Source organism: Lysobacter sp. 1R34A (assembly GCF_051217035.1).
GTDB lineage: Bacteria > Pseudomonadota > Gammaproteobacteria > Xanthomonadales > Xanthomonadaceae > Lysobacter.
Map to the genome: position 1 here is coordinate 1 of NZ_JBPKJP010000025.1, position 43,814 is coordinate 43,814.

The window sequence follows — 43,814 nt, forward strand, 5'->3', positions numbered from 1 at the left end:
GGAGCCGGTGTCGATGGCGCATCGGCGGCAGTAGCGGGAGTTGCCGCCGCTGCCGACGCACTCGAATCGGCCGCTGCGGTCGGCGCAGCAGAGGCCGCCGGAGTCGCGCTGGCGCTGGCGCTCGCGTCGGTCGGCGTCGTTGCGGGCGCAACGGCGGCCGGTGCAGTTGCCGCCGGCACATCGCCCGGCACGGCCGCAGTCGGTGTCGGCGTCATCGCCGGCTCGGACGCGGACGGTGTCGCAGCGGCCGCCGGCGCGGTGGGTGCGGTTACGGCGGGTGCGGTCACGGCAGGTGCGGTCACGGCTGGTGCGGGCGTCGCGGCGACCGGCGCGGGAACCGCCGGTACCGGCGTCGCCGCGGTCGCGCTGGCTGCGGCGGCGGCATCGACGGCGGGCGGGTCGATCGGTGCGGGCGGTGGGGTGGCGTTGATGGTCATGGCGGCGGGTATCGCTATAGGCGGCGTGACAGCGGATGCCGCGACCGGCGACTCAAGGCCGACGGTGGCGGTGGAGGGTGTCGGCGCGGACGATGCGTTCGCCGCCGACGGTGTTGGCGCAGCGTTCGCGCCGCGAGCCGATCGCTTGCCCGACGCGTTGTGCTTGCCGGGCTTTGGCTTCATCGCCCGGCGCTCCCGCGACGAGGCGCGCAATCGCGGTCGGATTCATGCCCTCGCCTCGCCGGCGCCAGCACGAGCGCAAGCGCAAGCGCAAGCGGCGTCATGGTTTCTCCCCGATCGCCATGATCAGGGCGACCGCCTTGGACACCACCGCGCTCGAGATCTGGTTGAGCACCTGCTGGCTGTGTACGGCGTTCTGCAGCGACAGGCCGGCCGAATGGCTGGACACCTGATACAGGGATGCGATCGCTTGCGCGGGCGCTTCGGCGACCACCTTGACGTTGGTCTGGGTGACAGCGTCGGTGATCTGCGAATTGACGGAGGTCTCGTCGGCCATGAGCCTGTCCTTGAATGATGCGGTTTGAAGGGGTCGGCATGACCGGCGCCGGGATCGCGCTGTGCATTCCGTTATTCGTCGTGAGTCTGATTGGGAGGAACGCGCGGCCAGTGCCGTTGTGAAACGAGAATCGAACGCTGCGCTCGCGAACCGCGCGCCCGGCCTCGCCCGTCCGCGCGCTCAGTCGCGCCCCATCGCGGTCTTGATCCGGTTGCGCAGCAGCTCCACGCGCTTGCGCGCGAGCGGTTGGTTGATCTGGAATTTCTGCGCGATCACCGGGTACGGCAGATCGTCGATGAAGCGGTAGGCGAACAGGCGACGCTGTTCGCGGCTCAGGCGCGAGACCGCGGCGACCACCCGGTCGAGCTGCTGGTCGAGTTCGAGCTTCTGCAGAGCCGACAGACCCTCGTGGGCGAAGCCGCTGGCCTCGCTGTCGATCTCGCGGTTGCGATCGAACATCTCCCGGTCGCGGCTGCGCCGGCGCACGCTGTCGAGAAATACGTGTCGCAGCACCACGAACAGGAAGCCGCAGGGATCGGTCACCGTCTGCGGCGCGCGACGCATGAACAGCAGGGCCTTGATCGCGGTATTGGCCAGCAGTTCCTCGGCCTGATCGCGCTGGCCGTCGGCGAAGCGGCGCGCACGCGCCTCCAGTTCGGGCAGACACAGCCGCCAGGCGTTGGCGAACATTTCGTCGGCGACCTTCAGGTCGTCGCGCTCAGTCTTGGGACGTTCCATCTCTCGCTTCTCCTGTGTCGAGCACCTGAGAGCGAGTCTGGTTAGGGGGTCTGGCGATGGCTGTTACTTGGGTGACACGCGCCCGCTGCTGAGCGCGATGAACTGCGCACCCCGTCGCGATACGCGACTTCCGTGCCGGTTTTCGTCGACGTATCGCACGCTTGTCGCCGTCGCCGATGTCCGCACTGCCGGTCGGATGCCGTTGCGCGCGCGAGGCGGCCAGGCCGCGGGCGTCACGAAAGATGCGTGCGCGACCGCACGCCTGCGCGGCGTTCGAACGCGGTTCGATGCCTGCGGGGACGGCCGCAGGTGCATCGCCTTCGTCCGCTGCGCACTCGAGCGACCTACCGGAGCCGCGACTGCGTCACAGATCGGCGGCGCCCACGCATCGTCGCGGACCTCGGTCCGCATGCAGCAGTCGCGGCGTCGCGGTCGTGCTGCGGCGGCCCGCCTGCGCGAACGCGCGGCATCGCTCATGCGGCGTCGCCCTGCGCGAACGCGCGGGCTTGCTTGTGCGGACGCGGCGTCGCGCGAACGCCGGTTTAGGCGGCGCGCCCTTGCGCGGCGCCGTCCAGGCCCAGACCGCGCAGCGCGCCGTCCCAGCCCCAGGTCAGCGCGCAGCAGGCCGCCACCACCAGCCCCCAGGACAGGCTGCCCTGCGGCAGCGCCTGCAACGGCGCCTGCAACGCCGGCAACCAGTTCGCGCTGGTCGCCGTCATCATGCCGATGCCGACTACCAGCAGCAGGCCCAGCAAGCCGCCTTGCAGCAGGCGTTCGAGGCGATCGCCCGCGTTCGCCGCGGACTCCGCCCGGCGCGCGACCTGCGCGGCGAAACCGTACGGAATCGGCTCCATCACCGGCGCACGCAGCGCCCGGCTGAGCAGGCGGTATTGGGCCAGGCGCGGGTCGCCGGCGCTCATCGGCATGCCGGCGCGCTCTTCCTGCAGCGCGCGCTCCTGCAGCCGCCACTCGCGCGCGATGCGTTCGTCGTCGAAATGCGGTTCGCGATCGGATGGAATGCCGTTGCGGTTCATGCGAATTCTCCCAACCGGGCTTCGAGGCGCTGGCGCAGGCGGGCGCGAGTCCGGAACAGATGACTCTTGATCGTACCCTCGGCCAGGCCGGTGATACCGGCGATTTCGCCGATGGGTACTTCTTCGAGGTGATACAGGGTCAACAAGGTGCGTTGCAGCGGCGGCAGCGCCTCGATCTCGGCGTGCAGCCCGGCGGCGATTTCCTCGTCGGCGCAGGCCGCCTCCAGGTCGAAGCCGTCGCTGACCAGGTCCAGCGGCGACAGGGCGTCCTCGTCGTCGGCGACCTCCAGGATCGGGATGCGCTTGCGTTCGAGATGGCGCTTGGCGACCGAGTAGGCGACCTGGCCGATCCACGACTTCAGCGGACTCTCGTGGCGGTATTGGTGCAGGCACTGGTGCACGCGCAGGAACGCCTCCTGGCACAGCTCGCGGGTGTCGTCCGGGTGCCGCACCATGCGCTGGATGATGTGCCAGCACAGCCCCTGATAGTCCCGCACCAGGCGCTCGAAGGCGCCCGGCGCCTGGGCCAGGACGGCAGCGACCAGGCTGCGGTCGTCGTTGATGGGGAGGCCGGTCATCGCACTCAAGATGCAGTCGGGGCGCAATCGGTTGCAGTGATCAGGATAGCCATCGCGATATGACAAGGGTCAACTTTCGACCGGCCGCCCGACCGCTCCGGGCACCGCCTCCGGCTTCCCGGACGACCCGCCGCCCGGCCTGCAACCGATCGCCAGGTACCCGTATCCATTACCTCGTGACCCGAACCCGAGGAGACCGCCCCCATGCAATTCGAACTGTTGATCCCGATTACCCTGTTCATCAGCATCGTCTTCGCGATCAAGATCGTCGTCGAAGCGCGCTTCCGCAACAAACTGCTGTCGACCGGCGGCGCCGAAGAGCTGCTGCGCTCGATGGCCCGCGACGAAGACATCCGCCGCCGCCACGGCGCCTTGCGCTGGGGCATCGTCATGGTCCTGCTGGCCTTCGCCTTCGGCATCATCGAAGCCGCCGGCTGGCGCGAGGCCACCCCGGGCATGGTCGCGGTGCTGCTCGGCGCCTGCGGGCTGGGCAATCTGGCCTACTACTTCATTTCGCGCAAGCTCGATTGACCGAAGTCGCTGGCCGGCTGGCGCCGGCTTAGGCCCAAAGGCGGTTCCTTGCGGGTGCGGACGCGGCGATGATCGCTGCGTCCGCCCCGGAGCCCCGCATGCGTCCGCTCAAATCGCTGCATCTGATCGTTGCCTGCCTGCTAGTCGCCGGCCTGCCCGCCGTTGCCGGCGCATCGCCATCGCCCGCCGCCGCGGCCGAGGCCTCCGGCCAGCCCGCGCCCGACCGCCGCATCGTCATGACCGTCGACGATCTGCCCTGGGTGCAGTTGCCGGCGGTGCCGGATGCCGAAGTGATCGACGGCCACCGGCGCCTGGTCGCGGCGATCGGGCGCGCCGGCGTCCCGGCGACCGGCTTCGTCAACGAGGGCAAGCTCGAACACGAGGGCCGGGTCCGGCCCGAACGCCTGGCGATGCTGCGCGACTGGCTCGATGCCGGCGCCGAGCTCGGCAACCATGGCCACGGCCATCTCGACCTGCACGAAGTCGGTCTGGCGGCCTATCAGGCCGACATCCTGCGCGGCGAACGCCAGCTGCGCCCTGTGCTGGAACGCGCCGGCCGCGAACCGCCGCGCTGGTTCCGCCACCCGTATCTGCGCGCCGGCCGCAGCGCGCAGGACAAGGCCGACCTGCAACGTTTCCTCGCCGAACACGGCTATCGCATCGCTCCGGTCACCGCCGACAACACCGACTGGATCTGGGCCACCGCCTATCTGCGCGCCGGCGAAGCGCCGGCCATCTCGCGGCGCGAGGCGCGCAGGCTGAAGGCGAAACTGCGTCGCGACTACGTCGAGCACATGGGCCGCAAACTCGACTACTACGAACGCCAGTCGACCGCCCTGCTCGGTTACGCCCTGCCGCAGATCTGGCTGATCCACGCCAACCTGCTCAACGCCGACAGCTACGGCGAACTGGTCGCGATGATGCGCAAGCGGGGCTACCGCTTCGTCGGCCTCGACGAGGCCATGCGCGACCCGGCCTATCAACGCGCCGACGCCTATTTCGGGCCGGTCGGGCCGAGTTGGCTGCACCGCTGGGCGATCGGCGAGCAGCGCCCGCCGGGCTTCTTCGCCGGCGAACCGCGGACGCCGGCCTGGGTGATGAAGCTGGCCGAGGTCGAATCGGAATGAACCCTGCCCGTGCAGGAGCGGCTCGAGCCGCGGCCGGCGCCGTGCGTCGTCGCTTACCCCGCGCCTAGCCGGCGCCGTGCGCGATCACGAGCGATCCAGGGCGGTGCGCAACACCGGCACCGTGGTGACGTCGTCGACGCCCTTGAGCGCGGCGACGCGCTCGCGCAGGTCGGCCAGCTCGCTCGGCGAACCGGTCTCCACCAACACCATCAGGTCGATCTCGCCGGCGACGCTGTGGATCAGGCGCACCTGCGGCAACTCCGCCAGCGGCGGCACCACGTCGTCGCAACTGAAACCCTCGCCATAACGCAGCAGCAGCCAGGCCCGCAAAGGATCGCCGCCGCTGCCCAGGCGCACCGTGTACTGGGCGATGACGCCGGCGGCCTCCAGCCGTTGCAGGCGCTCCTGCACGGTGCTGCGCGACAGGCCCACCGCCTTGGCCAGCGCGACCGTCGACGAACGCGCGTTGTCCTGCAGCAGCGCGATCAGCTTGCGGTCGGTTTCGTCGAGCGTCTTCATCGCGAGGGCATCCATCCGCCGGGAGCGCGGGCGCCGGCCTGACCGGCATTTTGCCGGGTTGAGACCGGCGCAGGCGAATGCCCACGATAAGCCATCGCCTCGCCCCCGCCCGGAACCGCCGCCTTGGCCGCCTCCAGCTTCGCCGACCTGCCCGCCCCGCCCTATTACGCGGTGATCTTTTCCTCGCAACGCAGCGATGCGGACGCCGAAGGCTACGACCGCACCGCTGCGCGCATGGCCGAACTGGTGCGCGACCAACCGGGCTTCCTCGGCTTCGAATCCGCCCGCGGCGCCGACGGCTTCGGCATCACGGTGGCCTACTTCGACAGCGAACGGTCGATCCGCGCCTGGCGCGAACACGCCGAACACACGGTCGCCCGCGACCTCGGCCGCCGCCGCTGGTACCAGCGCTTCGAGCAGCGCATCGCCCTCGTCCAACGCGCCTACGGCGGCCCGCGCCAGCCCGCAGAACCGACCTCTCCCCAGGAACCGCCTCACCCATGACCGAACCGAACCGCATCGCCCTGATCCCGATCGACGTGCAACAGGGCTTCGACTACCCGCCCTGGGGGCCACGCAACAACCCTGCCATGGAAGCCAACGGCCAGCGCCTGCTCACGGCGTGGCGCGCACGCGGATGGCCGCTGATCCATGTCCGCCACGATTCGGTCCATGCCGGCTCCACCCTGCATCCCTCGCATCCCGGCAACGCCTTCCGCCCGGGCTTCGAGCCGCGGCCGGGCGAAGCCGTCGTCGCCAAGTCGGTCAACGCCGCCTTCATCGGCACCGACCTCGACCTGCGCCTGCGCCGGCTCGGCGTCGACACCGTCGCCCTGTTCGGCGTCAGCACCGACATGTGCGTATCGACCACCGCGCGGGTCGCAAGCAACCTGGGCTACCGCACCCTCGTCGTCGCCGACGCCTGTTTCTGCTTCGACCTCGTCGATGCCGACGGCGGCACGATCATGGCCGAAACCATCAGCCGCGCACACCTGGCCACCCTGCGCGCCGAGTTCGCCGAAGTGATCGACAGCCAGGCACTGATCGCGCGGATCGCTAGCGAGTAGCGAAGAGCCCACCGCCGCGACGAAGCTATCGGCTCCTCTCCCGCGCGCGGGAGAGGTCGGGGTGAGGGCCCACGCATTCAGATCGCCTTCTCGACCAGCGCAAACCCTCTCATCGGAACGAATCGACGGACGAGCCATCGTCTCCGAAACAGAACCGTTGCCTTCGCTCGCCTGTGCCGCTCGCGCGGCGACGAACGGTCTTGCATCTGTTTTTTCGCGGGCGTATCGTTCGCGGCCTTCGTCCTAGCGACGCATTCGACCGACCTCCTTCCGTGCATTTCACACTCGACATCGCCAAACAGAACGCACCGCGGCCCTCGTGCCACGGCCTGTTCGATCGCGCGTCGATGAAGCGCGGTCGCCTCGACGTTCTGCCCACGCCGGACTGACTCCCACGCCAGGGAGATCGGTCGCCCCGATCTCCCGAGGAACGCGAACGCCCTCGGTTCACCACCGGGGGCGTTTCTTTTTCAGCGTCCGCAAAGGGAAAATCCGCACCGAATCACGCGAGTCCATACGCCCCGAAGCATCCGAGAGGAAAGGGGATGAGCCGTCGAGGCGCCGGCAACGGCGCTGTGCCCCGATGCTTCGGCACGGGCGGCCGGTATGGATCCGCAATGCATGGGCGCTTGCGCCCCCACCCATTGCCGATTGGCGACAGTCGGCGATACGAAGCATCCGAAGAAACGCATGACCGCGGTGCGGGTTCGCAGCCCGTCCGGTGCGCGCGGCGCTGCCGTGGCGTATGCCGACGTGTGTGGATGGATGTTTCTCAACTGACGGTAGCTCAGCGGTTAGAGCGGCGACTTTGTGCGCAGGTCGTCGGTTCGATTCCGACCCGTCAGTCTTTGGATATAGCTCAGTCGGTTAGAGCAACAGCTTTCGATGCTGTCTGTCGCGGGTTCGATTCCCGCTATCCCAACTGCCTTCCCGGCGGTTAATCAGGAACGAAAGTTCCGACTCGGGAAACGCCCCGTGCGGCGTTTCGGCAGACGCCGCGTTCGCGCGGCGCGCGACGGAACGACGCAGCGGCTCCATCGCCGGGCCCGCGCCCTCGTGGCGCGCAACGGTGCGGCGCCGCCGTCGCGACAGGGAACGTCGCGGCGGCGGGCGGCATCGCCTCCCGCCGGCAGCGCGCGGGTTTCGCGATGGCGACGCCAGGGGCGTTTCCTACCTATTCCTTTCGCCGGGGCCCCCGCGTCCGGCGGATCACCGCGCCCTTGCGACGACCGATTCGGTCGCAACGGCCACCACCACGGATCGGACCACCGGAACCACAAGGAGAACACCATGTTCTGGATGAAGAAGGTCGTGGTCGGCGATGCCGAGCGCGCCCTGGTATACCGCAACCGCCGGATCGAGCGCGTGCTCGGCCCCGGCGTGCACCGGCTCGGCAACTGGAAGCGCCAGCGCGAGGTGACGCTGCACTCGATCGTCGACGCCCAGTACAACGGACGCGACGCCGATGCGCTGATCGCCGGGCTGGGGGCGCACCTGGACGAACACTTCGTGCTCGCCAACCTCGGCATGCAGGAGATCGGCCTGGTGCTGCGCAACGGCCGGATCGACGAAGTCCTCGCACCGGGCACCCGCCAGCTGTACTGGAAGGGCCTGGCCGAGATCGAGGTACGCAGCATCGCCCTCGCCGACGGCCTGGCGATCGAACCGGACGTCGCCAACCGCTTGCGTCAGCTCGCTTACCTCGACCGCATCGCGGTCGCGGGCGCGGTGCCGACCGAGTCGGCCGGCCTGCTGTTCGTCGACGGCAAGTTCGTGCGCCGTCTCGAGCCGGGCGCGTACGCGTTCTGGAACTTCCGCAAGAACGTCAGCGTCGAGGTGGTCGAGCTGCGCATGCAGGCGATGGAAGTGTCGGGTCAGGAGTTGCTGACCCGCGACAAGGTTTCGCTGCGCGTGAACTTGGCGGCGAGCGTGCGCGTGACCGACCCGGTCGCCGCGCGCACCCGGGTCGCCAAGCACGCCGAGCACGTCTATCGCGAGCTGCAATACGGCCTGCGCAAGGCGGTCTCGTCGAAGACCCTCGACGAGTTGCTCGGCGACAAGGCTTCGCTCGACGCCGACATCTTCGCCTACGTGCGCGGCCAGGTCGCCGGCATCGGCGTCGAGGTGCTCGGGGTCGGCGTCAAGGACGTGATCCTGCCGGGCGAGATGAAGGAGATCCTCAACGGCGTGGTGCAGGCGGAAAAGACCGCGCAAGCCAACGTGATCCGCCGCCGCGAGGAGGCCAACGCCACGCGCAGCCTGCTCAACACCGCGAAGTTGATCGAGGACAGCCCGGTGCTGATGCGCCTGAAGGAGCTTGAGGCTTTGGAAAAGATCACCGAGAAGATCGACAAGCTGACCGTGTTCGGCGGTCTGGAGGGTGTCATGACGCAGTTGGTAAGCCTCAAGGGCAAAGGCTGAGCGCAGAGCCGGACGGCCATTCCGTCCGGGTTCCGATAGCGCGTAGGCCTGCAGGAAACGCGAACGCCGCTCCACCGGAGCGGCCACCCGATCGTGCCGGAAGGCGCGATCGACTATCGGACGAAAATATTCATGCGACACGATATGTACAAAGTGATCGTCGAACGGCCGCGGCGTGGAGGCTTCCACGCTTCGCGTCCGCCACGCGACCCTAAAGACGAGCGCCAACGCGAAAGCCTCAAGTTCCGTCATCGCCACGACCCGAAGTGGCTCAACGAAAACCTGAAACCGCTGCAACGCCACCTGGAACGGCAGCTTGGACGGCGCTGGGATTTCGTCTATTCGGAACTGTGCAGGCAGGTCGACCGGCGCAACACCGTGCAGCAACACCTTCACCAACATCTCGAGGATTTCGTGGCGATGCAGGTGCATCGGATCTACGGCGAGCTGCAGGTCCTGAGCCGTTACGGCGGCTTCAAGCCTCTGGCCGAGTCCTGGCACGATCTGTACGTGTGCCCGGACAGCGGTTGCCTGATGCGCAACGAAGCGGCGATCCGCTTGCGGGTCGAGCGGCGGCGCGCGCGTGCGCGGGACGTCCGGCATCGCCGGCTAGGGCTGGAACCGGAGGTGCGCAAACTTGGGCCGACCGCCCAACTGCGCCGGATCGATGGCATCTGGTATGCGATCGAGTTGGCGCCCGTGCCCGCGTCCTGGCAACCCCAGCCGCGTCACGGTGCGCCCGGCACGGTTCGCGCCTTCGCCCACGACGCGGTCCTCGGCCGACCGGCCGGCGACTGCGCCGGCCGGCGCGAACGCCTGTACGGCAACGCCGGCCTCTACGCGCGGCGCAAGCGCCAGCTCGGCCATGCGGAATTACTCGAATACGGACTCCACAACGACGACCAGCCGGACGCATACGACGCGCCCCTGCCACGGCCCCGACGGTGCCATGGCAAGTACCGCGGCCCGATCCGTGCCGGCGGTCGCCATCAGGAACATTGACATGACTACATCAAGCTACGAACTGCTGCACGCCGATGAAGGCGCGGTGCCGGTCAAGGCCTGGGTGCGCGGCGTGCCGGTCGACGAGGGCGCGCGGCGACAGTTGCGCAACATCGCCGCCCTGCCCCACGTCGGGCCTTGGGTCGCGGTGATGCCGGACGTGCACCTCGGCAAGGGCGCCACCGTCGGTTCGGTCGTGCCCACCCGCGGCGCGATCATTCCGGCCGCGGTGGGCGTCGACATCGGCTGCGGCATGGCCGCGGTGCGCACCACGCTGCGGGCCAAGGATCTGCCCGACAGCCTGGCCAAGCTGCGCTCGGCGATCGAGCACTGCGTGCCGATAGGCAATGGCCGCGGCGGCGAACACAGGCGCCTGCCCGACAGCCATGCCACGCGCCTGGCCAAGTCCGGGCTGGCGCAACGCCTCGACGCCATCCACGCCAAGCACCGCAAGCTGCGCACCGACAAGCTCGACAAACAGATCGGCACCCTCGGCGGCGGCAACCACTTCATCGAAATCTGCCTCGACGAGGCGGGCGCGGTGTGGGTCATGCTGCACTCGGGGTCGCGCGGCACCGGCAACCTGATCGGCAGTTACTTCATCGAACTGGCGCGGCTGAAACTGGAGCGCCGCGTGCTCGGCTTCCATCTGCCGGACAAGGACTTGGCCTTCCTGCTGGAAGGCGAGCCCCTGTTCGACGATTACACCGAGGCGGTGTCGTGGGCGCAGGATTACGCCCGCCACAACCGCGAGGCGATGATGGACCGGGTGTTGCACGCGATGCGCATCCAGCTGCCGAAGTTCCAGCTGGAAAAGACCGCGGTCAACTGCCATCACAACTACGTGCAGCGCGAGCGGCACTTCGGCGAAGACCTGTGGGTGACCCGCAAGGGTGCGGTCAGCGCCCGCGAGGGCGAGCTCGGCATCATCCCCGGCAGCATGGGCGCGCGCAGTTTCATCGTGCGCGGCAAGGGCGAGGCCGACAGCTTCCACAGCTGCAGCCACGGAGCCGGCCGGGTCATGAGCCGCAGCGAGGCCCGCCAGAAGATCACCCTGAAAGACCACCGCGAGGCCACGGCCCACGTGGAATGCCGCAAGGACGCGGCGGTCATCGACGAGTCGCCGGCGGCCTACAAGCCGATCGAAGCGGTGATGGCTGCGCAGTCCGACTTGGTGGAGGTGGTACACACCTTGCGCCAAGTGGTCTGCATCAAAGGTTGAAGCGCCGGTTTGCGCTTGCGACGCCGCCCCCCGCGGGCGGCGTCTTTTTGCCCGTGCCAAGCGGCGACGACACACGGTCGTCCGGCCGTCGCATTCAGGGCGCGCTGCACTCATGGTTCAGCTTTCCAGGCGCGTTTTACGCGTTGGCTGAACACCGCGCGCTTGTCTGAATATCCTGTACGCACGTTTGCGACTGCGCTCGCGTTTCGTCTGTGCGCTATCGACTTTTCCGTGCCCGCGAGGCGGCGAAAACCGATATCGTGCGGATGCAAGGGGAATGCCAACGGACTGAGCTTATGACGCATCGCACTGCCGACCGGCTGTCCTTCTCCCGCTCCGACCAGGAGTGCGAACCGACCCCGACAGCCGCGTCCGCGGCGGCGCTGTCCCACGAAACCCGCGAACTCGCGATCACCTACGGCCTCGGTGCCCGCCTGCATCACGGCGAACGCCATTGGTTCGACATCCGCGACGATCTGGCCCGAGGCTGGGAACGCCTGTGCGGCCGTGACCGTGTGCCGTGGACGCAGGTCGAGGGCGATGTCGAAGGCGCCTGGCGGCTCGTTCTGGCCGAATGACCCGATCCGACTGATTCGGCGAGGCCGGCACCGCCGGCCGATCGGGTATTTGCCGGCACCGCCGGCCGATCGGTATGCGCCGGCGACATGACTGGTCGACAGGCACGCATCGGCATCGGACCCACCGACAAATTCCCCGCCGGCGCCTCCGTGCGCCGGACGAGTGGGCGATGCACCCACTGAGCCGCGCTGCGTGCGCGGCCCGGGTCGAGAAAACGATGAGCTTCGATTCGTTCAGGCGCGCGCCGGCTGCGCCCGGCGCCACTGCCATTTCAGGTTCACCCCGAGCGTGCCGATCACGATCAGCACCACCCCGAGGCTCTGCACCGGCACCAGGCTGTGGCCGTAGACCAGATAGTCGAGCAGCAGCGCGATCACCGGGTAGATGAAGGCCAGTACCGCGATCGTCGCCACCGGCAGGCGCGGGTACGAGGTGTAGAACAGCACGTAGCAGACGCCGCTGTGGATCAGCCCGAGGCCGGCGAGCCAGAACCAGTGATCGCCCGGCACCCACACCGCGGGGTAGTCGGCGAACGGCGCCAGCATGACGACGCCGACCAGGCATTGGATCAGCACCACCGCGAACGGCCGCTCGCGGCTGATCCGCCGCGACAGCAGCAGCGAGGCGCCGCACAGGACCGCGGCGACGAAGGTCAGTCCGACACCGATCAGATAGCCGCTGCCGGCGCTGTTCCACAGCTTGAACGGGTCGGCCGAGCACAGCACCCCGACGAAGGCGATCGCGGTCCAGCCCAGGTCGGCGCGGCGCGTGCGTTCGCCGTAGAACATCGCCGCCATGCCCACGACCACGAACGGGAAGAAGTGGTAGACCATGGTCGCCACGCCGATCGACGAACGCGCCATGCCGGCGAACAGCGCGACCCAGTTCAGCACCAGCAGCACGCCGCTGACGATCGCCGAACGGATCAGCGCGCGCTCGCCGAGCAGGCCGCGGAACAGGCCGCGGGCGCCGCCCCAGGCGATCAGGAAGGCACTGCCGAACAGGCAGCGGAACAGCACTGCAGTGATCGCGTCCTGGCCGCTTTCGTGCACGAACACGCCGACCGAACCGATCAGCAACTCGGCGACCAGCAACTGGATCAGGGCGCTACGCGACTCGCTCGGGGTGACGGCGTTCATGGCGGCGACGGGAGGGGGAAGGACAGCCTAGGCCGGGGCGGCCGACCGATACAGATTCAGTTAGAATCGGATTCGACCGGTACAGATCCTCGCTACCGTGCTTCGCCGGCGCGCGAGCGCGGCGGCCGTCCCCGCTCGAACCGTCCCGTCCCGAGAGAGTCCCCGCATGGCCCAGGATCTGCTCTACGAACGCCTTGCCGACCGCATGCGCCGGCAGATCCAGCGCGGCGTATTGCGCGCCGGCGAACGGCTGCCGTCGTTGCGCAGGCTGGGCCGCGACCAGCGCATCAGCCTGGCCACCGCGGTCGAGGCCTATCAGCAACTCGAACGCGAAGGCCTGATCGAAGCGCGTCCGCGCTCGGGCTATTACGTGCGCGCCGCGCCGATGCAGGCGCCGCGCAGCCCGCGCGCCCGGCACCTGTCGCGCGCGCCGATGCCGGTGCGCAACCCGGCCCTGCTCGGCGTGCTCGACGTGCAGTCGCGCCGCGACCTGGTGCCGCTGCATGCGGCGACGCCGGCCGCTTCCTTGCTGCCGAGCGCGGCGCTGGCCGCCTCGATCACGCGGGCGATGCGGCGCGACCCCGACACCGCGCTCGGCTACACCGCGCCGCAGGGCCTGCCGGAACTGCGCGAACGCATCGCCCAACGCTACGCTCAATGCGGGGTCGAGATCGACCCCGACGAAATCGTCGTCACCGCCGGGGCGATGGAGGCGATCAGCCTGACCCTGCGCACGGTGACCCGGCCGGGCGACATCGTGATCCTGGAAACGCCGACCTACCACGGTCTGCTGCAGGCAGTCGCGGCGCAAGGCCTGCGCGTGCTCGAAGTGCCCAACCGCCCCGGCCGCGGCATCGACGCGGCCCATGTCGGCGAACTGCTCGAACGCCATGCGGTGCGCGCCGCCCTGTTGGTGCCCAACTTCAACAACCCGCTCGGCAGCCTGACCCGGGACGCCGACAAGCGCGCGCTGGTCGCCGCCTGCGCCGCGCACGGCACGGTGCTCATCGAAGACGATCTGTACGGCGAACTGGCCTACTCCGGCGAACGTCCCTCGCCGCTGCGCCGCTACGACGACGGCGAGCACGTGGTGACCTGCGGTTCGTACTCGAAGATGCTCGCGCCGGGCCTGCGCGTGGGCTGGATGCTCGGCGGACGGCGCACGCGCGAGCTGCTGCGCACCAAGAGTTTCTCCACCGTCGCCACCGCGACTCTGCCGCAAATGGCGCTGATCGAGCACTTCGCCCGCCACGATGTGGAGCGCGGCCTGCGCCGCCTGCGCCGCGCCCTCGCCGACAACGCACAGGCTTACCGGCAGGCCTTGCTCGATCACTGGCCCGACGGCACCTGCGTGGCCGAACCGGCCGGCGGCATGACCCTGTGGATCGAACTGCCCGAGGACATCGACGGCCAGGCCTTGTTCGAGGCCGCGCTGGAACGCGGCATCGGCACCCTGCCCGGGCATCTGTTCTCGAACCGCGGCGACTACACCCATCACCTGCGCCTGAGCTGCGGACAACCCTGGGACGGCAAGATCGAAGCCGCACTGCGCACGGTGGGGGAATTGGCGAAGGGGCTGCAGGCTTGATGCGCAGCGGGGCGGTCGGTCCGTGGTCGCGGCTCGCGCCGCGCTTACCCGAAAGCTGCATAGCAGGGGGAGGAGCGGCGCAAGCCGCGACCGCGCCACCTCGATAACGGCGCTACATCGCCTGCGCGGCAAACAAAAAGGCCGCCCGAAGGCGGCCTCTCTCGCACCGTCGCCTACGACACGACGGCTTACGGTGCCACTCGACTCACGCCGTCAGCAGGCTCGGCAAGAACTCGCCCAGCGCCGTCTTCACCTGCTCCACATCGAGGTCGGGCTGCGAAATCGCCCGCATCGCCAAGCCTTCGATCAGACATTGCAGGATCAACACACGGGTATCGACCGCGGCCTTCGGGATGCCGAGGCCGCCGTCCTTGGCGCTGCGCGCGAACCAGGCCGCGAGATCGGAGCGGAACACCCGGTCCGATGCATGGGTCGCGGCGGCGATCTCCTCGTCGCGGGTCGCCTCGGCGGTCAGCTCCAGGAACAAGGCCGCGCTGGTGATGGTCGGATCGTTCGCCTGCCATTGCTGGAACACTTCCGCGATGCCCGAGACCAGGTCGCTGGTCGCGTGCAGCTTGGCGATGTCCGCGCGCGCCTCCTCGAGCTGGCGCTCGATGATCGCCAGGATGATGTCGTTCTTGCCCTTGAAATACCGGTAGATCAGGCCGGCGCTCATGCCGGCCGTATCGGCGATATTGGCCATGCTCGCGGCATGGAAGCCATGCACGACGAAGCATTTCTGGGCCGCGGTCAGAATGCGCTCGCGCTGAGCCAGCGCGCGCGCTTCGGCCTTGGCGGTGGGCTTGCCCGTCGTGCTCATTGGCTGCGCTCGTTCCAGCCACCTCCAAGGACTTTGTAGAGCGTGACCCGATTGGCCTGCTCGGCCAGGCGCGTCGACACCAAGCCCTGCTGCGCGGCGTACAGGGTGCGCTGCGCATCGAGCTGGTTGAGATAGCTGTCGCGGCCGGCCTTGTAGCGCGCGGTCGACAACTGGTCGGCGCGGGCCGCCGCTTCGACCAGGGCTTCCTGCGCCTGGCGCTGTTCGGCCAGGGTCGCGGTCAGCGCGAGCGCATCGGCGACATCGCGGAAACCCGACTGGATCGCCTTCTCGTACTGGGCCAGGGCGATGCCCTGGTCGGCCTTCGCCGAACCCAGCCCGGCGCGCAGCTTGCCGCCCTGGAAGATCGGGATGTTGACCACCGGGTTCACCGTCCACACGCGCGTGTTCGAATCGAACAGACCCGACAGCTCGTTGCTGGAGCTGCCGAGCAGGCCGGTCAGGCTGATCGACGGGAAGAACGCGGCGCGCGCGGCGCCGATGTTGGCGTTGGCCGCGCGCAGCAGATGCTCGGCCTGTTGCACGTCGGGGCGACGCAGCAGCACTTCCGAAGGCAGGCCGGCCGGCAAGGCGCCGATGCCGGTGGTACCGTCGGTCAGGCGTTGCGGCAACAGCGCCGGGTCGACCGGCTCGCCGACCAGCAGGTTGAGCGCGTTGATGTCCTGCGCGACCTGGCCGGCGTAGCGCGCCGCATCGGCGCGCGCGGTCTCGACCTGGGTGCGTGCCTGGCTGACTTCCAGCCCGGACACCGCGCCGAGCTCGCGACGCTTCTCGGTCAGGTCGTAGGCGGCCTGCTGGTTCTTCAAGGTCGCTTCCGACACCGACAACAGCTCGCGGTCGGCGGCCAGGGTCAGGTAGGCGTTGGCGACTTCGGCGATCAGGCTGAGCTGGGCGCTGCGGCGGTTTTCCTCTTCGGCGAAGTAACGCTGCAACGCGGCCTGGCTCAGGCTGCGTACGCGGCCGAACAGGTCGAGCTCGAAGTTGGCGATGCCGACCCCGGCGGTGTAGACGTCGGTGACCTGGCGGTTGTCGCCGCCGGTGCGCTGCAACTCGGCGCTGACGCCGACCGCGGGCACGCGGTCGGCGCGCTGGATGCGGTACTGGGCGCGCGCCTTCTCGACGTTGAGCACGGCCACGCGCAGATCCCGGTTGTTGTCCAGGGCGCGGCCGATCAGGTCTTCCAGGTTCTGGTCGACGAAGAAGTCGCGCCAGCCGATGTCGGCCACCGCGACGGCCGGAGCCGTCGCGGGGTCGGCCGAAGTCGTCGACGCGGCAGTTGCCGGCGCAGCGCCGGCGAACGCCTGGGTGGTCGGGGGCAACGGCCACTCGCCCGGGATCGCCGCATCGGCGGCGGGCAACTTCGGCGCCAGACTGACGCAGCCGGTCATGGCCAGCGTCACCGCGAGCGCCAGGGCATGGGTGGCGAACTTATTCATGGCTCTGCGCTCCTTCCGCGGCAGGCTGCGAGGGCGCAGGGGGATCCTGGTCCGCATGCTTCTTCTTTCTCACGAACAGCTTTTCGACCACGACGAAGAACAGCGGGACGAAGAAGATACCCAGGAAGGTACCCACGACCATGCCGCCGAGCACGCCGGTGCCGATCGCGCGTTGCGCGCCGGAACCCGCGCCGCTGGCCAGGGCCAGCGGCAACACGCCGAGACCGAACGCCAGCGAGGTCATGATGATCGGGCGCAGGCGGTCGCCTACGGCGGCCAGGGTCGCCTGGATCAGGTCCATGCCCTTCTCGAGGTTTTCCTTGGCGAACTCGACGATCAGGATCGCGTTCTTGCTCGACAGGCCCACGGTGGTGAGCATCGCCACCTGGAAGTAGACGTCGCGCTCCATGCCGCGCATCCAGGTCGCCAGCACGGTGCCGAGGATGCCCATCGGCGCGATCAGCAGCACCGAGGTCGGGATCGCCCAGCTTTCGTACATCGCGGCCAGACACAGGAACACGATCAACAGCGACAACGTGTACAGCAGCGGCGTCTGCGCGCCGGCCTGGCGCTCCTGGAACGACAGACCGGTCCATTCCAGACCGATGCCCGCCGGCAGTTGCGCGACCAGCTTCTCGACTTCGGCCATCGCCTCGCCCGAGCTCACGCCCGGCTTGGCTTCGCCGTTGATTTCCAGTGCCGAGACGCCGTTGTAGCGTTCCAGGCGCGGCGAACCGAACTCCCAGCGGGTGGTGGCGAAAGCCGAGAACGGCACCATCTCGCCCTTGTCGTTGCGCACGTACCAACGATTGAAGTCGGACGGCGCCATGCGGAACGGCGCATCGGCCTGGATATAGACACGCTTGACGCGGCCGCGGTCGACGAAATCGTCGATGTACTGGCCGCCCCAGGCCGCCTGCAGGGTCGAGTTGATGTCGGCGATGTTCAGGCCGAGGGCCGAAGCCTTCTGGTTGTCGACGTCGACGCGGAACTGCGGCGTGTCTTCCATACCGTTCGGACGCACGTTCTGCAGCAGCGCACTTTGACCGGCCGCGCCGAGGAACTGGTTGCGCGCGGCGACCAGCGCATCGTGGCCGAGCGCGCCGTTGTCCTTGAGGTAGAACACGAAGCCGTTGGAGTTTCCGAGTTCGAACACCGCCGGCGGCGCCAGGGCGAACACGAACGCATCCTTGATCTGCATGAAGCTGCCCATGGCGCGGCCGACCACGGCGTTGACGCTGTTGTCCGGCATCGGCGTCTTGCCGAAGCTGGTCAGCCAACGCCAGCGGTCGCCCCAGGTGCTTTCGCGCTCTTCCCACGGCTTGAGCTGCGAGAAGGCCATGCCGGCGTTCTGGCCGTTGCCGGCGAAGCTGAAGCCCTGCACGGTGAACAGCGAATCGACCGCCTCATCGCCGAGGAACTGCTCTTCGACCTTCTTGAGCACTTCACCGGTGCGTTCCTGAGTAGCACCGACCGGCGCCTGCACGATGGTGAACAGGAAACCCTGGTCTTCCTGCGGCAGGAACGAGGACGGCAGGCGGAAGAACAGCACCGCCATCAGCGCCGCCATCGCCGCGAACACCATCATGAAGCGGCCGGTGCGGGTGACGATGCCGTGCACCGCGCTCTGGTACTTCTTGTTGCCGCGGTCGAACTTGTCGTTGAACCAGCCGAAGAAGCCCTTGTCGGACGCGTGATGGCCCTTCTGGATCGGCTTGAGCATGGTCGCGCACAGCGCCGGGGTCAGCACGATCGCGACCAGCACCGACAAGGCCATCGCCGAAACGATGGTGACCGAGAACTGGCGGTAGATCACGCCGGTGGCGCCGCCCAGGAAGGCCATCGGCACGAACACCGCCGACAGCACCAGGCCGATGCCGACCAGGGCGCCGGTGATCTGGTCCATCGACTTGCGCGTGGCTTCGATCGGCGACAGCCCTTCCTCGCTCATCACGCGTTCGACGTTCTCGACCACGACGATGGCGTCGTCGACCAGCAGGCCGATCGCCAGCACCACCGCGAACATGGTCAGCATGTTGACCGAGTAGCCGAACAGCGCGAGCAGGCCGAACGTGCCCAGCAACACCACCGGCACCGCGATCGTCGGGATCAGGGTGGCGCGGAAGTTCTGCAGGAACAGGTACATGACCAGGAACACCAGCAGGATCGCTTCGAGCAGGGTCTTGATCACTTCCTCGATCGCCACGCGCACGAACGGCGTGGTGTCGAACGGCGTGACCGCCTTCAGGCCCTTCGGGAACGAGGGCTTGAGCTGCTCGAGCTCGGCCTGGATCGCCTGCGCGGTGGCCAGCGCGTTGGCGCCGGTCGCCAGCGAGATGGCGATACCGGTCGCCGGCTTGCCGTTGAAGCGGGCGATGGTGCTGTAGTCCTCCTGGCCCAGTTCGACCCGGGCCACGTCGGACAGCTTCAGCACCGCGCCGCTGCTGTTGGCGCGCACCACGATGTTCTGGAACTGCTCGGCGGTTTGCAGGCGGTCCTGCGCGGTGATGGTCGCGTTGAGCTGCTGGCCCTTCACCGACGGCGTGCCGCCGAGCTGGCCGACCGCGACCTGGGCGTTCTGCGCGCGCAGCGCGGTGATCACGTCGGCCGGGGTCAGCTTGTAGGTATTGAGCTTGTCCGGGTCGAGCCAGATGCGCATCGCGTACTTGGTGCCGAACAGCTGGGTGCTGCCGACGCCGTCGACGCGGGCGAGCGGATCGACCAGGTTGGCGGCGACGTAGTCGGCGATGTCGGCGCCGCTCATGCTGCCGTCCTCGGACACGAAGCCGATCACCAACAGGAAGGCCGAGTTCGCCTTCGACACGCTCACGCCCTGCTGCTGCACGATCTGCGGCAGCAACGGCGTCGCCAGCTGCAGCTTGTTCTGCACCTGGACCTGGGCGATGTCGGGGTCGGTGCCGCTCTCGAAGGTCAGCGTGACGCCGGACTGGCCGTCGGACGAACTGGTCGCCGACATGTACATCAGGCCGTCGATGCCCTTCATGTTCTGCTCGATGATCTGGGTCACCGAGTTTTCGACGGCCTTGGCCGAGGCGCCGGGGTAGGAGGCGTTCACCGAGACGGTCGGCGGCGCGATGGTCGGGTACTGCGAGATCGGCAGCTGGGTGATCGCGATCGCGCCACCGAGCATGATGATGATCGCCAGGACCCAGGCAAAGATCGGGCGATCGATAAAGAACCGTGCCATGAATTTCTCCGATTACTGCTTCGGCGCGGCGGGGGCCGCGGCCGGCTTGGCCGGCGCTGCGCCCTTTTCGGTCGCGTCGACCGGCATGCCGGGGCCGATCTTCTGCAGGCCTTCGACGATGACCTTGTCGCCGGCCTTCAGACCGCCTTCGACCAGCCACTTGTCGCCGATGGCCTGGCTGACCTGCACTTCGCGCGGCTCGACCTGACCCTTCGCGTTGACCACCATCGCGGTCGCGGCGCCCTTGGGATCGCGCGAGATGCCCTGCTGCGGCACCAGCAACGCGTTCTGGCGCACGCCGGTACCGACCAGGGCGCGCACGTACATGCCGGGCATCAGGATGTTGTCGGGGTTCGGCACCACCACGCGCAGCAGGAAGCTGCCGGTGCCTTCGTCGACGGTGACCTCGGAGAACGCGAGCTTGCCTTCCAGCGGGTACTTGCTGCCGTCCTCGAGCAGGATCGTCACCGGCGTGGTGGCCTCGGTCAGGGTGCCGGCGGCGATCTGCTTGCGCAGGGCGAGCAGTTCGGCGCTGGACTGGCTGATGTCGACGTGGACCGGGTCGAGTTGCTGCACCACCGCGAGCGGCTCGGCCTGATTGGCCGTGACCAGCGCGCCCTGGGTGACCGCCGATTTGCCGATGCGGCCGCTGATCGGCGAGGTGATGCGCGCACGGCCGAGGATCACGCTGGCGCTCTGCACCGCCGCGCGACCGGCCGAGACGTCGGCCTGGCTCTGCTTGAGCGTGGCGACCGCGGTCTCGTCGTCCTGCTTGCTGACCGCGTCGATCTTGACCAGGTCGCTGGAGCGGCGCGCGTTGAGCCGCGCCGAGTTCAACGCCGCTTCGCCGCGCGCCAGGGTGGCCCGGGCGGTTTCCAGGTCGGCGGCATAGGTCTTGTCGTCGAGTTGGTACAGCGGCTGCCCGGCGCGGACCAAGCCGCCTTCGGTGAACAGACGCCTCTCGACGATGCCGTTGACCTGCGGCCGGACCTCGGCGATCAGCGAAGCGCTGGTGCGCCCCGGCAGCTCGCGGGTCAGGGTGACGGTCTCGGGCTTCAGGGTCACCACGGTGACCTGGCCTTTTTGGCCGCCGGGGCCGCCGGGACCGCCCTGCTGATCGCCTCCCTTGCCGCAGGCGGCGAGCGCCAGGGCGAGCACGGAAACAGTGAGAATTGCCTTATAGGACATGGACTTGCGCGACGGCATGGGGGAGCCTCAGGACGTTGTGGCGGTCGGACGGACCGCGGCACTTCATAGAATGAACGATCATTCTCTTTTTCTAGGCTAGCGAGGTCAAGCGGCCTGAGGGCGTTGTCCAGGGGGGCTTAGGGTTTGTGCTTGATTGCACAGAGGTTTTTGCTGCGAGGCAGCACTGAGAGGGCTGACTTGGCAAAGCCGGCACATCCCGGCATGGCGCTACGAATCGCGTGCCATCGCAAACTTCGAATCAGATTCGATTGCTGCCGCTCAAGAAATCGGCGAGCCCACTTCAGGGGAAGCGTTTAACCAGATTCAGTTCTTCGCACACGAATGCCATTGCGCCCCCATAGCAGAAGCCCACCTGCACGGCCCAAAGATCGGGGCGTGATTTTTGCAACCCGGCGACCGCAGACTTAGCGTCTCTTCCCGAATAATCGTTCTCGAAAATCAATCCCCACACGCTATCCGGGACAAACCAGGACGACTCCGGGACAGCGACGACAGGCCAAACATATATTTCCGAAAGGATAGCCCCGTCCCGGAGGTCTCGAACTTTATAAAGCTCGATTCCGCCAAGCAAAAGGGCCATATGCGCACCACCCGCCGATCGCCATTCCAGGCGGCCATCGGATTTTTCAATGCAGAACAGCTCCAAGACTCGATCGTGGACGAAAGAGTCCAGCAGCAGACCAGAATCAGAAGTCCCGAAATTTAATTTCTCCACCGGTGAGAACCTCATAAAATTTAACTTCAAGAGGCGGCACATTCGGGCCACGAGGCGTAGGTGAATTCACCAGCCTGAGACATTAGTCATCGACGTATCGATCTCGCTGCGCAAGCAGGGCATGCATGATGACGGGATTGATCACCACACAGAGCGCAAGCAAGCGCGTATCGATGAGCCCGAACAGCGGCGAGGTGTAAGACGCGCCGATGAGCAAAGAACATAACCGGCTTGGCCGTTTCAGGCGGGGCAGCAATCGCCTTGCCACGAACTCGGTCAGCGCGGCAACGAGCATGAAAGGCAGCGCCACGATAGGCGCGAAGACGATGAACATCATCGACGACATTTCGGGTTGCCGATCGATCGCGAAGTAGTAGAACGTCCTGAGGACGGACAAGGCGACCGTACCCGTGGCTGCGCCCAGCAGTAGCCATGGGTAATGCCCGAGCTGCTTGCGCTTATCGCCGGCCATGCTCATTACGCGTCCAGAGAGTCTATGAATGGAATGTCGTTGTTGAACTGAAGAAAAACCAGTCCGGCTTCCATCTTCAAGCAGAAGAACACGCATTCGGAGGTTGCACGCTCGGGAGCCAACGTCAATCTAAAAACGTCGAGGACCGGCCGATCCTCGCGAATCACCATGATCATATCCATGACTCTGAAAGCGAGATAGGCCTGTAAAGTGCTGACCGCATCGGCACTATGCCCAGGCAGATCGCGGATAAGAAACGATTGAATTTCTCCTTCCAAGTCGCGCAAGCCCTTATCCAGGCGGCGCACCTCGGAGAACTCCATGCCGGGATTCCAGGTGTAGCAATCCTGCAAAGATTGCTCGATCGACGCCCCTTCCTTTGGTTCAACGGCATATGCATAGGCGCTGTAACTCCTGATGCCGCCATTGAGTGCTGCGATCCCATAAAGGAAGCCGTCCAGCCTCGCAACTTCTTTTTCGACGATGGATGAAATCATGGCTGGGAAAATGACCGCGCAGAAGCGCCCCGCCATGCCCCTGGTTGGCCAGTCCGAGAACCATCACGGTATTGCGCCAAATCTGTCAGAACTGGACAGCGGCAACAGAGTTTCATTGATTGTGCGGCGTTGACCGCTACTGGGGTTGCGTAGACTCGGGCGTTCGCAACAGCCGCCGGGCAGAAAGGAAGCTGGCAGGCGCGGAGCCGTGGCTGGCAAAGAGGGGATGCGACCCTGTTGATCGCGAGGCGGATGTTACGGATCCGGCGGGATCAAGACAAGGCTTGAAGGCATATGTCCTCGCCACGAGCCGACCGTGCTTCGATGACCTGTACGATCTTGGCACATTCGCTCAACTCGGCACATCCCATCCCAGGAGTCGAGATCGAGCCGGAATCAACGAGGGTGTTGATGGCAATAACGACAGCGCCATCCCATAGCGAACGGGATGGCACCGGAGGAGTCGACGAGCAAGAACGAACAAGAACGCCATCGCGCCCGTGTCCGCCGATAATGCTGGCGATCAGGCCTTACCGGACGCCGGCAAGCCCGCGATCTGCCGCAATGCGGCTTCGAACTGTTCGACCGGCTGGCCGCCCTGGATCAGGTGGCGGTCGTTGATGATCACCGAGGGCACTGCGCGGATGCCCTGGCTTTGATAGAAGCGCTCCTGCTCGCGGACTGCGTCGGCGTATTCGTCGGAGGCCAGCACGGCGCGTGCGCGGGTTTCGTCGAGGCCGGCTTCGGCGGCGGCGCGGGCGAGGATGTCGTGCGCGGACACGTCCTGGCTGTCGGTGAAATAAGCCTTGAGCAGGGCGTTCTTGAGCGCGTGCTCTTGGGCGGCGCCTTCGGTCGCGGCCCAGTGCAGCAGGCGGTGGGCGTCGAAGGTGTTGTAGATGCGGTCGCGCGCGTTGAACTCGAAGCCGACCGCGGCGCCCCGCTGGCGCAGGGCGTCGCGGTTCTGGGCGAGTTGCTGCGGGCTCAGACCGTACTTGTGCGCGAGGTGCTCGTCGATGCTCTCGCCTTCCGGCGCCATCTGCGGGTTGAGTTCGAAGGGCTGGAAATGCAGTTCGACTTCGACCTCGTCGCCGATCCGGGCGATGGCCTGTTCGAGCGACTTCAGGCCGACCGCGCACCAGGGGCAGACCACGTCGGAAACGAAGTCGATCTTGACGCGTGGCGTCGGGTTGGAGGCGGTCTGGGTCATGGGGGGCGGCGCACGAGGCGGTTGGAATGAACCCTCACGATGCGGCCGGAACCGCGGGGGTTCAACCGGCTCCACGCCGCACCAGCGGATCGGAGCGTTCCATGGGCTCAGCCCGGCGCAGCCTCCGTGTAGCCCTTGCGCAGCTTTTCCTCGACCAGTTTAATGACTTCGCGTTCGGCGCGCTCGGGGGTGTCGAACTGCTTGATCAGGGTTTGCCCGCGAGTGCCGACGCGGCCGAACACCACGGTCATCTCGCCGCCGTGCTGGCCGATCCGCCAGAACTTGTTCGAGCTGCCCTGTTGCAGCAAGAACTCGCGCAGGGTCGGCGCGGCGGTCGGCGGTGCGGTCGCATCCGGTGCCGTCGCGTCGATCGGCAAGGAGAGGGTTTCGGCCTCGCCCACGGCATCGGCGGCCGTCGTCTCCACCACAGCCGCTTGCTCGGCCTCGCCAGGATCCGCTTCCATGCCGGCCTTCAGGCTGGCCTCGATGCGCTCCAACATCGCCTGCGGGTTGCGCAGCCATTCGCTCGAGGGCAGGTCGATCACCCGCCAGCCGAAGGCGCGCAGGATGCCGGGGCGAAACACGTAGCGTTCGCGCACGTCCACCGGAGCCGTCTCGCCGTCGGCATCGGGCGCATCGAGCAGAATCGCGAGCGCATAGCCGTCTGCGTTCGGGTCGACGATGCCGAGGTCGCAGCGGAACTGCGAACGCCCGACATGTTCGTGGACGACATGGCCGCGTTCGCGCAAGGCCCGCATCAGGGCGCTGCGGAAAGCGTCGCGCTTCGGCGCGCTGGCGAAGGCGCGCTCGGCGCCGGGGTTGAGCGCGCCGAGCACGCTCTGCGAGCGTTCCGACTCGCCGCGCGCGCTGGCCTCGGCGAACTGCAGGAAGGCGCGCAAGGCGGCGGCGCCGTCGTTGTGGGTGTTGGTGATCGCGTCGGCGCGGATCGTGCTGACCACCGCCATGCGGTGCTTGGCGCGGCTGAAGATGACGTTGAGGCGCTTCTCGCCGCCGCGCTGGTTGATCGGGCCGAAGTTCATCAGCATGCGGCCGTCGGCGCCGGGCGCGTAGCAGATGCTCAGCAGGATCAGGTCGCGCTCGTCGCCCTGCACGTTCTCCAGGTTCTTGACGAACAGACCGCAGAACTGGTCGGCGTCCTCGCGCAGGTATTCGCGTTCCAGGCGCATCGCGAAGTCGGCGTCCTCGGCGGCCAGGGCCTCCAGCGCCGATTCGATTTCGCCCTGCTGCGCTTCGGAAAAAGCGACCACGCCCAGGCTCAGGCCGGTCTCTCGGCGCAACAGCTCGCGCACCAATGCGGCGATGTAGCGCGCCTCGGCCAGGTTGCAGCGGTTGGCGTAAACGCCGTCCTCGACCCGATGATGACTGATCGGCCGCGCCAGCAAAGCATCGACGCCGGCCACCGCGGCCTGCGCCTCGGCGGCCCGCACACTCAGCGACTCGTCCACCCGCGCATCGAGCCGGCGGTCCGGAATCGTGATCAGGCGGCCGTCGTAGAAGGCGGCGTTGGAGAAGCTGATCAGGGCCTCGTGCCGGCTGCGGTAATGCCAGGCCAACAACGTGGCAGGCAAATTGCGCGCGGCCTGATTGAGCAGACTGTCGGCGTCGAGGTTGATCGCGATGCGCTCGCCGTCTTCTTCGGCGACCACCTGCATGTCGTCCTCGTCGCCCGCGGCGGAGAAGAAGCTGGTCGGCGGCAGCTGCATTTCGTCGCCGACCACCACCGCCTGGCGGGCGCGACTCAGCGCCGGCACCGCTTCTTCGGTCGGGATCTGGCTGGCCTCGTCGAAGATCACCACGTCGAACAGGTCGGCGGCGAGCGGCAAGGTGTCGGAGACCGACAGCGGGCTCATCAGCCAGATCGGCTTGAGGTCGTTGACCACCAGACCGGTGTCGCCGCCGGCGAGCTCGCGGATCGAGCGGTAACGCATGCTCTTGCCGAACTCGTGTTCGAGTTCGCGCCGGCCGGTGGCGTAGCGCTTCTTGAACAGCTTGCCGTCGCTGTCGAGCTGGCTGGTCGAGAGCGAGGACTGGCGCACGCGCTCGAGGAAGCTGCGGTGCAGGGTCGCCCGCACCATCGCCGCGTTGCGTTCGAGCAGCTGACGCTCGGCGCGGGCGACGCGCTGCGCCGCCTCGGCCAGGACTCGGCCGTCGAAGCGCGCGAGTTCGGGTTGCTCGCGGTACAGACGCGCCAGCGCCTCGTCGGCGATCAGCGCTTCCAGTTGCGGCGCCGGCAGATCGATCCGCTGCAGGGCGTGCGCGTAGGCCGGGCCGGCCTGATGGATCGCGCGCAGCGACGGCAGGAAGTCCGGCAGGTCGTCGAGGCTCTCGCGCAGGTCGCGGGTCCATTCGGCGAGTTCGCCGAGGCTGACGTCGGCGGGCATGTCGAGACGGCCGTCGACGAGCTCCTGCAGACGGCGCAGGGCATCGGCGTACTCGGCTTCGCGCGCGGCATGGGCGAGCGGGTCCGGCGCCGCGCGCAGGCGGTCGCGCAACTCGCGCAGCACCGGCGAAGACGCCGATGCGGCCGCCCATTGATCGAGCGTGGCCAGGCAGGATGCTGCCGCCGGCGTGTCCAGGCTCGCGCGCAACCGCTCCTCCGCCTGCCGGTAAGCCGCGTCCGCCTGATGATGGGCGGCCTTGGCCTGCAGCACCTGGGTATAGCTCGGGCGCACCGCGTGCTGGGCGAAATCGTAGCTGCGCGACAGCACGCCGCGCAGGCGCCACCACGACGGCTTGAGCCAGCGCAACAGCGAACTTTCCTCGCCACGCGCGATTACCAGGGCGGCCTCGGTGTCCTGCGGCGAAAACGCCACACGCCAATGCACGGTGCCCTGCCCGGCCTCGGCGCGGCGCCGGTCCAGGGCGTCGAGTTCGTCGCGCTCGCGCCGCAGTTGCGCGCTCGCGGCCGAACCGGCGTCGAGCAGGTCCGGATGCGCCGCCAGGCGCGCATCGCGCAGTTGCCGGGCCATCGACGTCGCCTGCACCGCATCGGCCAGACTGCGCTGGGGATCGAGCAGGCTGCCGTCGTCCTCGAACGCCGCATCGAGGCGGTCGAGCAGCGGTTCGCACTCGTCGAGGCAGGCCACGGTCTCGGCATAGGCGCGCTCGTCGCCGAGCAATCGCGCCGACAGCCGCGCGAACGGATGGCCGGCGAGGCGGTCGAGGCCGAAGCGCTCCTGCAGCAAGGCGCGCAGCCGCTCGCCGGTCTCCCGATGGCGCTCCCATACCGCGTAATCGGGCAGCCGCTCGCGCGTCGCTGCGCCGAACGTGCCGGCGTCCGCGGCGGCGAACGGCGGCAATTCGATCGAGCGCCGCAGCAACGCGCGCACGCTGCAGGCCAGGCGCTCCGGCACCTGCGCCATGCCGCGCTCGAACGCATCGATCCGGCCGAGTTGCGCGGCCAGTTCGTCCAGGGTCGAGGCGCGCAACTGGCTCAGGCGCTCGTGCTGGTGCGGCTGGGCGATCCAGCGCTCGTAGCCTTCGCGCAGGTTCTGCACGAAGGCTTTCTTGTCGGTCTGCGAGTCGTGGATCAGGCAGCACAGCTCGTCCAGCCCGGCCTGCTTGAGCCGGTGGAACACCACGTCCAGCGCTGCGCGCTTCTCGCATACGAACAGCACGCGCCGGCCGCGGCCGGCGTAATCGGCGATCAGGTTGGTGATGGTCTGCGATTTGCCGGTGCCGGGCGGCCCCTGGATGATGAAACTGCGGCCGCCGCGCGCCAGGGCCACCGCGGCGGTCTGGGTCGCATCGCTGGCGATCACGTTCCACTGCTCGGCCGGCGCGATCGGCGGCGGCGCGGCGATGTCGACCTCGCGCGGCTCGATCGAGAACACCTTGTCGAAGGCCGGGTTGGCGGCGCCCTCTTCGATCAGCTGGGCGTAATCGCGCACCAGCGACATCTTGCGGTAGTTGAAGTTGGCCAGGGTGACCTGGGTCAGGTCGAAGTCCCAGGCGTAGGCATGGCCGTTGTCGTCCTGCAGGGCGTAGGTCGTGTGCTCGATCTCGTCGGCGCTCGCGCTCATGTGCAGCGGAGTCGGCGTCGGCGCGGCGCCGACCGCGCCGCGCAACGGCAGAGGGCTCGGCTGGACGCGCTGGCGGAACAAGGCCAGGCCGAGCGGCCGGTAGTCGTCGCGTTCGTAGCTGAAGTCCGGGCGTTGACCGTCGCTGCGCACGCGGCCGCCGCTGCGGCGCTGGTACTGCTGCAGGCGCTGCACCGCCTTGCGACGGATCAACTCGATCGCCGGCTTGCGTTGCAGGCGCAGTTCGACCCCGGGCTCGGAGGCGCGGATCTGCGCGGCGAGGTCGGCGTGGATCGACTCCAGCGAGACCTTCTGCAGGTCGACGGTCTCGGGCAGGCGGATGTCGTAAAGCTGGCGCAGGTAATGGCGCAGCGCCGGGTTGAACTCGGCCTCGCCGTCTTCGCACTGGATCACGTATTGATCGCGCACGCCCTTCTTGCGCACCAGCTCGACCGGCAGCCACAGCAGCGGCGAAACCAGGCGCTGCTCGGGGTCTTCCTTGAGGTTGTGCCAGCGCAGGAACGCGACCACCAGCCGCAGATGGCTGAAGCCGTACTCGGCGCGGTCGCGCCGGGTTTCCTGGGCGATGCGGTCGAGCGCGCCCGGCAGATACGGCTGGTCCTCGAAGCGCAGCCAGCGATGCAGGCTGACCGCCTTGCCGGCGATCACCTCGTCGGCGAACTCGCCGCCCCAGGTGCACAGTTGCTCGGGGCGGATGCTGCCGAGCTGCAGCACGATCGGCACGCTGGCGATGGTCAGGTTGACGCTGGCCTGGGTCGGGCGGAACTGCAGCAGGCGATTGCGCCGCGACAGGTCGAACAGACGGTCGCGCAGATGCGACAGCACCGCGACCCGGCGCGAGACCTCGCCCTGGGTGCCCGACAGCACACGTTCGACGTCCAGGCTCACCGGCTGATCGCGATAGGTCTCCAGGCGGCGCACGATCGAGGCCAGGTCGGTGGCGCGCTCGTGGCGGTTCAGGGCGGTCATCTCGACCACGATCGCGGCGAGCACCGGGTTCAGGCGCGGATTGATCCGGAACAGGTTCTGCCGCTGCGCGGCGAACAGGTCGAGGTCGTCGCCATCGTCGAAATCGAGCCCGCAGGCCAGGCTGGCGAGTACTTGGCCGAGCTGGAAGATATCGCCGATCTCGTCGTGATGGCCGAGGGCGAGCTCCCACGAGGTGTAGCCCGGCAGGTACACCGGATGCTCGATCGGTTGCGCCGCGTCGTGCTGGGTCTGCAGGTTCTCGACCCGTGCGCCGTGTCCGGCGTCCTGGGTGACGCGCAGTTCGCCGACGATGTTGAGGGTCGAGCCCGGCGGCGGTTGCAGCCGCCGGATCGCATCCAGTTCGAGCCGCGGCAGGCGCCCATCGGGCGCGCGCAGGCTCAGGCCCTGGCCGGCGGTCTGGACGATGTCGTCGGCGCCGAGCGCGGCGACGCGCCCGTGCGCATGCAACTGCGCCACCGCGCGAAACAGCGGCAAGGCCAGGAACAGGACATCGTCGGTGGCCAACCCGGCGCCGCGCTGGGCCTCGACCACGGCGCGCAGGCTGCTGGCTTCGGTCGGCATGGCCGGGCTGATCGGCGGCTCGTTCGCCGGCGGCTGGGTCGATTCGTTCGCCGGCTCGTTCATGCGCGTGCCTCCTGGTCGAGACGGCGCGCAAGCTTGTCGAGCTCGCGCTTGCCGAAGCCGGCATCGCGCTTGAGCGCCGCCATGAATTCGTTGCGGCTGCCCAAGCTGTGCGCCAGCCGCGCGGCCTCGAACACCGCCGCGTCGCGCTGCGCCTCGTCGATCAGGGCGAAGTCCAACATCACGCAGAGCAGGTAACGGCGCACGCTGTCGTCGATGCGCTCGGCAGTGAGCTCGTCGTCGCCAGCGGCCGCTTCGTCGGCGCTCCAGTCGGGAAAATAGGCGCGCGCCTGTTGCTGCGCCAGCTCGCCGCCGAGCGCTTCGATCCGCAGCAGGCGGGCGATGAAACGGCGGGTCAGGGTGCTCAGCGCGAGCTGGTCGAGCAGGTCGAGGCGGTCGGCCGACAGCGGCCCTTGCAGGCGCCCGCGCAGCCAGGCATCGGTATCGGCGGCGCCGCGCCACCAACGCTCCACCGCCTGCGCGCGCAGGTAGCTTTCCGGGTGCGAATGACCTTCGGAACGGCGCCCGTCGGTCGATTCGAGTTCCTCGGCCTGGCGCAGGTATGCCGCCGGATCGACGCTGCCCAGGCCGGTATGCACCTTGACCAGGATCGCGATCGCCGGAATCGGCGACTGCGCGCCGATCGCCGCGCCGCGATCGGCATAGATCTCGGTATAGAGGCTGTACAGGCGCGCGCTCTCGGCATGGCTCGCGGCGGCCTGCGGGTCGGCCATGCAATGGTCGAGGATGCGCTGCGCGGTGTGATAGTCGCCGCGGTCGAGCGCCCACAGTTTGTAATGCGCCAGTTCGTGCCCGAGCAAGGCGCTCAGCTCGGTTTCGTCGAGACGTTCGAGTACCGGCCCGTGCAGGACTACGTGCGCTTCGCCGGGCAGGTACCACAGGCTCGCGCCCATCGCGCCGTCGCTGGCCTGGTACAGGGTCGCCGCGGCCTCGATGCCGAGCCGCTGCATCACCGTCGCGCAGATCGCATGGGCCTGCGGATGCGAGTCCGGGGTCAGCCGGTAGGTCTTGCGCAGCAATTCGGCACGCAGCTCCTGCGCATGCTGGGCCTGCACGCTGAGCGAGGACGCCCAGGCCCAGACCTCGGCTTCGGCGCGCTTGAGATGCGCGACCAGGGCCGCGTGATACGGCAGCGGCGACAGCTCGGGCGGTGCCGAAGCCGCCGCCGCGCTGAGGGTAATGCCGCCTTCGGCCGGGCCGATGCCGTCCTGGACCTCGTTGCTTGCCACCACGCTCCCCGCCCCCTCGAATTCGTCCGAGACCTGCCGTCCGGCCCTCGCCGTCGGCGGCTAAACACGCCGCTGCCGCCAGCGGCCAACACACGATACCGCGCCTCGCCGCGGGAATGTCGCCGGAGCGCAACGCGCGTGACGCCGCCGCGAAGGCGGCGCGACTTTGCCGCAACTGACCGTTGCCGCGCAGGTGCTGGCGCCGGCCGGAGCGACTGGCCACACTGTCCGCTCACCATCGCCTGCCCGCGGCCGCGGGCGCGTCGCCCACGGCGGCGCCGACGATTCCAGCTTCCGAGCGGGCCGCGTGCAGCGCACGCCGGCGCGCGCTTTACCGACGACCCCTGCCATGAGCGCCACCCTCGCCGTCCCCGCCCCGATCGCACGCCCGCTGTGGCAGGGACGCGCCTGGGTCCTGATCGGCATCGTCCTGTCGGCGTTCACCCTGCGCACCGCGGTCACCTCGCTGACCCCCTTGCTCGACGCGCTCGGGCGCGAGTTCGGCTTCGGCTCGACCATGACCGGCGTGTTCGGCATGGTGCCGACCGCCGCGTTCGCGCTGTTCGGCGTGGCCACCCCGGCCCTGGCCCACCGCATCGGCCTGGAACGCGCCGCCTTGCTGGCGATGGCGATGGCCGCGCTCGGCCTGCTCGCGCGCGCCTTCGTCGGCGGCACCGGACAGTTGCTGATGGCCTCGGCGCTGGCGCTGGCCGGCATGGGCATCGGCAACGTGGTGTTGCCGCCGCTGGTCAAACGCTATTTCGCCGACCGCGTCGGCACGGTCAGCACCGCCTACATCACCGTGCTGCAGCTCGGTACGATCCTGCCGGCGCTGGCGGCGGTGCCGCTGGCCCACGCCGCCGGCTGGCGCACCTCGCTGGGCTCTTGGTCGCTGGTCGCGGTGGCAGCGGCGCTGCCGTGGATCATGGTGTTGTGGATGGAAGCGCGCGGCCGCTCGGCGCAGGCGCGCGCGCTCGCCCGGGCTCACGACGATGCGGTCTGCCTCGGCGACGAAGCGCCCGAACTGAGCGCGTCCGCGGCCGCCGCCGCGCCGGGCCGGGTCTGGCGTTCGCCGGTCGCCTGGGGCATGGCGCTGATGTTCGGCATGACCTCGCTCGTCACCTATTCGATGTTTACCTGGTTGCCGAAGCTGCTGATCGAAGCCGGCGGCAGCCCCGCGCTCGGCGGCAGCATGGTCGCGCTGTTCTCGACCCTCGGCATGATCAGCGCGCTGTGCATGCCGGCGCTCGCGGTGCGCATCGCCAACCCGTTCCCGATCGTGATCGCCTGCGTGCTGGCCTATCTCGGCGGCTTCGCCGGCCTGCTGCTCGCGCCGATGCAGTTGACCTTTCTGTGGGTCGCGCTGATCGGCCTGGGCCCGAGCACTTTCCCGTTGTCGTTGACCCTGATCAACCTGCGCACGCGCACGCCGGCCGGCTCGGCCGCGTTGTCGGGCTTCATGCAGGGGCTCGGCTACACCCTCAGCTGCCTCGGTCCCCTGTTGTTCGGTTGGTTGCACGATCTCAGTCACGGTTGGCTGTGGCCGTTCGCGATGCTCGGCGCCTGCCTCGTCGTGTTGATCGTCGGCGCCTACTTGGCGTGCAAACCGCGCATGCTCGAAGACAGCTGGTAAGACCGGCGCGCGCACGTCGAGAGCAGGTGAACGCGCGATCGCAGCGCCGAATCGGCCCGCGGGAAGCCAGCGCGTGCGCGCGCTCACATGCGTTTCACCGTCGGCTTACATCGCCCGACCTAGGTTGGAATCCTGCTTCGATCGCAGCACTTCCCCACCTCGGAGGACCACCATGCACACCGAACAGGAACTCGCCGCCAAGTTCTGGAAGGCACTGAAATCCGACCGCACCGTGATGCTCGGGCTGGACGGCGTCGACGACAGCCATACCCGGCCGATGACCGCGCAGTTCGAGGACGACCGCAGCCCGCTGTGGTTCTTCACCTCGACCGACAATGCCCTCGCCCAGCAGCTCACCTCGAGCCACCGCGCGATCGCCGCGTTTTCGGCCAAGGACCACGATCTGTTCGCAAGCATCTCCGGCAGCTTGAGCGTCGATCGCGACCGCGCCGTCATCGACCGCCTGTGGAATCCGTTCGTGGCCGCCTGGTTCGAAGGCGGCAAGGACGATCCGAAACTGACTCTGCTGCGCCTGGATGCCGAGCGCGCCGAGATCTGGCTCAACGAAAACAACCTGCTCGCCGGGGTGAAACTGTTGCTCGGCGTCGACCCGAAGAAGGACTATCAGGACAAGGTCGCCGAGGTCAGCCTGCGCTGAGGCGCGCCCCGGCGGACATGACTCGATGGGCTCGACAGCCACACCCCGGCGGACGCCGGACGGCCGATATCTGGTGGTCAACGAACGGCTTTGGCGTGCGACCAATCCGCACCTGTCGCCCGAGCAGCGCGAGACGCTGGTACAAGAACTGATGGCCGCGCGCCGCGCCGTGCGCGCGGCCATCGACGACGACGCGTTGCGCGCAGCCCGCGCACGCGTTCATGCCGCCAAAGTCGCGCTCGGCGAACGCGGCTCGGTCTGGTGGCAGGACGGCTCGCCCGACCTGAACCGGCGGCTGGTGAAGAACACGCCCTACGCGGCTTGGTTCTACGGCTCTTCCTGACCCGACTTCGCATGCATCGACTTGCAGGCCCCGGCGCGGCGCGCATCCACGCTGCGCGTAGCTACTTGGCGCACGCCATGCGCGCACTTCCGAGCCTCTGAACGGCTAGGCAACACCGGCCTCGCGCCAAGCGCATCGGCCGCCCCACTCGACTGCAACGATGCCGGTCGTCGAACGCGGCCAGGCTTGATGAGACTGCGAATGCGCCGCCCGAGCGGGCGGCGATCGGCGTCCGTCCGTACGCCGCAGCAATGCATTCATCGAACTGAAATATCCGGCGTCGCGCGCCTTACAACGCCGGACTGGAAGCGCCGGCACAGAACGGCGCATCGCAAAGCGCCTGTTTCCGGCAACGGGTCACGTAAACCCTGCGGTTGCTCACGACAATGAACGAACGGGATCCATACGCGGCTTTCCACGGACTACATACTCCGAAGGAGATCGTTCGATGCATGTGCACTCACTCGCCGCAGCCCTGGGCTGTTCGCTGCTGCTGACCTCGGCGCTCGCCGGCGCCGCCGGCCGTCCCGACCTCGACCAACTGCGTTTCGAATTCGACAAGACCCAGGCGCAGGTGCTGGCGCAAGCCCGCCGCGCGTCGTACCCCGAGTATTTTCGCCGCGCCTACGCGCGCTATCCGAACCTGCCGGCCGGCTCGCTGGAAGCCATCGCTTACGCCGAAACCGGCTGGAACCACGTCGCCCCCGAGGCGCAGAACCCACGCGACGTACACATGCCGCGTTCCTACGGGGTCATGGGCCTGTACCACGGCGGCGGTTTCGCCGATCAGGTCGGCGAAGGCGCGCGTCTGATCGGGCGCAGCGCACAGCAGGTCATCGACGACCCGCAAAGCAATATCCTCGCTGGCGCCGCCCTGCTCGACCGGGCGCTCGCCGCCACCCAGGGCGAGCGGCGCAGCCGCGCCCTCGCCGGGCCCGAGGCGTTGGCGCCGGTGCTGGCGCGCTACGCCGGCTACGGCGCTTCCAGCGGCGGCATCGCCGACTACGCGCGCCAAAGCTTCGCCTACGGCGTGCTGCAGACCCTCGAACGCGGCGTCAGCGCGCAGGGCGTCGAAATTCCGGCGCAACCGCTGCAGCTCGAACGCGCCTTCGACGCCGAACAATTGCAGAAGCTGCGCGCGCCGGCCCTGCTGCTCGACGCCGGCGCCGACCGCGTGCGGGTCGACCGCGCGCTCGCCGATCAACTCGCCGGGCAACTCGGCGGTCGGCCGGCGCGGCCGGCTACCGAGGTCGGCGCCAAGGCGGTCGACTTCGGCGAGGCGATCTGGAACCCGGCCAGTCCGAGCAACTACAGCACCGCCTCCAACGCGATGAGCGCGGTGATCCTGCACACCATGGAAGGCTCCTACGCCGGTTCGATCGCCTGGTTCCAGAACCCGAGCGCGCAGGTGTCGGCGCATTACCTGATTCGCAAGTCCGACGGCCAGATCACCCAGATGGTGTCGGAGAATCGCCAGGCCTGGCACGCGAAATACCACAACTACTACACCGTCGGCATCGAGCACGACGGCCGCGCCGCCGATGCCGGCAACTGGTCGGCGGCGATGCTCAATGCCTCCGCGCGCCTGACCAAGAGCCTGTGCGCGCGCCGCGGCATCGATTGCCGCACGGCCTGGAACGGCCCCGGCTACGACAGCTGGCATCTGGTGCCCGACAGCGTGCGGATCAAGGGCCACGGCATGCTGACCCAGAACGAAAACCGCTACGACCCCGGCAAGTATTTTCCGTGGTCGAGCTACTACAGCCTGATCAACGGCGGCGGCACGCCGAACCCGCCGGGCAAGTACTGGGTCGACACTTTCGCCAACGCCACCGGGTACAAATGGCCATCGACCCTGACTCCGGTCGGCACCCTTTACCAGGGCACGAACTACGTCTATTGCAAGGCCTGGGGCCAGGAAGTGCGCGTCGGCACCAGCTACAACCACTACTGGCTCAAGACCGATCTCGACGTCGGCCCGGCCGGCGCCTGGGTGTCGGCGTATTACCTGAGCCGCTGGGGCAACGACGAGGCGCGCGACAACAACGGCGCGGTGATTCCTGACTGTTGACCGCGACCGTTGATTGCGGCTGCCGGTCGCGCCGGCGGGCGCGTCGCCGCGGTTCCCTCGTCCCGTTCGGGCGAGGGAGCCGCACCGCACAGCGGCTGACGGCCGCACCGAGTTCCCCTGGCCAGCCGCGCTCGAGCGCCCGGCTGGCGTCACCCGATCTCGAGAACACGATGAAACGAAAGATGATGCTGTGCGAGCGGATCATGTACGTCGACCGCGAAACCCCGTTCACCCTGGTCCAGGCCGCGCGCATCCGCGGCCGCCTCGACCCGGCGCAACTGCGCCACGCGCTGGACCGCATCCAGCTCAAGCATCCGATGCTGCGCTGCGCCGTGCTCGACGGCGACGCGCCGCAGATCGTGCTCGAGGACGATCCCGCACCGATTCCGTTGCGCCTGGTCGTGCGCGACAGCGACCAGGACTGGCAGCGCGAAGCGCATGTCGAACGCGAGACCGCCTTCGCCAGCGAGCGCGCGCCGCTGATGCGCGCGGTCTGGGTCTACGACCAGGACGGCGGCGAGCTGTTGCTGACCTGCCACCACTGCATCTGCGACGGCCTGTCGATGGTGACCCTGCTGCGCGAAACCCTGGCCCTGTGCGACTGCCCCGACCTCGACATCGGCCGCCACAGCAGCGTCAACGGCATGGAGGATCTGTTGCCCGCGGAAGTGCTCAACGACCGCCGCGCCCAGCGCAATGCGCGCTGGAAGGCGATGGCGTTCCGCCTGTTCTTCGCGGTGCGGCGCAAGCGCGCGCCGGTGCCGCAAGGCGAGTTTTACGTATTGCGCTGGAAGCTGCCGCGCGAGGCCAGCCAGGCCCTGGCCGAGCGCGCGCGCGCCGAAGGCGTAACCGTGTTCGCCGCAATCGCGGTCGCGTTCTCGCTGGCGTTCCGCACCATCCGCGGCGACCGTGCCAACGGCAAGGTGTTCGTGCCGGTCGACATCCGCAAGTTCCTGCCGCGGCTCAGCGCCGACAGCCTGTTCGCGTCTGCGCCCGGGGCCATCGTCGCGCTCGACAACCGCACCCCGCCGGAGCAGATCGACGAAGCCGGCTACTGGGCCCAGGCGCGCGCGTTCAAGGCCCGCCTCAATCAGCGCATCGAACGCCTGACCCGCAACGTCTACGAGTTCTTCATCGGCCTGGAGCTGCTGCACTCGGTGTTCGACCAGTTCATCGCCGAACGCCGCTCCGATCTCGATGCCTATGACGTGACCCTGTCCAACGTCGGCCGCATCGAGATGCCGCGCGACTATCATGGCTTCCACCTGGAAAGCGTGTACAGCCCGAGCCTGCATCTGCCCTGGCGCACCACCACCTCGGTGCTGATGTCGGGCTTCGCCGGCGAACTGGATTTCAGCTTCATGTCCGACGAGCACTCGTTGCCGCGCGAGCAGGCCGAAGCGATCCGCGACCAGGTCGTCGCCTCGCTGTGGGAGCGCGGCCGCACCGCCAAGCCGGCCGAGACCGACATCCTGTCGGTGCGGGAAGCCGCATGAAGGTGGACCGCGACCTCGGCGCGGACACGCCTTACGGACCGCCACCCGGCGACCGCGCGGTCGAGCCGGCCCAGGCCGCGCGCGCTCTCGATCCTCGCGCAATCGATCCGCGTGCGATCGATCCCCGTGCCTTTGGCGTGGTGTTCGTGCTCTGGCATCCGGACGCCTCGCACTTGATTCACCTCGACCACGCGCATGCGGCCTGCCGCCACGTCGTCGCGATCGACAACTCGCCCGAGGCCGACACCGGCCTGCACGAACGCCTGCGCGGCGCCGGCATCGAGGTGCTGTTCAACCGCAACGCCGGCGGCATCTCCGGCGCCTACAACCGCGGCGTCGAGGCCTTGCTTGCGCGCGGCTGCCAGGTGGTGTTCCTGCTCGACCAGGACTCGCAACTGGGGCCGGAGTTCTTCGCCGAGATGATGCAGGCCTGCGCCCGGGTCGACAGCCAGGCCTTCGTGCTCGGGCCGAAAGTGTTCGAGGCCAACCTCGGCCGCTACCTGCCGGTGTTCTCGCCGGCCGGGCGAATGCCGCGGCCGGAACGGATCGACGATCGCCGCGAGGGCCTGATCCCCACCTTGTTCGTGATTTCCTCGGGCTCGGCGATCTCGGCCGCGGCCTATCGCGAGCTCGGCGCGTTCCGCGAGGACTACTTCATCGAATACGTCGACATCGAGTACGGCCTGCGCGCGACCCGCCAGGGCATCCCGGTCTACGTCAACGCCGCGGTCGAGATGCGCCAGCAGGTCGGGCGCTTCGTCAAGCGCGGGATATTTTCCACCAGCAACCACGTCGCCTGGCGCCGCTACTACGCCTCGCGCAACGCCGTGCACGCGCTGCGCTCGAACGCTTCGCGCTGGTCGGTGCATTGGCTGATCGAGTTGCTGACCCTGCACCAGGTGCTGTGCGTGCTGGTGTGCGAGGAACACAAGTTGCGCAAGATCGTCGCCATCGCGGTCGGCTATTTCGACGGCGTGTTCGGCCGGCTCGGGGCATTCGAGGAACGCCACCCGCGATTGGCGGCGTTCTGCCGGCATTGAGAGGCATGCGCCCGACTCCGTAAGCGGTCGAAGCGGGCGCGAGCTTTTGCGAGGTCGTGGTCGCGGCTCGCGCCGCTCCTGCCCCGAAGCGGGGCGGGAACGGTTTGCCGCGACCCGCGGATCAATACGCGTCGCTGCCCAGGCGGATGTCGATGCCGAGCGCGGCGGCCACCGCTTCCATGTTCTCGTCGTCGCGGCGCAGGGTGATCCAGCCGGCGTACATGTCGGCGCCGGTGTCGCGGTTCCACAAGGTGTAGCCGTGTTCGCGCAGGCGCACGAAGGCCTTGCCCATCAGTTCGGGCACGTCGGTGGCATCGAGGAACTCCTCGTCGGTCGGGTCTTCCACGCCCCAGTCCACGCGCAGGTTCCAGCGCGAGGCCAGTTGCGCGATCGCATCGACGAACGAGCCGGTGTCCTTCCAGTCGACGCGATAGCCCGAGGTCCAGTCGATCACCTCCTGGATGGTCTCGGCCGGCTCGGCGTCGGCATCGTCCTCGCAGGCTTCGCGGTAGCGCGCGAACTGCTGCAGCGCGGTGTCCTCGTCGCCGGGGTTGATCAGCAACAGCAGCTGCCAGACCAGGGCCTCTTCGTCGAGCTCCTCGTCGCTGTCGCCGCCGGCGAACTCAAGGAGTTCGTCGCCTTCGTAGTCGGAGTCGTTATCGGGTGCGCTCATGGCGTTTGGTCGCTGTGGGGTAGGAAATGGTGCGACCTGGCGGCCGGATTGGAAAGCCGGAGCGAGGGACGGATGCGGTCGGGCCCGGCACCGCGGGCCTTGGAACCCAGAGGCGCGACCTGCTCGGCCTCGGAATGAACAGACCCGGCACGGACGGGCCCCAAACGGATGACCCGGCATGGCCGGGCCCCAAAACGAAGAAGCCCGGCTTGCGCCGGGCTTCCCGATGCCACCCGGCCTTGCGGCGGGCAGCGAGGTCAGCGTTGAACCCGAGGGTTCAGACCGCCTGCACCTGGTCGGCTTGCAGGCCCTTCTGGCCCTGCGTCACGACGAAGGAGACCTTCTGGCCTTCCTGCAGGCTCTTGAAGCCCTGGCCCTGGATCGCGCGGAAATGCACGAACACGTCATCGCCGCTCTCGCGGCTGATGAAACCAAAACCCTTGGCGTCGTTGAACCACTTGACAGTACCGATCTCACGATCCGACATGTTGCTTACTCCTTGAAACGTTGTGTTGGAATGCCGCTTTCGCGGCGTTGGGGCTGGTTGCAAGGAGGAAGCGAGGTGGAACGATGGAGTGGATCAGCGATCTACGGCATCGGGTCACGACCTACGGTGACCCTTGACGAACTCAGCTCGTACACCGTAGTGGCGTCGAGAGGGAAAATCAATTGGAGAAACGTATCCGCGTTCATTCGATTAGGCGATCCAGCGCACGGTTTGGAACATGCCTTCGGCCGCCGTGCTGCGCAGAACCGCCCCGACAGATGGGCGGCGCGCCTTCATCCTATTGATTTATATCGATTTTACAATTTTATTTCTGGCGATTGAACGCATTGGCACCGGATAAACGAAATCCGCTCGCTGCATCCAACCTGAACGACGTTCATATTCGCTGATGCCACAGGGCCGACAAAGCGGAGGCGAACTCGCCCCCGGACGGCCCCTGGAACCCCGATTCGCGCCAAACCACCCGCAGCGCACCCCGGCCGACACCCCGCCAAGGGCCTCACCGCCCTTCGCCGCCGTCCTCGTCGGCCTGCGCCTGGGCACGGCGCCAGATCCCGTACTCGGCGCGGTTGAGGCGGAACTGTTGCAGGGCGAAGGTCGCCGCGCCGCGGTCGGCCGCGCTGCTAGCCGGGTCGGCGGCGATGGCGAGCAGAGCCTCCTTGAGGCGGTCGCTGCGGATGCCCGACCCCTGCACGCCGGCGATCGCCTTCGCACGCACTTCCGCCGAGCTGTCGAGGATCGCGCGGTGCAGCAGGTCCTCGACCTGCTCGCCGTCGTCCCATTGGGCGAGCTGCAGCACCGCCTGCGCACGCAGGTTGGGGTCGGGGTGGCGGGCCAGCGCCGCCAGTTCGGCGACCACCGGCGCGGCGTCCTCGCTCGGCATCGTCGCCGGGGTCAGCATCGCCACCAGTTCGCCCATGCGCTGCGGGTCGCCGCCGCGTTCCAGCTTGGCCAACAGGGTCTGGCGGACCTCCGGCCGGTCCATCGAGTAGCCGCGCAACAGTTCCAGGCCGTCGCGCTCGTCCTCGGGCCGGGTGCTGGCGGCCAGCGACAGGGCGAAGCGCAACACCTCCTCGCCCGACACCGCATTGAGCAGGGCCAGCAGTTCGCCGCGGGCGGCCAGGTCGCGTTCGTTGCGGTAGCGCTGCAACAGACTCTGCAGGAAGGCCGGATCGCGGCTGGCGCGTTGCCGCAGCGATTCGAAACTGATCCGTTCGTTGCCGAGCACCAGGTAGTCCGGGCTCGTCGCCGCATCGATCCTGGCCGCCGGGTGCGTCGCCGGTGCCGGGGACGATGGCGCATTCGCGGCCGGCACGGCCGCCCCCTCGCGGCGCGCCAGATGGGCGCCGAGCGCGCCGCCCAGGGCGGCCGAGACGAGAGCGATCATCAGCACCTGGCTGGGTTTCATACGCATTTCAAACCGGCAAAACCTCGTCGCAGGATAACGCGGCGGCCGTTGCGCACCGGGGCGGCCCATCCGCCGACACGAGCGCAACACGACCCCTCTCCGTCGGCGGGAGAGGGGCCATCGAGGGCGGACGGATCGCCGCCACCGCATCTATCAACAAGGCGGTGCGACGCGCCCGTCCGAGCCGGTGTAGGTGTAGGCATCGGGAATGAAGCGGCCGCTGCCGATCCGGTTCCAGATGTTGCTGGTGCCGTAGGTGCCGGTCACCGAGGTACCGGTGGTCTGGCACTGGATCGTCACCGCGGTGCCGTCGGCGAGGCTGCCGACGATCGAGTACGAGGTGCCGGGGCCGGAACGCACGTTGAGCGGCGTGCCGTTGGTGTTGACCGTGCCCGAACCGGTGCCGCCGCTGCAGCTGTTGCGGCTGGTGTAGTTGGTGCTGTTGCCGCTTTCGTCGAAGTACTTGATCAATGCGCCGTTGAAGCGGATGCGCTGGGCGGTGCCGTTCAGGCGCTCTTCGAAGTGCAGGTGGGCGCCGAACGAGCCGCCGGTGTTGCCCACGGTGCCGATCGCCCGGCCGGCGGCGACGCTCTGGCCGACCGAGACCGAGTACGAATTCAGATGCGCGTACAGCGTGCTCCAGCCGCCGCCGTGGTCGATCACCACGTACTTGCCGTAGCTGGTGTCGCCGAGGTTGCGCACCACGCTGACGGTGCCGCCGACCGAGGCGACCACGGTGTCGCCTTCGTCGTTGGCGCGATTGAAGTCGACCGCGTTCTGCGGGCGGTGGTTGGAACGGGTCTGGCCGGCCCAGGTCTGGCCGCAGGGGAACGGCATCTGGAAGTTCGGAGCGGCTTCGGCGGCGGTGGCGAACAAGGCGGCGAAGGCGAACAGCGCGGACAGGCCGCGAAGTCGTAAGCGTTTTGCGGTGACTGCGTTCATGGCGGAGGTACTCCATCGGTGAAGGCCGCGCCGTTGCCGACGGCGCGACGCGGTTGAAGGGTTCAGTGCACGATCTGGACGTCGTCCAGGTAGAGATTCACGTCGTAGCTGGTCTGATCGCGCAGGAACCAGACCGCATCCAGGCGCACGCTGGCGGCGTCGATCGTGCCGTTGCTGGCGCCGGCCCAGGCGTTCCACTGCGCGGCGTCGCCGAGCGACCATTCCAGCCAGGTCCACTGCCCGCTCGGGATCGCGCGGCCGACCGCGCGCTCGGTGCCGTCGCTGTCGTCAATGCTCAGGCTCGCGCTGAGCCCGCTGGCGCCGGTGTAGACCCAGAAGCCGACCTTGCCGCCGCTGCGCACCAGCTCGACGTTGTTGGCCGGCGTGCCGCCGCCCGACAGCAGGCGCACCGCCCAGGCGGTGGCCACGGCGGGATCGTCCTTGAGCAATACGCGCAGCGAGCAGCTGCCGTTCTTGCGCGTGGCGCAGTCCTGCTGCGCCAGCGATGCGGTCGATACGCCGGCGGTGCTCCCCGAGGCGGTCGGCGCGCTGGCGAAATGGCCGACGCCGCTCTCGAAGCCGTCGAGCACGAGCGCGCCGCCGCCGGGAACGCCGCTCTCGTTGGCGAGGAAGGCGTTGCGCATGCCGCCCGGGCTGTTGTTGTTGTTGAAGTAATGGTTGGCGATCCAGCGCCAGTCGCGGCCGTGGTTCGCGGCCCAGCGCTGGGTGCCCCATTGGCTCATGCCGCGGCCGTGGCCGAAGCAACCGCGATTGCGCCCGACCTCGTCGGACAGGCACGGCCAGTTGTTGCGCGGGGAACCGTTGCGGCCGTTGCCGCAACTCAGGTCGTTGTTGACGCAGGACAGCCCGTCGCCGGGGTCGTCCCAGGCGTTGTTCTCGGAGGAGTACTCGCTGAAGGCCGCGGTCCTGCCGTCGCGGGTCAGCAGCACGCCGCGCGTGGCCGCCGCGGCCGCGACCGTCGCCGACACGCTGTCGGCGTTGAAGGCCTGGCACGAGGTGCTGTTGCAGATGTCGTAGCGGCTGTTGACCGGGTGGGCGACGTAGTAGGCGGCATAGCTGCGGTAGGCGACGGCGCCGGCGGCGAGCGAATCGGCGTCCCAGGACGGAATCCATTCTTCGTCGAGGCCGCGGCCGACATAGTCTTCGAAGCCATACACCGATACGCCGGTGCAGGAACGGCCCGAACAACTGGTGCCGACCCGGATGCTCGACGGCACCGGCACACTGGCCGCCTGCGCCGCGAGGCGTTGCGCGGTCGCGAGCGAAGCCGGGTTCGACGGATCCAGCCCCGCGTCCTGCTCGGCGGCGACCTCGGCTTCGGCCTGCAAGGCATCGGCGGCCGAACGCGGCCGCTGCTGGTCTTCGCGCTGGCGCGCGCGCACTTGCACGTGGCTGCGGTCGACGACTACTTCCGACCCGGCGCCGGCGTCGAGGTCGACGATCAGATGGCGGCTGTCGTTGAGCAGCGGCAGGCCGGTCAGGCGCTGGTCGCGATAACCCCGGGCGCTGACGCTGATCTCGATGGTCGCCGGCAAAGCCTCGCTGTCGCGCGCCAGGGCGCGCGGCAGCTGCGCGGGCAACTCGAAATAGCCGTCGCCGTCGGCGCTCGTACGCGCGCCCTGGCTGCTGCGCACCTGAGCGCCGGCGAGCGGCCGACCGCTGCGGTCGTAGACGTGGCCGCTGAACACCGCGCACTGCGCGCAGGCCGCGGCCTTCAGCGCCAGCAGGTCCAGCGCCTCGGACGGCGTCGACGGCGACAGCCACACGGTCAGCGGCAGCACCGGCGCGGCATCCACTTCGATCCGGGTGCTGAGGCTGTCGTAACCCGGCGCACTGGCGATCAGCTCATAGCGGCCTTCGCTCAGGTCTGCGACGCGGCCGCCGCGGGCGGTGGTGCCGAGGTCGTGCACGCGCGCCGCGGCGCCGCGCGCGATCACGACGAGGTGCGATTCGAGCGCGCGGCCGCTGACGCTGTCGCGCACGCGGATCTCCAGCGCGCGGCTGGCGGTGGCGTTATG

The 43,814-nt window shown here is 68.3% G+C and carries 38 protein-coding genes and 2 tRNA genes; 17 read left to right on the forward strand and 23 right to left on the reverse strand.

All coding sequences use genetic code 11. The features are described from left to right. The 6 genes from ACSAMQ_RS08580 to ACSAMQ_RS08605 all read right to left on the reverse strand — a co-directional run. A partial coding sequence (locus ACSAMQ_RS08580) for a hypothetical protein (protein WP_435395240.1) occupies window positions 1-437 on the reverse strand: 437 nt, incomplete at its 3' end. A 52-nt stretch (window positions 438-489) separates the two neighbouring features. Further along, on the reverse strand, window positions 490-666 hold the full coding sequence (locus ACSAMQ_RS08585) for a hypothetical protein (protein WP_435395241.1): 177 nt from the start codon (window positions 664-666) through the stop codon (window positions 490-492). A gap of 51 nt (window positions 667-717) precedes the next feature. Next, the gene (locus tag ACSAMQ_RS08590; RefSeq protein WP_031371088.1) at window positions 718-954 is read right to left on the reverse strand and encodes a RebB family R body protein; all 237 of its coding nucleotides are present in this window, start codon (window positions 952-954) and stop codon (window positions 718-720) included. Window positions 955-1,134: 180 nt separating this feature from the next. Beyond that, window positions 1,135-1,692, reverse strand: a complete 558-nt coding sequence (locus ACSAMQ_RS08595; RefSeq protein WP_435395242.1) for an RNA polymerase sigma factor — start codon at window positions 1,690-1,692, stop codon at window positions 1,135-1,137. Between the two features lie 542 nt (window positions 1,693-2,234). Next, window positions 2,235-2,726, reverse strand: a complete 492-nt coding sequence (locus ACSAMQ_RS08600) for a hypothetical protein (protein WP_435395243.1) — start codon at window positions 2,724-2,726, stop codon at window positions 2,235-2,237. Continuing rightward, a complete protein-coding gene (locus ACSAMQ_RS08605) occupies window positions 2,723-3,304 on the reverse strand; it encodes an RNA polymerase sigma factor (protein ID WP_435395244.1) in 582 nt (193 codons plus the stop codon). The genes ACSAMQ_RS08600 and ACSAMQ_RS08605 overlap by 4 nt, the downstream gene beginning before the upstream one ends. A 204-nt stretch (window positions 3,305-3,508) precedes the next feature. On the opposite strand from ACSAMQ_RS08605, the gene ACSAMQ_RS08610 reads away from it, so the two are divergent. Continuing rightward, a complete protein-coding gene (locus tag ACSAMQ_RS08610; protein WP_435395245.1) occupies window positions 3,509-3,835 on the forward strand; it encodes a hypothetical protein in 327 nt (108 codons plus the stop codon). A gap of 98 nt (window positions 3,836-3,933) precedes the next feature. Next, window positions 3,934-4,962, forward strand: a complete 1,029-nt coding sequence (locus tag ACSAMQ_RS08615; RefSeq protein ID WP_435395246.1) for a polysaccharide deacetylase family protein — start codon at window positions 3,934-3,936, stop codon at window positions 4,960-4,962. Window positions 4,963-5,046: 84 nt separating this feature from the next. Here ACSAMQ_RS08615 and ACSAMQ_RS08620 read toward each other — a convergent pair whose 3' ends face one another. After that, complete coding sequence (locus ACSAMQ_RS08620; protein WP_435395247.1) at window positions 5,047-5,481, reverse strand: Lrp/AsnC family transcriptional regulator; 435 nt, start codon at window positions 5,479-5,481, stop codon at window positions 5,047-5,049. 123 nt (window positions 5,482-5,604) lie between these two features. On the opposite strand from ACSAMQ_RS08620, the gene ACSAMQ_RS08625 reads away from it, so the two are divergent. From ACSAMQ_RS08625 to ACSAMQ_RS08660, 8 genes are all read left to right on the forward strand, one after another. After that, window positions 5,605-5,985: an antibiotic biosynthesis monooxygenase family protein gene (locus ACSAMQ_RS08625; protein ID WP_435395248.1), complete on the forward strand. Its 381-nt coding sequence runs from the start codon at window positions 5,605-5,607 to the stop codon at window positions 5,983-5,985. Then, window positions 5,982-6,548 carry a cysteine hydrolase family protein gene (locus tag ACSAMQ_RS08630; RefSeq protein WP_435395249.1) on the forward strand — a complete coding sequence of 189 codons (567 nt, stop codon included), beginning with the start codon at window positions 5,982-5,984 and terminating at the stop codon, window positions 6,546-6,548. Before ACSAMQ_RS08625 ends, ACSAMQ_RS08630 begins: the two co-directional genes overlap by 4 nt. A 776-nt stretch (window positions 6,549-7,324) precedes the next feature. Continuing rightward, window positions 7,325-7,394 (forward strand) — tRNA-Thr (locus ACSAMQ_RS08635). A gap of 2 nt (window positions 7,395-7,396) precedes the next feature. After that, window positions 7,397-7,470 (forward strand) — tRNA-Arg (locus ACSAMQ_RS08640). A gap of 368 nt (window positions 7,471-7,838) precedes the next feature. Continuing rightward, window positions 7,839-8,969 carry a slipin family protein gene (locus ACSAMQ_RS08645; RefSeq protein ID WP_435395250.1) on the forward strand — a complete coding sequence of 377 codons (1,131 nt, stop codon included), beginning with the start codon at window positions 7,839-7,841 and terminating at the stop codon, window positions 8,967-8,969. A 153-nt stretch (window positions 8,970-9,122) separates the two neighbouring features. Continuing rightward, window positions 9,123-9,971 (forward strand): hypothetical protein, encoded by an 849-nt coding sequence (locus ACSAMQ_RS08650; RefSeq protein WP_435395251.1) that lies wholly within the window; start codon window positions 9,123-9,125, stop codon window positions 9,969-9,971. Between the two features lies 1 nt (window position 9,972). Continuing rightward, window positions 9,973-11,193 (forward strand): RtcB family protein, encoded by a 1,221-nt coding sequence (locus ACSAMQ_RS08655; protein ID WP_435395252.1) that lies wholly within the window; start codon window positions 9,973-9,975, stop codon window positions 11,191-11,193. A 296-nt stretch (window positions 11,194-11,489) separates the two neighbouring features. Next, window positions 11,490-11,771 carry a hypothetical protein gene (locus tag ACSAMQ_RS08660; RefSeq protein ID WP_435395253.1) on the forward strand — a complete coding sequence of 94 codons (282 nt, stop codon included), beginning with the start codon at window positions 11,490-11,492 and terminating at the stop codon, window positions 11,769-11,771. Window positions 11,772-12,005: 234 nt separating this feature from the next. Here ACSAMQ_RS08660 and ACSAMQ_RS08665 read toward each other — a convergent pair whose 3' ends face one another. After that, entirely contained in the window at window positions 12,006-12,911 is a 906-nt protein-coding gene (locus ACSAMQ_RS08665; RefSeq protein WP_435395254.1) for a DMT family transporter, read from the reverse strand. A gap of 166 nt (window positions 12,912-13,077) precedes the next feature. Between ACSAMQ_RS08665 and ACSAMQ_RS08670 the strand changes: the two genes are divergently transcribed. Beyond that, window positions 13,078-14,499 (forward strand): PLP-dependent aminotransferase family protein, encoded by a 1,422-nt coding sequence (locus tag ACSAMQ_RS08670; RefSeq protein WP_435395255.1) that lies wholly within the window; start codon window positions 13,078-13,080, stop codon window positions 14,497-14,499. 205 nt (window positions 14,500-14,704) lie between these two features. Here the strand turns inward: ACSAMQ_RS08670 and ACSAMQ_RS08675 are convergent, their stop codons facing one another. The 10 genes from ACSAMQ_RS08675 to ACSAMQ_RS08720 form a co-directional block, all read right to left on the reverse strand. Further along, window positions 14,705-15,319, reverse strand: a complete 615-nt coding sequence (locus tag ACSAMQ_RS08675) for a TetR/AcrR family transcriptional regulator (RefSeq protein WP_435395256.1) — start codon at window positions 15,317-15,319, stop codon at window positions 14,705-14,707. After that, window positions 15,316-16,773 (reverse strand): efflux transporter outer membrane subunit, encoded by a 1,458-nt coding sequence (locus ACSAMQ_RS08680; protein ID WP_435395257.1) that lies wholly within the window; start codon window positions 16,771-16,773, stop codon window positions 15,316-15,318. The genes ACSAMQ_RS08675 and ACSAMQ_RS08680 overlap by 4 nt, the downstream gene beginning before the upstream one ends. Further along, a complete protein-coding gene (locus ACSAMQ_RS08685) occupies window positions 16,766-19,981 on the reverse strand; it encodes an efflux RND transporter permease subunit (RefSeq protein WP_435395258.1) in 3,216 nt (1,071 codons plus the stop codon). The genes ACSAMQ_RS08680 and ACSAMQ_RS08685 overlap by 8 nt, the downstream gene beginning before the upstream one ends. Before the next feature lie 12 nt (window positions 19,982-19,993). Then, a complete protein-coding gene (locus ACSAMQ_RS08690; RefSeq protein WP_435395259.1) occupies window positions 19,994-21,169 on the reverse strand; it encodes an efflux RND transporter periplasmic adaptor subunit in 1,176 nt (391 codons plus the stop codon). A gap of 301 nt (window positions 21,170-21,470) precedes the next feature. After that, on the reverse strand, window positions 21,471-21,920 hold the full coding sequence (locus ACSAMQ_RS08695) for a hypothetical protein (protein WP_435395260.1): 450 nt from the start codon (window positions 21,918-21,920) through the stop codon (window positions 21,471-21,473). Between the two features lie 67 nt (window positions 21,921-21,987). After that, window positions 21,988-22,383: a hypothetical protein gene (locus ACSAMQ_RS08700; protein ID WP_435395261.1), complete on the reverse strand. Its 396-nt coding sequence runs from the start codon at window positions 22,381-22,383 to the stop codon at window positions 21,988-21,990. Beyond that, entirely contained in the window at window positions 22,383-22,910 is a 528-nt protein-coding gene (locus ACSAMQ_RS08705; protein ID WP_435395262.1) for a hypothetical protein, read from the reverse strand. The genes ACSAMQ_RS08700 and ACSAMQ_RS08705 overlap by 1 nt, the downstream gene beginning before the upstream one ends. Before the next feature lie 487 nt (window positions 22,911-23,397). Beyond that, a complete protein-coding gene (locus ACSAMQ_RS08710) occupies window positions 23,398-24,081 on the reverse strand; it encodes a DsbA family oxidoreductase (protein ID WP_435395263.1) in 684 nt (227 codons plus the stop codon). A 107-nt stretch (window positions 24,082-24,188) separates the two neighbouring features. After that, window positions 24,189-29,756: an AAA domain-containing protein gene (locus tag ACSAMQ_RS08715; RefSeq protein WP_435395264.1), complete on the reverse strand. Its 5,568-nt coding sequence runs from the start codon at window positions 29,754-29,756 to the stop codon at window positions 24,189-24,191. After that, complete coding sequence (locus ACSAMQ_RS08720; RefSeq protein WP_435395265.1) at window positions 29,753-31,006, reverse strand: M48 family metalloprotease; 1,254 nt, start codon at window positions 31,004-31,006, stop codon at window positions 29,753-29,755. Before ACSAMQ_RS08720 ends, ACSAMQ_RS08715 begins: the two co-directional genes overlap by 4 nt. 346 nt (window positions 31,007-31,352) lie before the next feature. Between ACSAMQ_RS08720 and ACSAMQ_RS08725 the strand changes: the two genes are divergently transcribed. From ACSAMQ_RS08725 to ACSAMQ_RS08750, 6 genes are all read left to right on the forward strand, one after another. After that, window positions 31,353-32,636: an MFS transporter gene (locus tag ACSAMQ_RS08725; RefSeq protein ID WP_435395266.1), complete on the forward strand. Its 1,284-nt coding sequence runs from the start codon at window positions 31,353-31,355 to the stop codon at window positions 32,634-32,636. Window positions 32,637-32,808: 172 nt separating this feature from the next. Then, the gene (locus tag ACSAMQ_RS08730) at window positions 32,809-33,294 is read left to right on the forward strand and encodes a pyridoxamine 5'-phosphate oxidase family protein (RefSeq protein ID WP_435395267.1); all 486 of its coding nucleotides are present in this window, start codon (window positions 32,809-32,811) and stop codon (window positions 33,292-33,294) included. Window positions 33,295-33,319: 25 nt separating this feature from the next. Further along, window positions 33,320-33,637, forward strand: a complete 318-nt coding sequence (locus ACSAMQ_RS08735) for a hypothetical protein (protein WP_435395268.1) — start codon at window positions 33,320-33,322, stop codon at window positions 33,635-33,637. 448 nt (window positions 33,638-34,085) lie between these two features. Next, complete coding sequence (locus ACSAMQ_RS08740; protein WP_435395269.1) at window positions 34,086-35,708, forward strand: N-acetylmuramoyl-L-alanine amidase; 1,623 nt, start codon at window positions 34,086-34,088, stop codon at window positions 35,706-35,708. A gap of 170 nt (window positions 35,709-35,878) precedes the next feature. Next, complete coding sequence (locus tag ACSAMQ_RS08745; RefSeq protein WP_435395270.1) at window positions 35,879-37,204, forward strand: condensation domain-containing protein; 1,326 nt, start codon at window positions 35,879-35,881, stop codon at window positions 37,202-37,204. Next, window positions 37,201-38,244, forward strand: coding sequence for a glycosyltransferase (locus ACSAMQ_RS08750; RefSeq protein ID WP_435395271.1), 1,044 nt, complete (start codon window positions 37,201-37,203; stop codon window positions 38,242-38,244). Before ACSAMQ_RS08745 ends, ACSAMQ_RS08750 begins: the two co-directional genes overlap by 4 nt. A gap of 121 nt (window positions 38,245-38,365) precedes the next feature. Here ACSAMQ_RS08750 and ACSAMQ_RS08755 read toward each other — a convergent pair whose 3' ends face one another. The 5 genes from ACSAMQ_RS08755 to ACSAMQ_RS08775 all read right to left on the reverse strand — a co-directional run. After that, window positions 38,366-38,917, reverse strand: a complete 552-nt coding sequence (locus ACSAMQ_RS08755) for a DUF6630 family protein (RefSeq protein WP_435395272.1) — start codon at window positions 38,915-38,917, stop codon at window positions 38,366-38,368. 277 nt (window positions 38,918-39,194) lie between these two features. Continuing rightward, entirely contained in the window at window positions 39,195-39,404 is a 210-nt protein-coding gene (locus ACSAMQ_RS08760) for a cold-shock protein (protein WP_031371060.1), read from the reverse strand. A gap of 520 nt (window positions 39,405-39,924) precedes the next feature. Beyond that, the gene (locus ACSAMQ_RS08765; protein ID WP_435395273.1) at window positions 39,925-40,833 is read right to left on the reverse strand and encodes a HEAT repeat domain-containing protein; all 909 of its coding nucleotides are present in this window, start codon (window positions 40,831-40,833) and stop codon (window positions 39,925-39,927) included. A gap of 153 nt (window positions 40,834-40,986) precedes the next feature. Further along, on the reverse strand, window positions 40,987-41,775 hold the full coding sequence (locus ACSAMQ_RS08770; RefSeq protein ID WP_435395274.1) for a peptidoglycan DD-metalloendopeptidase family protein: 789 nt from the start codon (window positions 41,773-41,775) through the stop codon (window positions 40,987-40,989). Window positions 41,776-41,837: 62 nt separating this feature from the next. Next, window positions 41,838-43,814 (reverse strand): SpoIID/LytB domain-containing protein (locus ACSAMQ_RS08775; protein ID WP_435395275.1); only part of this gene is annotated, 1,977 nt, incomplete at its 5' end.

Bases quoted from the DNA above. Each gene is read 5' to 3' on its own strand.
- ACSAMQ_RS08765 (WP_435395273.1), bottom strand. From the start codon at position 40,833: ATGAAACCCAGCCAGGTGCTGATGATCGCTCTCGTCTCGGCCGCCCTG.
- ACSAMQ_RS08715 (WP_435395264.1), bottom strand. From the start codon at position 29,756: ATGAACGAGCCGGCGAACGAATCGACCCAGCCGCCGGCGAACGAGCCG.
- ACSAMQ_RS08605 (WP_435395244.1), bottom strand. From the start codon at position 3,304: ATGACCGGCCTCCCCATCAACGACGACCGCAGCCTGGTCGCTGCCGTC.
- ACSAMQ_RS08680 (WP_435395257.1), bottom strand. From the start codon at position 16,773: ATGAATAAGTTCGCCACCCATGCCCTGGCGCTCGCGGTGACGCTGGCC.
- ACSAMQ_RS08745 (WP_435395270.1), top strand. From the start codon at position 35,879: ATGAAACGAAAGATGATGCTGTGCGAGCGGATCATGTACGTCGACCGC.
- ACSAMQ_RS08710 (WP_435395263.1), bottom strand. From the start codon at position 24,081: ATGACCCAGACCGCCTCCAACCCGACGCCACGCGTCAAGATCGACTTC.
- ACSAMQ_RS08590 (WP_031371088.1), bottom strand. From the start codon at position 954: ATGGCCGACGAGACCTCCGTCAATTCGCAGATCACCGACGCTGTCACC.
- ACSAMQ_RS08685 (WP_435395258.1), bottom strand. From the start codon at position 19,981: ATGGCACGGTTCTTTATCGATCGCCCGATCTTTGCCTGGGTCCTGGCG.
- ACSAMQ_RS08585 (WP_435395241.1), bottom strand. From the start codon at position 666: ATGAATCCGACCGCGATTGCGCGCCTCGTCGCGGGAGCGCCGGGCGAT.
- ACSAMQ_RS08675 (WP_435395256.1), bottom strand. From the start codon at position 15,319: ATGAGCACGACGGGCAAGCCCACCGCCAAGGCCGAAGCGCGCGCGCTG.
- ACSAMQ_RS08705 (WP_435395262.1), bottom strand. From the start codon at position 22,910: ATGGCGGGGCGCTTCTGCGCGGTCATTTTCCCAGCCATGATTTCATCC.
- ACSAMQ_RS08695 (WP_435395260.1), bottom strand. From the start codon at position 21,920: ATGAGGTTCTCACCGGTGGAGAAATTAAATTTCGGGACTTCTGATTCT.
- ACSAMQ_RS08655 (WP_435395252.1), top strand. From the start codon at position 9,973: ATGACTACATCAAGCTACGAACTGCTGCACGCCGATGAAGGCGCGGTG.
- ACSAMQ_RS08620 (WP_435395247.1), bottom strand. From the start codon at position 5,481: ATGAAGACGCTCGACGAAACCGACCGCAAGCTGATCGCGCTGCTGCAG.
- ACSAMQ_RS08725 (WP_435395266.1), top strand. From the start codon at position 31,353: ATGAGCGCCACCCTCGCCGTCCCCGCCCCGATCGCACGCCCGCTGTGG.
- ACSAMQ_RS08730 (WP_435395267.1), top strand. From the start codon at position 32,809: ATGCACACCGAACAGGAACTCGCCGCCAAGTTCTGGAAGGCACTGAAA.
- ACSAMQ_RS08670 (WP_435395255.1), top strand. From the start codon at position 13,078: ATGGCCCAGGATCTGCTCTACGAACGCCTTGCCGACCGCATGCGCCGG.
- ACSAMQ_RS08690 (WP_435395259.1), bottom strand. From the start codon at position 21,169: ATGTCCTATAAGGCAATTCTCACTGTTTCCGTGCTCGCCCTGGCGCTC.
- ACSAMQ_RS08630 (WP_435395249.1), top strand. From the start codon at position 5,982: ATGACCGAACCGAACCGCATCGCCCTGATCCCGATCGACGTGCAACAG.
- ACSAMQ_RS08755 (WP_435395272.1), bottom strand. From the start codon at position 38,917: ATGAGCGCACCCGATAACGACTCCGACTACGAAGGCGACGAACTCCTT.
- ACSAMQ_RS08740 (WP_435395269.1), top strand. From the start codon at position 34,086: ATGCATGTGCACTCACTCGCCGCAGCCCTGGGCTGTTCGCTGCTGCTG.
- ACSAMQ_RS08610 (WP_435395245.1), top strand. From the start codon at position 3,509: ATGCAATTCGAACTGTTGATCCCGATTACCCTGTTCATCAGCATCGTC.
- ACSAMQ_RS08700 (WP_435395261.1), bottom strand. From the start codon at position 22,383: ATGAGCATGGCCGGCGATAAGCGCAAGCAGCTCGGGCATTACCCATGG.
- ACSAMQ_RS08770 (WP_435395274.1), bottom strand. From the start codon at position 41,775: ATGAACGCAGTCACCGCAAAACGCTTACGACTTCGCGGCCTGTCCGCG.
- ACSAMQ_RS08665 (WP_435395254.1), bottom strand. From the start codon at position 12,911: ATGAACGCCGTCACCCCGAGCGAGTCGCGTAGCGCCCTGATCCAGTTG.
- ACSAMQ_RS08750 (WP_435395271.1), top strand. From the start codon at position 37,201: ATGAAGGTGGACCGCGACCTCGGCGCGGACACGCCTTACGGACCGCCA.
- ACSAMQ_RS08615 (WP_435395246.1), top strand. From the start codon at position 3,934: ATGCGTCCGCTCAAATCGCTGCATCTGATCGTTGCCTGCCTGCTAGTC.
- ACSAMQ_RS08735 (WP_435395268.1), top strand. From the start codon at position 33,320: ATGGGCTCGACAGCCACACCCCGGCGGACGCCGGACGGCCGATATCTG.
- ACSAMQ_RS08595 (WP_435395242.1), bottom strand. From the start codon at position 1,692: ATGGAACGTCCCAAGACTGAGCGCGACGACCTGAAGGTCGCCGACGAA.
- ACSAMQ_RS08760 (WP_031371060.1), bottom strand. From the start codon at position 39,404: ATGTCGGATCGTGAGATCGGTACTGTCAAGTGGTTCAACGACGCCAAG.
- ACSAMQ_RS08660 (WP_435395253.1), top strand. From the start codon at position 11,490: ATGACGCATCGCACTGCCGACCGGCTGTCCTTCTCCCGCTCCGACCAG.
- ACSAMQ_RS08645 (WP_435395250.1), top strand. From the start codon at position 7,839: ATGTTCTGGATGAAGAAGGTCGTGGTCGGCGATGCCGAGCGCGCCCTG.
- ACSAMQ_RS08600 (WP_435395243.1), bottom strand. From the start codon at position 2,726: ATGAACCGCAACGGCATTCCATCCGATCGCGAACCGCATTTCGACGAC.